Source organism: Mesorhizobium sp. AA22 (assembly GCF_001672375.2).
GTDB lineage: Bacteria > Pseudomonadota > Alphaproteobacteria > Rhizobiales > Rhizobiaceae > Mesorhizobium > Mesorhizobium wenxiniae.
Genome location: NZ_CP048406.1, coordinates 5186671 through 5244341 on the forward strand (window position 1 = coordinate 5186671; position 57671 = coordinate 5244341).

Below are 57671 nucleotides of genomic sequence, written 5' to 3' on the forward strand. Positions count from 1 at the left end.
TTGGCCGCCTGCTCGGGCTCGGCCTGCTGCTGCTCGGAGGCGGGCTGCTCCTTGGCCTTCGGCTTCTCAGGTTTGGCCGCCTGCTCGGGCTCGGCCTGCTGCTGCTCGGCGGCGGGCTGCTCGTCGGTCGTCGGCTTCTCAGGCTTGGCGGTCTCTTCCGGCTCAACCTGTTCGCCGGTCGCTGGCGCCTGTTCGGTCGTGGCTGCGCCTTCGGTCGGCTTTGATTTCCGGCCAGCCTGAACCTGCTTCACCTCCTCGATCTCTTTGAGCTCAGCTGGTTTGGCATCGGGATCGGCCTTGACTTCACCTTCAAAGACCGTGACCGTATTCTTTTCCAATTTGCCGGCCTGCTCGGGCGTCTCGGTCTCGCTGACCTCGACGACAGTCACCTGCCGGTTCGTCTCCTTCTCGATCACATCAACATCAATGACTTTGTTGATCACCACGTTGTTCTGGATCGTCACGTCGCCGGCCGGCTCGGCCGCCTCGACAATGCGCACAAACTCCGGCTCATCACGGATAACGACGACAGAAATGTCCTCAGCAAGGAATTCGCGGGTGGGGACCACGACCCAGTAAAAATCCGGCGTCGTGTCGAAGGTCACCTCGATTGAAATCAAATCGGGATCGCGGCGCGGCGGCAGCGGAGCCCAGATCATGTGCTCCCTGTCACGCCGCCAGCTCACCCATGCTGGCGCCCAACGAGTGCCGGGAACCCAGTACCAGCCGATGTCGTCGGCATAGCCCCACCGGCCGTAATGGTAGGTCGCCCAGCCGAACGGCTCGTCGGACACCCAGAGCCAGCCATACTGCTCGGTATAGACCCAGTGTCCAAGGGTATACGGACGCCAATCGTCAGGTACATCGACCGGGACGAAAACGGTCGCTCCGTGGTAGGAAACCCAATCACCATGGGAAGACAGGTCATCGTAGAATGTGCTGATCGAGATGGAAACGTCGGTGGCGGCCCTCGCCTCGGACACAAGCGACAATGGCGCAACCGGGTTGGGAATCTCGACGACCGTGAGCAGGCAGGCGGTTACGCCGCCCAGCATCAGCCGCACAGCGTTTTGGGCAAGGACGCGTTTCATCCTAGACTTCCTCCGAAACAGATCGCCCTTCCTCTTGGAAACTCGCCGGCTGTCGGATTGTTCCACTTGCTAGTGATGCCCGCATCTGCCCACACACCGGCTTGGCATCATACGATGGTACGCCAGCCCTATCAGCGCAAACAGCACACATCGGCGCATTGCTGCCTGGCAGCCTCGGGCCGAAAGCAGTCAGCCGGCGCTCTGGAATATAGCCACGAAAAGCGGGCAAGCTGACATCTGCGCGGACAAAACCTAGGTTGCACCGAAGCAGCGGGGCAACCTGCACCCCTGCTCCCGCGCGAAATTGCACGAACAGTATCCGGTTGTTCAAAACCGTTTCTGGGCCCCCGATTGAACCGGTGCGGATCGGCGCCACACCAAGAGGGCATCGACTCCGCCCTCAAGCAGCGATGGACACCATGGTCCGCGGCTGACCTTCACGACCGAGCTTTTCTCGACGCGCTCCGCGTAGTCGAGATACTGCGCGCGGGAAAGCTTCTGACCGGGCTTCGGATTGACGGGCAGCCTGTAGAGATATTCGCGGCATTTGTTGAGGCCTTTTGCGTAGACGCCGGCGTTACCGCCAGAAGGTCTGCCGCCTGCCGCAGGTAATCCATGCGCTAACTCGGGTCCTCGAAGCGGTTTGTTTTACGCCACTCCTCGTACTCGCCACGGGCGTCGTCATGCAGCGGATAGTAGCGTTGCAATGGCCCGCCCTCCATGAGCTTCACTCGCGAGAACTCCTCCCAATCGTGATGCTTGCGTGATTCTTCGATCACCCTCGCGGCCATTGCGACGGGAAGCACCACCACCCCGTCGTCGTCGGCGACGATGATGTCGCCGGGGATTACCGTGACATTCCCGCAGGCAATCGGAACGTTGACGGCATTGGGATAGATACTGGTCTGCACATGATAATTTGGCGTCCAGCCGCGCAGCCACAGGGGCAGATCGAGCTTTTCAACATTGGGCCGGTCGCGCATGCATCCATCGATGACGATGCCCGCGCCGCCCCTGCCTTTGAAATACGTCGACATCATATCGCCGAAGACGCCCGAGCTCATGTCGCCACGCGCGTCGACCACGACTACATCGCCCTCCTGTGCGTGATAAAGTACGTGCCGATGCAGCTGCGTCTCTGGATCGGCATATTCTCCCTCGGTGAATAGGTCCGGCCGCTGTGGCATGAACTGTAGCGTCAGCGCCGGCCCGACGATCGACTTCCCGTGGTTCTGCGCCACCGGTCCGATCATGTGCGGATTGCGAAAACCCATGTGGCCAAGCGTGCCAGCAACGGTCGCGGCGCCGATCTCCCTTAGCGCGTCAATCAGGTGTTTTGGCGGCCGCGTGATGTCGGGAGCATGTGTCATCGTGGACTCCGGTTGAAAGGGTACTACCAGTTCGTAACAGAACCGTCGCGGCGCTTAAGGTGAGGTGCTTCCCAAAAACGAAAGCTCGCCGCCTGGATCGCCTCCTCGTTGACCTCGACGCCGAGCCCCGGCAGATCGCCGACCGGATAGTTGGTCCCGTCGAGCCGTGGTTGCACGGGGAAGAAGTCGGAATTGTCGAAGCCCAGCTTTGTTTCGGGTTCCCTGGTCTCGAGCCAGGCGAAGTTGGGTACCGCGGCGGCGAGATGCACGGTCGCGGCCGTGCACACCGGACCAAGGGGATTGTGCGGCATCAGATCCACATAGTGCGCCTCGCTCCAGCCAGCGACTTTCATTGCCTCGGTAAGCCCGCCGACATTGCAAACATCGAGCCGGTTGAACTGGTGGATGCCACGCTCGATGTAGGGCAGGAACTGCCACTTGCTGGCAAATTCCTCGCCGATGGCAAAGGGGATGTCGGTCATCGTACGCAGGGATTCGTAGGCCTCCGGTGCCTCGTCTCGTATCGGCTCTTCGACGAAATCAAGCACGCCGCGGCCGAGCTTGTTGCAGAAGCTCGCCGCCTCGGCCACCGACAGCCGATGATGATAATCGATGCCGAGGACGACGTCGTCGCCCAGCGCCTCGCGCGCCTTGTTAAGCATACTCGAGGTAGCGCCGACCGACTCGCGCGGCTCGAAGATCTCCCTGCTGTTTTGCCCGGCGGGGAAGAAGCGGATCGCCTGCCAGCCCTGTGCGCGTAGCTCGCGGGCTCGTTCGATGGCAACGTCGCCTTCGGCCTCGTCTCCGGTCGAGGCGAAGGTGGGGATGCGGTCACGCTGCTTGCCGCCTAGCAGCTCGTAGACCGGCACTCCCAGCGCCTTGCCCTTGATGTCGTGAAGGGCGATGTCGATGGCGGAAATCGCCGCCTGCAGAACTCGTCCGCCTTCGAAGTACTGGCTGCGATAAACCTCCTGCCAGATCCGACCCATCTGCATCGGGTCGCGGCCGATGAGAAACTCGCGATAGTGCTCGACCGCGCCGGCCACCGCTTTCTCGCGACCACTCAAGCCGCTCTCACCCCAGCCGAAGATGCCTTGGTCGGTCTCGACCTTGACGAGCATCTGGTTGCGCGTTCCTACCCACACTGGATAGGGCTTGATCGCGGTGATCTTAAGCTTCGTAGTCATCCACGCCACGTTCCAAACGCATCCACCCTGTCTCAGTTGGCCTTGAGGGCCATTTCGGTTTGGCCGTCGAACAGATGCATCCGCTCCTGGTCGAACTCGAGCCAGATCTGTTCATCGGGCGCGACGGCAACGTTCGGCGGCACGCTGACGTTGACGATGGCACCGGACAGGAACGCCTGCACGAAGGTGACGTCTCCGGTTGGCTCCACCGTGTAGGCTTTGGCCGGAATGGCACCGGGGACCGCGCTCTTGCGCAGCCTGATCGTCGAGTGACGCGCGCCGAGCACGACTTTCTTGGTCGTTGCCCTTGCGACCTTCTGGGCGTTACGCGGCGAGAGCTCAAAGCTCCAGCCCTCCGCGCCCGTCAACACGGAGTTGCCGTTTGCCGTCGATGCCTCCAGCGAAATGAGGCTCATCGCTGGGCTGCCGATAAAGCTGGCGACGAACATGTTGACGGGATGGGCAAAGACCTGCGCCGGTGAATCGTATTGCTGCAGGTAGCCGCCGTTCATCACCGCCATCTTGTCGGCCATGGTCACGGCTTCGAGCTGGTCGTGCGTCACATAGATGATTGTCGCCTTGAGGTCTTGGTGGAAGCGCTTGATCTCCGACCGCATCTGCACGCGCAGTTTGGCGTCGAGGTTGGAGAGCGGCTCGTCCATGAGGAACACGGCGGGGTCGCGGACAAGCGCACGGCCCAGGGCCACCCGCTGCTGCTGCCCGCCCGAAAGTTCGCGTGGCTTGCGCTCGAGCAGGTGCGTCATGTCGAGCACTCGCGCCGCTTCCTTGACCTTCTTGTCGATCTCGTCCCTGGGCAGTTTGCGCATCTGCAGCGGGAACGCCAGGTTCTTGTAAACCGATTTCTGCGGATAAAGCGCGTAGTTCTGGAACACCATTGCGATGTCCCGGTCCTTGGGGTCGAGGTCATTGACCACCCGGTCCCCAATGACGATGTCGCCCGATGTGATCGGGATCAGCCCCGCGACGAGATTGAGCGTGGTTGTCTTGCCGCAGCCTGAAGGGCCGACGAGCGCAACGAACTCGCCGTCATTGACCGTCAGCGAGACGTCGTTGACAGCTTTGAAGCTGCCATAAGTCTTGACGAGATCTTTGAGGACCACGTGGGCCATCGGCAACTCCCTAGTGCTTGACCGCGCCTTCTGTAAGGGCGCGTACGAAGTATCGTTGCAGGACGAGGAACAGCACCACGACGGGCACGCTCATCATAAAGCTGGCCGCCATCAGGCCCGGAAAGTCTGTCGTATTCTCTGAGAAGAAGCGCTGGATGCCGACCGGCAGTGTCAACTGGTCGTTCTTGGTGAGGAAGGTGTAGGCGTAGATGTACTCGTTCCACGCGCCGATGAACGAATAGATCGCGGTGGCGATGATCCCCGGCGTAGAGAGCGGCATCACAATCAAAATGAAGGCCTGGAACCGCGTTGCCCCATCGATGCGCGCGGCCTGCTCGAGCTGCACCGGAATGTTGTCGTAAAAGCCCTTGAGCAACCAGATCGCCAGCGGCAGGCCGAAGGTGAGATAGGTGAGAATCAGCGAGCCATGCGTGTTCATCAAGCCGAGCAGGCGCATCAGGATGAACAGCGGCACGAGAAAGATCACCGCCGGGAACATGTTGCGCAGCAGCACGGCAAAGAACAGGAAGTTCCGGCCGGGGAAACTGAAGCGCGAAAACGCGTAGGCCGCAGGGACGGCGACGATCACCGAGAGGATTGTCGTGACGGTCGACACGAAAAGGCTGTTCCAGAAGAAGCGGAGGAAGTCCTGGCCGACGCTGTTCTGGGGATCGAGCAGTTTCTCGTAGCTGGCGAGGGTAGGTTCGTCCGGCCACCATTGCGGCGGGAATTCCATCGCCGCGAACCCGGACTTGATCGAGGTGATCAGCATCCAGATCATCGGCACCGCGGTGTAAAACAGCATGAACGCGAGGAAGATGCGCCCGGTCCACCGCCATCCGTCGACGCGTATCCGGCGCCGGCTCAGGACTCGCGGGGCTGTCTCGGCAGTCATGCTCATGCGCTCCCCTCTTGCCGCTCGTTACCGCTTAGCGCACGGACGTAGAAGTAGCCGAGCGTCATCAGGATAAGGAACAGGAGCACCGAATAGGCAGATGCCACGCCCCAGCGCTGTCGTCCGAAGGCAAGCTCATAAATGTGGGTGATCCAAATATGCGATGCGTTGGAGGGCCCGCCGCCGGTCATGATCCAGGGGATGATGAAGGAATTGAAGTTGGCCACCGCGAGCAGCAGGATCGTCACCGTCGAGACGTTGCGCAAGTGCGGGAACGTGACGTGCCAGAAGCGCTGCCAGGCGCTGGCGCCGTCGACCTGCGCGGCGCGCAGCAACTGCTCGGGCACGGTCTGAAGGCCGGCCATCATCATGATCATCGCAAACGGAAACTCGCGCCAGACATTGACGACGATCAGGGAAGGCAGCACCGTGCTGACGCTGTCGATGAAATTCGGCGGTCGGTCAGCCAATCCGAGGCCGACCAGCACCGCACCGATGATCCCGAAGTCCGAATGATAGATCCACTTCCAGATATAGGAGGCGGCGACCGCGCTAATGACCCAGGGAATGATCAGGATTGCGCGCAGGACACCGCGGCCGATAAAGGCGCGGTGGAGCGCCAGCGCGGTGGCAAACCCCAGGACAAAGGAGATCAAAGTGGATCCCAGTGTCCAGATCAGGGTGTTCCAGGTGACTTTCCAAAACACCTCACTGGTGAGGATGGCCGTGTAGTTGTCGAAACCTATGAAGGTCTTGTCGCGAAGTTGTAGGCCAGGCGGCGTCTTAAAGAACGACAACTCGATCGTGTAGTAGATCGGATAGGCGATGACGATGAGCATCACGGCGATCGCAGGGAGCACGTACGCGTAGTCAGCGCGGTGCTCCCATATCTTGCGTAGCACGCCGGGCCTGCCGGATTGAAAGCTTCGGCGAGCCTCGGCCTTGCCGGTTACGATCGTCACTGTGGCGCGCCCTTATTTTTTTTCTGGACGAACCGGCTGCACGAACGGTGCAGCCGGTCAGGCTTGGACTAGAGTCCGCCCATCAGGTCTCTTACCTTCTTGGCCGCGTCGTCGGCTGCCTGGTCGACGGTCATCGCTCCGGTCAGGGCATTCTGCAGCATGTCCGGGACGATGATGTTCATGATCTCGGGGGCCTGTGGCAGCGCTGGGAACGGGATGCCGTATGGCAGCATCGAGGTCGTCACGTCGAGGAACTTGATGTTGTCCAGACGTTCCTTCATCCATTTGGTCTTGAAGCCGTTAAGATTGCCCGGGTTCGAGCCGGCATAGGCCATCTTCAGCGACCATTCAGGGCTCGTCCACATGCAGATGATAGCCTTTGCGGCCGGCTCGTCGACCTTGCCGCCCTCGACATATTCAGGCTTCAGGATGTGAATGTTCGAGCCGCCGAACACGACTGCGCGCTTGCCGTCGGGGCCAGTGGGAATCAGGCCGTAGCGCATATTGTCGATGACGGTCTGCGCCTTATCCTTGTCGGCGCCCGTCGCTTTCTTCTGCAGGTCGAGCATGACGTCGTAGTCGGACGGGTGCGAGATCATCATGCCAAGCTGGCCGGCGAGGAACAGGGGCTGGTTATCGGCCTGCTGGTTGGTGAGCGCCGAAACCGGAACCGACTTGTCGCGAACATACATGTCGTACGAGGCTTGCAGCGCGGCCTTGCTCTGCGGGCTATCGAGTTTGACCTCCTCATAGGTCGGGTTCGCGGTGGCTTCGTCGAAGACGCCGCCGCCATAGGCCCACAGCTGCGGCATGAAGCGGTACGGCGTATTGCCGGCATTCTTGCGAGCCACGAGGCCGTAACCGGCAATGCCGAGCTTGTCGTGGATCTGCTTGGAATACTTGACGACGTCGTCCCAGGTTGCCGGAGCCTTGTCCGGATCGAGGCCCGCACGCTCGAAGATGTCGGCGTTCCAGATGAACGCCATCGTCTCGTTGTTGGTTGGAATGCCGTAGGTCACCCCTTCCCAGGTCACGGCCTTCATGGCGCCGGGCCAGAAGTCCTCGGTGGAATACCCCACATCCTCGGGTTTGAGCGGCTCCAGATAGCCTTTTGAGGCGAACTCGGTACCACCCAGGATTTGCAGGCGGACCGCCATCGGCGCGGCATTGCCCAGGAGCGCCGTGCGGAACTTGTCAAGAAGGTCGTTATAGGTGAGGGCCTGTTCCTCGAGCTGGATGTTCGGATAGGTCTTGCGGAAGGTCTCGAAGAAATCCTTGTAGTACTGGCGCAAAAGGTCGGGGTCGCCCTCGAACACGCCCTGATACCAGAAAGTCAGTCGCCCCTTGTAGTCGAGGGGGGTGACCTTGGCGCAATCGGCGGCCGTGTCAAAATCCTGTGTGCCCGCAATGGAGCGCACATATTCCGGCGACCACTTGCTGAGGTCGACCGGCGGCGCTCCCAGCGCCGAAGTGGACATCAGCGATGCCATCAAAGCAGTGGCGACAGTGCCGCGCAGGACCGCACTGCCGAGCGTAATCCTCGTCATAGGTATCCTCCCTGTTCTGCATGCCGCCCTGCGCCGAGGCAAAGCGGTCTAGCTCGTTCGACCGCGGGACGCCTTTCTGTTCTATGTATCCCCTCGATCATTTTGTACGTTTTCAGATCGTGGATTGCCTGTCAACGCGTTGGATCGTACATTGTTTGCGGAAACCATGTGTGATATCGGGCTGGGTATGTATTGATTAGGGGAGCCGGCCTTGGCCGAAATGAGCGATTTCAAAGCGATGCCACCTGTGGGCACTGATCCAATCGGGGCATCCAGCGAGGGCGCCTCGCTTTATGAACTCATCAGGGAAGACATCATTGAGGGACGGCTCGCCGCCAATGAACGGCTTGTGGTTACCGATCTCGCCCGGCGTCACGGCACCTCGACCAACCCCGTGCGCGAGGCCCTGCAGCTCTTGCGCGGGGAGGGTTTTGTCATCTTTCTTCCCAACCGCGGGGCGCGCGTCCGACCCATAGATCAGGATTTTGTCCGGGATATCTATGAAATCGGTGTTTTGATTGAGCCGGCCCTGACGCGATGGTTTGTGAATATGGCGACCGGCGAGGACATCGCCGAACTCGAACGTCTCCAAGGCCTGATTGAAGAGAACAACTTTGCCGACACCTTCAGGCACAGTGAGCTTGATACCGCTTTCCACACCGTGATGTACCAGCGGCACTATAACCGCCATGCCGCCGAACTTTGGTGGAAGCATCGCGAAGTGCTGCGAGCCGTCAGCCGGCGTTTCAATTTCACGCTCGCGCGGCGTGCCGCGATCATTCGCGAGCACCGCGAACTCATCGCGCACGTAAAGGCGGGAGAAGCCGACAAGGCGGCCGAACTCGTTTCCCGCCATGTCGAGGGTTCCGGCCGGCATATTCTCGAACAGATGCGTGCGCGCAACGCCGCTCGGGCCGGATAGGAACGAAGGTCCAGTCTCAAACATCGTTAGCCTGGGCATTTCAGATAAAGGAATTGAGATGAAAATCACGAGCATTCGGCCGTGGCTGATCAAGTCCGATGCTTCTTATTGGGGAGAGTTCCTGTTCGTCGAGGTGACGACCAACGAGGGGGTGAGTGGCTGGGGAGAGATCACCACCACTACAAAGCTCGCCAACCGCGCTCTCTGCACGATCCTGCGGCAGATCGGTGTCGCCGTGACAGGCGAGGATCCAGCGCGTATCGAGCACCTCTGGCACAAGATTTTTCGCAGCTTCACCTATATGGGCAGCCGCGGCGCCGCCGTCGAATGCGTGAGCGCCATCGATATAGCCCTCTGGGATATCCGGGGCAAAGTCCTCGGCAAGCCGATTTACGAGCTGCTGGGCGGACCGGTACGCGATGAAATCGCGCTCTACACCCATCCCAACCAGGCCAAATTCACCAGCAAGGAGGCTGTGGTCCGCGAAATTCTAGACATCGTCGAGTCCGGACACACCGCGCTCAAGTTCGATCCGTACCCCCATCAGGGCCGCAGCGCCGATGGCCTGCCCCGCGAACAGCGGGACGGCTACCTCGATGGCAGCATGACCCGCAAGGACGAGCGCGAAGCGGCCGAACTCACGGCGCTGATCCGCGACACGGCGGGGCCTGACATCGACATTCTCATCGATGCGCATGGCCGCTTCGACGTTCCCACCGCCATTCGCCTCTGTCGGAGCCTCGAGGAAGCCGGCCAGATCGATTGGTTTGAGGAGCCCTGCCCGCCCGAGAGCCTCAACGCCCTCAAGCAGGTGCGTGAAAAGGTCAGTGCCGCCATCTCGTGGGGCGAGCGCGGCCACACGAAGTGGGATTTCGTGCCGGTACTCGAGAACAGGCTCGCTGACTACATCATGCCGGACGTCACCTGGACTGGCGGCATTACCGAACTCAAGAAGATTTCTGCCCTATGCGAAGCCTACTACGTCCCGGTCTCGCCACATGACGCCGCGGGACCGATCAACGTGGTTGCGGGAGCGCAGGTGATGATGACCGTTCCTAACTTCTACAAGCTCGAAACGTCGGAGTGGAACCTGGGCAAATACGATCACCTCATCGACAGACCACTCGACGTCTCGAACGGCAGCCTCAAGCTGACGTCGAAGCCTGGTCTCGGTATTGAGATGGACCGTGACTACCTGCAGGCCCACGAGATTGAGCTGGGCTAGCAACGCCCTATGCCGGCCCGGCGCGCGGGCGACAAGTCCCATCCACCAGAACGAGGATAGGTCATGACAAAGACGGGTGGCGCCGACGAGGCGCTCAATCGGGTGAACGCGAACTCTAAGCCATCCCAGCTTCGCATCACCGACATGCGGGTAGCCGAAATCATCGGCGCGCCGTTCACCTCAACCCTGCTCAAGATTTACACCAACCAGGGCATCGTCGGACTTGGCGAGGTGCGCGACGGCGCCAGCGCCACCTACGCGCTGATGCTGAAGAGCCGGCTGCTTGGCGAGAACCCATGCAACATCGACCGCCTGTTTCGCCGGATCAAACAGTTCGGCGGACATGGCCGGCAAGGCGGCGGCGTCTCGGCGATCGAAATCGCGTTGTGGGATCTCGCCGGCAAGGCCTATGGCGTGCCCATCTACCAGATGCTCGGCGGCAGGTTTCGGGAGAAGGTGCGCCTTTATTGCGATACCGACGCTACCGTGCCGAGCGGCACCGAGACCGGCAAGCGCCTCAAGCAGCGCATGGCGCTCGGCTTCACGTTCCTCAAGATGGATCTGGGCCTGATGCAGATCGCGGATGTACCCGGTGCGGTCGTGTCTCCTGCCGGCTCACTTCAAGGGTACCGCGTCCAGCCCGGCCGCGGCCCGGTCAAGACTCTTGAAGAGCGGCGCGCCCGCAACGCCGCCTACGATTTGCACAACGTCCCCCACCCGTTTACCGGCCTCCATTTTTCCGACAAGGGCCTCGACCTGCTTGAGCAGTACATTGCCGAGGTTCGCGACGTTATCGGCATGGATATTCCGCTCGCCATCGACCACGTCGGCCACATCTCGCTGCAGAACGGTATTCGCCTCGCCAGGCGGATTGAAAAATACGTGCCAGCCTGGCTCGAGGATGTGATCCCATGGCAGTATACCGAGCAGTACCGACAACTGCAGGACGCCACCACGGTGCCGATCTGCACCGGCGAGGACATCTACCTCAAGGAGGGCTTCGAACCTTTGCTCAAGAGCGGCGGCCTATCCGTTATCCACCCAGACCTGCTCACCAGCGGGGGCATTCTCGAGACCAAGAAGATCGGCGACATGGCGCAGGACCACGGCGTCGCTATGGCGATCCATATGGCAGAAAGTCCAATCGCCGCAATGGCCGCGGCACATGTCGCGACCGCGACCGAAAACTTCATGGCGCTCGAATACCACTCTGCCGATGTCGACTGGTGGGACGATATCGTCACCGGCCTTGCCAAGCCGCTGGTGAAAGACGGCTTTATCACTGTTCCCGACAAGCCGGGCCTGGGGATTGACGACGTCGTCGACGAGGTGATTTCGCAGCATTTGCAGCCGGGTGTCAGCGGCATCTGGCAGGCCACGGATCACTGGGACAACGAGTATTCCTGGGATCGCACCTGGAGCTGAGGCGAAAAGAACCGAAGATGAAAATCACCGATCTCCGCTGTGCCGTCATCGGTAAACATCCCATCGTTCGTGTCGTCACCGACGAGGGCCTCTATGGCCTGGGCGAGGTCGAGTACACCAAGCCCTACCTCAAGCCCTGGGTCCTGCATTTTCGCGAGGCGCTGATCGGCGAGGACCCGACCGACGTCGAGCGCGTGATGCTGAAGATTCGCCAACGCGGCTCTTTCAAGCCATATGGCGCGGCGGTAAGCGCTATCGAGCATGCGCTGTGGGACATTGCCGGCAAGGCCGCAGGCGTGCCGGCCTACAAACTGCTCGGCGGCAAGGTGCGCGACAAGGTGCGCGTCTACAACGGCTCGATCCGCCAGAAACGCACGGGCGACCGGCCGGAGGATTACGCCGCTGACGTCAAATGGATGATGGAGCAGCCGCAGAACTTCTTCATGATCAAGCAAGGAATCTCGTTCCACTCAAACATGAAGGACACCATTGAGGGCTTCCATTACGGCGTGACGCAGAAGAAGGCCGGCTATCACGGTGCCATGGATCAAGGCGTGATCAGCGAGCGCGGTTTCAATCACATGCTCGACTGCGTGATCGCGATGAAGGAAGTGCTGGGCGACAAGGTCAGCCTGGCGCTCGACTGCGGCCCCGGCTGGATGCTGCCCGATGCGATCAAGTTTGCTCGCGCGGTCGAGAAGTACAATTTGATGTGGCTCGAGGACATGCTGACTGGCGACTATGTGCCGTGGGTCAATCCGCAGGCCTATCGGGAGCTGACCACCTCCACCTCGACGCCAATCCATACCGGCGAGCAGATCTACCTCAGGCACAATTTCAAGGAACTGATCGAGACGCAGGCGGTGCGTGTCATCGGCCCCGATCCTGCCGATATCGGTGGCATCGCCGAGCTGAAATGGGTAGCCGAGCACGCCCATATGCACTCGATCCTGATGGCGCCGCACGGCACGGCGAACGGCCTGCTCGGCCTCGGCGCGTTGATCAACGTGTGCGCCACCTTGCCCGCCAACTACATCGCCTTCGAATACCCGAGCGCCTCCGACCCCTGGTGGGAGGACCTCGTAATCGGCCTGCCGTCGCAGGTCGTGAAGGACAGCATGGTGGACCTGCTGGAAGCGCCGGGGCTGGGCCTCGATATCGATGCCGAAGCAGCCAGGAGGTATCTCAGGGAAGAGGACGCGGGCTTCTTTGACTGAACCATCCTTCTTGCTCCACCCTGCACCACGCGGACCGCATCACGCAAATTGGCATCCGGAATGACCGTTTCGGGCCGGTAGCGGACTGACAGCTTCGGGTCTCGAATCTTCAAGAGCGGACCTTCAGGTCGGCGCGAGCATCGTCGTGATCTAACCCGGAGCTGCCATTTGCCCCTCTTAACGCGCGCCCTCTCTCACTGGCACCTGACGTTGCTATGGGCATAACGGCAAGGACGACTTAGCCTCCTGTTTGCGGTATAATGCTGACCAAACTTCCACCGCCTAGGGAGAAGGGCGTGGATATCGCGGCATGGCTGGCAAGCCTCGGACTGGGGGAACACGCCCCGGCCTTCCGCGACAATGACATCGATTTCGAGCTGCTGCCCAAGCTCACCACCGAGGACTTGACGGCCCTGGGCATCAGGTCCGTGGGGCATCGGCGCAAGCTGCTCAGCGCCATTTCGGCGCTCGCGGAGAATTCCTCCGCTCAGCCAGGGTCGACCCTGTCCACTCGTGAGGAGTTTGCGCAAGACGCCACCGACGACGACGTTGCAGCGCCACGAGCAGAGCGGCGGCAACTCACCGTCATGTTCGTTGACCTCGTCGGCTCGACCGCGCTGTCGCAGCGACTCGATCCTGAGGACATGCGCGAGGTGATCCTCAGCTACCAGCAGGCCGTGTCGCGCGAGATCGCGCGCTACGAGGGACGGGTCGCCAAGCTCATGGGCGACGGCGTGCTCGCCTATTTCGGCTGGCCGCGGGCGCATGAGGACGATGCCGAGCGCGCCGTGCGCGCGGGTCTCGCGGCCGCGACCGCGACCGGCCGACTGGGCGGCCCCGCCGGAGTGCCGCTCGCCGCGCGTGTCGGCATCGCCACCGGGCTGGTGATCGTCGGTGACCTGGTCGGCGAAGGTGCGGCGCAAGAGGAGGCCGTCGTCGGCGACACGCCCAATCTTGCAGCCCGGCTGCAAGCCGTCGCCGAGCCGGATTCTATAGTGGTCGCGGAGGCTACGCAAAGGTTGGTCGCCGGACTGTTCACAGCGACCGATCTTGGTGAACGGGAGCTCAAAGGCTTCACCGCTCCAGTGCGGTGCTGGCGCATCGTCGGCGAGACGGCGGCCGAGAGCCGCTTCGAAGCCCGGCACGCCGTGCTGACGCCTTTGGTCGGCCGGCACGAAGAGCTCGCCTTCCTAGCCGAACGGTGGCATCGCGCAACATCGGGACAAGGCCAGGTTCTCCTACTCACCGGCGAGGCTGGTATCGGCAAGTCTCGCCTGTTGGCCGCACTTGCCGCGCAGGTCGCCGCAGGGCCGCGTTCGGTACTGCGCTATTTCTGCTCGGCCCACTACACCAACAGCGCACTCCATCCGCTGATCTCGCATTTGGAAAGGGCGGCGGGCTTCGTGGGCGACGACAACGCCGACACGCGGTTCGACAAGCTCACGACGCTGCTTACCGGGATCGGCGCGGAGGCTGGCGAGGCCCTACCATTGCTGGCAACGCTGCTCTCGATCGATGCAAGCGGGCGTTATCGTCCGCCGAAGTTGCCGGCGCCGGCGCTCAGGGCGCGCACGCTCGCAGCCTTGGCGCGGCTGGTCGAGGCGTCGGCGACGAACGCTCCAGTGCTCGTACTCGTCGAGGACGCCCATTGGATCGACCCCACGACGGCCGAATGGCTGGAAGCGCTCGTTGAGCGGCTCTCGGACCTGCCGGTCCTGCTGGTGGTCACGGCGCGGCCGGAATTCGAGCCGCGCTGGAGGGCGCTGTCGTGTGTCGACACGCTGCAACTGGGGCGGCTCGAACCATGCGATGGCACGGCGATCATGGAGCGGGTGGCGGGCGGCAAGAAGCTGCCGCGCGACATCGCGGACCGCATCCTTGCTAACACGGAGGGGGTGCCGCTGTTCGTCGAGGAGCTGACGAAGACCGTGCTCGATTCCGACCTATTGGTCGAGGCGGGCGATCGCTATTTGGCGATCGGGCCGCTGCCGGCGATCGCGATCCCGTCGACATTGCAGGACTCGCTGATGGCAAGACTCGACCGGCTGTCACCGGTGAAGGAGACGGCGCAGATCGCCGCCTGCATCGGCCGCGTTTTCCGGCACCGGCTGCTCGCCGCAGTGAGTGGCGCCGGCCGAGGCCGGCTCGACGATGCGCTCAGCCAGCTGGAACAGGCGGAGCTGCTGTTCCGCAGCGGCGCGGCGCCGGAGGCGACCTACACATTCAAGCACGCGCTGGTCTGCGACACGGCTTACCAGAGCCTGTTGAGAAGCCGGCGCCAGCAGATCCATGCCAAGATTGCCTCCGCGCTGGAAGCTGAGTTTGCCGACGTCGCCGAGACCGAACCTGAGACCGTGGCGCAGCACTATACGATCGCCGGACTGGTAGCTGAGGCCGCGTCGTGGTGGCTGAAAGCCGGGCAGCGGGCGATGACAAAGTCTGCCAACCGCGAAGCCGCGGCGCACTTCGGCAAAGGACTCGAGCTCGTTGTAACTTTGCCCGCTTCCGAGGCCCGTCTCAGACAGGAGCTGTCACTCTGGACGGCAATGGGCTCGGCGCTCATCTCCGCCAGGGGTTGGGGCGATTCCGAGGTCCTGCACTCTTTTTCGAAGGCACGGGAACTTGCCGAAAGGCTTGGCGATAAGACACAGCTGTTCGCCGCGGTCCGGGGCGAGAGCGCCTGCCGCACCATTTCGGGTCACCTGCGCGCCGCAAATGCGCTCGCCAACCAGTGCCTCACGCTCGGCATGGAACTCGCGCATGCTTCAGGCGATTCCGGCTACATGCTGGAAGCGCACCACCAGCTCTGGGGTGTCAACTTTTATCTCGGCAACTACAAGACCAGCGGGGTGCACGCCAGCCAGGGTATGGCCATCTACGACTACGAGAAGCATCGCCACCTAGCCTGGGGCTATACCGGGCATGATCCAGGCGTTTGCTGCCGGTCGTTCTCCGCACAGATGCTCTGCATTTGCGGCAAGCCGGATAAGGGGGTTCAGCAGTCAAGAGAAGCAGTCGCCCTCGCCGAGCGCGATTCGCACCCTGTTAGCCTGGCCCAGGCGCAGATGGCGCTCAGCGTCGTCCATCTCATGCGACGGGAGCCGCATGACGGGCGACTCTGGGCCGAAAAGGCGATCGCCGTATCCACCGAGTTCGCCATGCCCCTGCTGCTTGGGCAGGCTCGCGTGTTCTTCGGCTGGGCGCTCGGTGGTTTGGGGCAGTTGGACGAGGGCATCTGCCAGATGCGCGACGGGATCGCGGCGATCGCCGCGACCGGCGCCGACATGGGTATGGCTTACTACCTTTGCGCGCTCGCCCGCGCTTGCGGCGAGCGGGGCGAGGCAAGCGAAGGGCTTGCGCTGCTGGAGCAAGCGTTCGACACGCTCGCCAAGTCTGGCTCCAGGTACCAGCTGCCCGAACTGTTGAGCGCCAAAGGAGAGCTCCTATCGCGCCTTGACGAAGGCGACGATGCTATCGAAGGCTCGTTCCGGCAGTCGCTGGCCGCCGCCCGCGAACAAGGTGCGAGACTGGCCGAACTGAGGGCCGCGCTTCGGCTTGCCCGACTTTGGTCCGATCGCGGACGCGAGAGCGAGGCGCGAGACCTGCTCGCACCCGCATATGCGGCGTTCAACGAGGGTTTCGGCACTTCCGATCTGGTTGAGGCAAAGAGCCTGCTGCAGAAGTTTTCACATCATCCGGCGGCGCAGCCATAGGCAGCAACACCCAGGGAGGACAACCATGCTCAAACAAACGTGCTTTGGTCTGCTGGCCGGCGTAGTGCTAACGCTGGCCGGCACACCGGCTTCTGCCACCGAGCTCACGATCTTCTGGGCAGAATGGGATCCTGCCAATTATCTGCAAGAACTCGTTACCGAATATGAGAGGCAGACGGGCGTCAAGGTAACAGTCGAAACAACGGCTTGGCCGGCTTTCAGACCAAAGCCTTCGCCGAATTCAATGCCAGGGGCGATGCGTATGATATGGTCGTTGGCGACTCGCAGTGGCTCGGCGCCGGCTCGACTGGCGGCCACTATGTCGACCTCACCGACTTCTTCGCGAAGCACGATATCGCCGAGTTAATGGCTCCGGCCACGGTGAAGTTTTACTCCGAGTATCCTGGCGACAGCGGCAGATACTGGGCGGTCCCGCTCGAGGGCGACGCTATCGGTTGGGCCTATCGCAAAGACTGGTCGAGGATCCGAAGGAAATGGCCGACTTCCGAGCGAAGTACGGCTACGATCTCGCCGTGCCGAACACGTTCAAAGAGATGCGCGACATCGCTGAGTTCTTCTACGGCCTGCCCAGAAGAGATGGTCGGGGGCTTCGAAAGCGTGCTTTTCTCGTATGGCGGCGAGCTTGGCGACTATGCATCCTACGAGGTCGACGGTTTTATCAATTCCGACAGGGCCGTGGCCGCGCTCGAATTCTATCGGGAGCTTTACAAATTCACGCCTCCGGGCTGGGCCAACGCCAATTTCGGAGAGGAAAATCTGGCGATCACCGAAAGCCTGGCCGCGATGAGCATGAACTATTTCGCGTTCTTCCCATCGCTTACCAACGAGGCTAGCAATCGGAATGCCACCAACACCGGCTTCTTCGCCAACCCGGCCGGCCCGCAAGGTGATCAGTTCGCCCCCCTCGGGGGGCAGGGCATCTCGATCATCTCTTATTCGCAAAAGCAAGACGAAGCCCTCAAATTCCTCGAATGGTTCATCAAGGACGAAACCCAGAAGAGGTGGGCGGAGCTCGGCGGCTACACCTGCAGTGCGGCTGTGCTGAAGTCGGATGCATTTCAGAACGCCACGCCGTACAACAGGGCCTTCTATGAGACCATGTTCAAGGTGAAGGACTTCTGGGCGGTCCCGGAGTACGCCGAATTACTGCAGCAGTTTAACCAGCGTGTCTATCCATACGTGACGGGCGATCAAGGCACGGCCAGGGAGACGCTTGATGCCCTCGCCGCGGACTGGAACGCGACTTTCAAGAAGTACGGGCGCCAGTAGTCGGTGTGGTTATGGATGGGACGCATCGCGTTTCACACCGACCATCGTGGAGATGCCGAACGCCCGCTTTGCGCCTGATATTGTTGTTAGTCGTTGCCGGGACGGCAGCATGGCTCTTGGTCGGATCAATCCGGCCAGATTTGCCGCAGTTGTCGGATCTCACTACCTGCAGTGTTTCGTTTGGCGGCGGCTGTCCCTCCTTTACGCCAAGGCAGCGATCATCGGCCCGGCCGGTGGTCGGAGCTTTGCCAATCTTCTGAGATTCTGGGCGGTAGCGGCGAGGAGGAACTCATCGCGCGCGCCTGAGGGACCGCGCAGTCGCAGACGCCCAAGCCGCAAAATGCGTTTGAGATGCGCGAACAGCATCTCGACCTTCTTCCGTCGATGACGGGACCGCTCATATTCCGGCGTCGCGGCAATTGCCCTGGCGACATCGCGGGCATCCTCGTTCAGATCTCGGGGGATCTTACGAGAGGGCATATTCGGACAGCACTGCGACTTCAACTCGCAGACTTTGCAGTCGTGCTGGCTGGCGCGGTAAAGCCGCGTGCCCGCACTGGTGATGCCTGTGCGCGGCGTCTTGTAGCTGCGCCGGAACTGCACCAGCCGTTTGCCACCCGGGCAGGTGTATTCGTTCGCGTCCGGATCGAACATAAAGTCGGCGCGCGAGAAAGTGCCATCCGTCCGGTTGGACTTATCGAACACCGGGATATGCGGCGCGATCTCCCGTTCCTTGACCAACCAGGCGAGGTTCGCTGCCGATCGAGGTCGTGTGAAAACGCGATTGCAGATTGCGTATGACGGCCGCTGATTTGAGCGGTCAGCGATTGCGCACATTGGCGGGCGGGGCGTGGATCAAGCGGCGATTGCCGTCATCAGCGGCTTGACGCCGAAGATGTTGATCATGCGCTTCATGTTGTAGGCGAGCACCTGCAAGCTCATCTCGGTTTTGACCTTTTCGAGGGTGCTGGTCAGGAAATGGGTACTGCCCATCCACGCCTTGAGCGTTCCGAACGGGTGCTCGACGGTCTGCCGGCGGATGGTCATGGCGTCCGGCATGCGATCGAGCCTGTCCTGCATCTTGTCGAGGACGCCTTCGTGTTCCCAGCGCTTCAGGCGCTTGTGCTTGTCGGGCGTGCATCTGGGTTTGAGCGCGCAGGACGAACAGGCCGTGAGATTGCGATAGTGATCGATATTGTCCCGGCGGTCCGAGCGTACCTTTCCCTTGGTCAGGTGCTTGCCGGCCGGGCATGTGTAGCCGTCCTTCCCGGGGTCATAGATGAAGTCGGGAACGGTGAAGAGGCCGCGCTTGGCGTTGCCGGATGTCTGTGTTTTGGGGATGCAGGGCAACACTCCGCTGCCCTCGCAGGCCAGCACCTCGTCGCCGTTGTAATAGCCACGGTCGGCCAGCACCGTGATCTCTTCGCATCCGGTAGCGTCCCGCGCCTTTTGCCCCATCGAGGTCAGCTGCGCCCGGTCGCTGCCAATATTGGTGACCTCGTGCGCGACGATCAGATGGTGCTCGGCATCGACGGCCATCTGGACATTGTAACCAACGATGCCGGTGCCCTTGCCGCTGGTCGCCATCGACCGGGCGTCGGGATCGGTCAGGGAGACCTGTTTGTCAGGCGCGGCCTCGACCTGCTTGCCCATCTCCTTGAGGGACTGCATCTGCCGCCGCAGGCCCTCGATCTTCTCCTTGAGGCGCACCGTCTTGGCCTCGGCGACATCTTCGTCCTGCCGGTCCGCACGGTCGAGCGCCGCCAGATAGCGCGCGATGCTGGCCTCAACCTGTTCAATGCGCTTGGCGACCTTGGCCACCGTGAAGTTCTTGTCGCGGGTGTTGACGGCTTTGAACTTGCTCCCGTCGATGGCCACGACAGCCCGGGTGAACAGACTGAGCTGGCGACACAGCACGACGAACTGGGCGCAGGCCGCGCGGATCGCCGGCCCATTGTCGCGGCGGAAGTCGGCGATCGTCTTGAAGTCCGGCATCAATCGGCCGGTCAGCCACATCAGCTCGATGTTACGCTGGGTCTCCCGCTCGAGCCGGCGGCTCGACTGGATGCGGTTGAGATAGCCGTAGAGATAGATCTTCAGCAGCGTCGCGGGGTGATAGGCAGGCCGCCCGGTCGCTTCCGGCACGACCCCGGCAAAGCCCACGAGGCCGAGGTCGAGTTCGTCGATGAAGACTTCGATGACCCGGACCGGATTGTCCTGCATCACGTAATCGTCCAGGCACTCGGGAAGCAGTGTCGCTTGCCGGCGATCCTCGCCCTCGACAAACCGCTTCATCCCGACTCCCCCTCGCTGATCGGGAATCACTTTACCAAATCAACGCGTTTCCACACAGCCTGGATCCGTAGGCGCTGTCGGCGGCCAGGTACTCTGGCTTGAGGGCGAAGCGGTCCTCGGTCCTGTCAATCATGGTGCGGGCCGCTCCCACTTCGGCCTGCCGGATCGCGCGGGTGGCTTCGACGTCCAGGATGACGCCATGGTCGGTATCGATCATAATTGGTGGCGTAAGCAAAGAAGGCATGACCCTCGTGCGCTCCGGTCCACTGTGCCGCCGGATCGGAGGGTGAGATGAACTTCGGTGTGACCTCACTGGCCGCCCCGAAAGCGGCGTCATCCAGGGTTGCGAGATACTCTCGCACCGCTCGACCGGCCCCAGCGCCAAGATCGGCGGCGCGCCACTCGTCGCCCGGAATGGAGCGCTGTTTGTTGGCATCGGCTGCGATCAGGCTGGCGTCCACCGCAAACCCTTCGCCACCTACCAGGCCTTCGCTCAGGCAGCGTTCCACGACTGTCTCGAAGAGGTGTCGCAGGATGTCGCTCTGCCGGAACCGGCCATGGCGGTTGCGCGAGAAGGTAGAATGGTCAGGAACCTTGCCGTCCAATCCCAAACGGCAAAACCATCGATAGGCGAGATTAAGGTGGACCTCCTCGCAGAGCCGTCGCTCGGACCGAATGCCCATGCAGTATCCAACGAGCAGCATCCGCATCATCAACTCGGGAGCGATCGAGGGACGGCCGACGTGCTGTAGAACGGCTTCAGTTCCGAGCGGACGCTCTCCAGATCGAGGAACTGGTCGACCCTTCGAAGGAGGTGGTCATCAGGGACATGATCGTCGAGACAGAAATCGTAGAACAACTGCGCCGGTGCCACCTGCGATCCCATCATCGTCCCATTCCCTCCGGAATCAACAGATGGATGGAATCACGACACCGCCAGCCGATCAACGCCGACTAAAAAACACTATCGGCGCCATGACCTCGACCAGCGGTCGCCCGCGATGTCAGCTTTCAGGAACGGCGAACCTGCTCTATACGACCGAGATTGGTCAATACTTCCGGTTCCTGAACGAGAACATTGCGCCAGCAGCTGCCTCACCCGAGAGCTATAAATAGTCGCGGACAAACATGCCCGCGCTGTGAAGAGCGCGCCAACCGGCACTCAATCCTGCATTCCAAACCGGCCAGGCGTGAATCATATGCGGCCAAATTTCGAGACATACCTTGACGTCAGCCGCGCCAGCGGCTGCCGCGAGCCGAGTTGCGTCCGACAACAGCGTCTCGGCTGAACCGACTTGTATCAGCATTGGGGGAAATCCGCTCAGATCGGTGCGGATTCCGACGTGAAGCCGGCCGCCATTCCGATCAAAGACCGGCCACCGTTCCGATTTGAAGCCGGCCACCATTCCAATCAAAAGCCGGCCAGTTTTCGGCACTGAAGATTACCTCCTGGGTCAGCAACTTTGGCATCAATCACCTCGCCATGAACGGGGACATTTTGATGCCGGCAAAGAGAAGGCTGACCATGAGACAATTGAGACAAATGCTGCGGCTTGCCGGAAGCGGGACGAGCTCCCGCGAGATTGCGGTCGTGTTGGGGATAGCGCGCAGTACGGTGCAGGATAATTTGCAGCGTGCAGCCGCGGTTGGATTGAGCTGGCCCTTGCCGGGCGAGCTGACCGACGATGCGCTTGAGCACAAGCTCTTCAGTCGCAACGGCGTCAAACAGGGCACGCGGCGACGCACGGAACCGAACTGGGCCGATCTTGCGGTCGAGCTCAAGAAGCCCGGCGTCACATTGCTCATCCTGTGGGAGGAGTATCGTGGGTCGCATCCCGACGGTTACGGCTATAGTCGCTTCTGCGAACTCTTTCGCAGTTTCGAGCAGCGGCTTTCGCCGACGATGCGCCAGGAGCATGCGGCCGGCGACAAGGTCTTCGTCGATTATTCCGGCAAGAAGATCCCGATTGTCGATCGCAAGACCGGCGAGATCCGCGAGGCGGAGATCTTCGTGGCGGTGCTGGGTGCGTCCAGCTACACCTTTGCCGAGGCCACCTGGACGCAAACGCTTCCCGACTGGATTGGCTCGCATGTCCGGATGTTTCGTTTTTTTCACGGCGTTCCCAGACTCGTCATTCCCGACAATCTGAAGTCTGGCGTCAGTCGCGCTAGTTTCTACGATCCCGAGATCAATCGCAGCTACGGCATGATGGCTTCCCACTATGGCGTCGGCGTTCTTCCGGCACGGCCAAGAAAGCCTCGGGATAAATCGAAAGTGGAGAATGGAGTGCGTTTCGCCCAGTCCTGCATTCTGGGGCGCCTGCGCAACCAGACTTTCTTCTCGCTGGCTGAGGCCAATGCCGCCATTGCCCAGGCGCTCGATCGCATCAACGACCACGTCATGCGCCGGCTGGGCGTCAGTCGCCGGCAGCTCTTCGAGACCGTCGAGAGCCCGGCTTTGGCCAGTCTTCCACTGGAGGATTACGAGTTTGCCGAATGGCGTTTGGCCCGCGTCTCGACGGATTATCACGTCGAGTTCAAGACCTTCTTTTATTCCGTGCCCCACAGCCTCATTCGTCAGCAGGTCGATCTGAGAGCAACGGCGCGCACCATCGAGATCTTCCACCGCGGCAAGCGCGTCGCGGTGCATCAGCGCCGCCATGGAGGTCCTCGCCATGGAACCGATCCGGATCACATGCCCAGTTCCCACCGGCGCTATGCCGAATGGACGCCGGAGCGCTTTCGGCGTTGGGCCACGTCGATCGGGCCACAGACCGAAGGCCTGGTCATCGCAATTCTCGCCAGCCGTCCGCATCCAGAGCAGGGCTTTCGAACATGTCTGGGCATCCTGCGCCTGTTTCGCGACATCGATCGCAATCGGGCAGAAGCCGTGTCAGCCCGCGCTGTCGAGATCGGTGGCTTGAACTGCAAGAGCATTGCTTCGCTCATCGCCAATCACAAGGCCGCACGCCATTCCACCGAACCAACCGCCATCGTCGATCACGCCAATCTGCGTGGCCCTGATTACTTTCATTGAGGAGATCCACCCATGCTGATCAATCCCACCATCGACATGCTGCGAGAGCTCGGCCTCTACGGCATGGCAACCGCTTTCCAGGAACTCGACACGCAGCCCGAAGTGCGCGGCCTCGAGCACGGCGAATGGCTTGCCATGCTGCTCGAACGCGAGGCGACCATGCGCCGCCAGAAGCGTTTCGAGGCTCGCGCCAGGGCTGCCAAGCTTCGCCATGACGCGCAGATCGAGGATGCCGACTTCCGCGCCGCACGCGGCCTCGACCGCAATATGTTCATGGCGCTTGCCGGCTGCGACTGGATCAGAAAGCATCACGGTCTTCTTGTCACCGGACCAGCCGGCGTCGGCAAAAGCTGGCTTGCCTGCGCTCTTGGCCACCAGGCCTGCCGCGAAGACTTCTCAGTCGCCTACCACCGGGTTCCCAGGCTGTTCGCCGCCCTCGCGCTTGCAAGAGGCGACGGGCGATACGGCAGGATCCTCAAATCTCTTGCCAGGACCGACCTGCTGATCCTCGATGACTGGGGACCGGAAAAACTCAATGATGACCAACGCCGCGATCTCCTGGAGATCATTGAGGATCGCTACGAACGACGCTCAACCATCGTCACAAGTCAGGTGCCCGTGGATCGCTGGTGGGAGATTATTGCAAACCCAACTTTGGCCGACGCCATCCTGGATCGCCTCGTTCACAACGCCTATCGCATCGATCTCACCGGTGAAAGCATGCGAAAACAGCGCCCGCCAATCGTCCCCGAAAACACCGAAGCTTGACCTGAAACAAAACCCAACCCAAACATCAACGAGACCCAGGATCAGTCCGAAAAATGGCCGCCTTCAAATCGGAATGGCGGCCGGAATGAAATCGGAATGACTGGCCGGCTTCAAATCGGAATCGGTGGCCGGCTTCATCGGAACACGCAGATCGGCGAACAACGGCGAGATCCGGGGATCGCGCCGGCCAACGACATGGGAGGCGTAGGCGGTCGCCAGTTCCTCCAAATACGCCCGGTGGATGATAGGGTCGATCGCGTCCTTACTTGTTAGTGTCGCGCCGGACATCGAAAGGTCCGTCCAGGGCGAAACCAGCCAAAGACATCGCGGCAACCGCTCCCCTGCCGCGCACAATATACTGACCAAGCATAGGGTGAGGTTGCCGCCCGCACTGTCTCCACCAACCACGATGCGATCCGGCGCGATCCCTTGCCGGCTCAGAAAGCGCCATGCGGTGAGTGCGTCTTCATGTTGCGCAGGGAAAGGATGTTCCGGTGCGCGTCGATAGTCGATCGCGAGGGTGCGCATTCCCATTGCTCGACCTGCCTCGGTCACCATTCGACGATGACTTTTGAGAGAGCCGGAGCAGTAGCCACCACCGTGGAAAAAGAGCAGAACCTTATCCCTGTCGCTCTCAGGCGCTAGGGACCACTCGCCCTCAAGGCCATCGAAAACCACATCCTCGCATAGGATGTCGTCCGCAATCGGCCACACCGAACCAACCTCATCGAGCCGTGCCCGGCGTTCGTCCCAGCCCACCGGTCGTGGCTTTGACGTCAACAACCTGCGGACGGCGTTGATCTCCGTCAGATCGAGGTGTTCATCCACATCGCTCATTTTGCATTCCTTACCCCATCAAGCATAGAAAACCGGCGGCGGCATGGCGAATACGCGGGACGACAGGTCGCCCATAAACCCGCTCGTCATCTTTTAGCACTGCCCCCCGCACATGGTCGAATATTGCCGCTTCGGGTTCGTTCCACCCCTTATCGGACCAAGATCATCCTCGCTACTGGCGCCTGCAGCGGGCTCGGGCGCAACACCGCACTCAGCATCGGACGCTGCGGCGGTGACGTGTTCTCACCTACCATAGCCGGAGCGAGGACGCTTGGGCCGTCGTTGCGGAGACAGGCAACGGGTTGCAGGGCGGGAGCGTCTGCTCCTTAGAGCGGACCTGCTGTCTCGGCCAGCGCATCTGCCTGGTGAACATCTGCCTCCGATGATGCATCGAGACCAACAGGCGCACGGATCAAGCCGACGAATTCTCATGAGCGGAACGGATAGCGCAAGCTTGCGTTGCATGGCGAGGACCCGCGGAGCGTCAGTCCGTTATGCGAATGACACCGGGTGGAAAGATATCATAGCTCGGGGCCAGCTTGTCGCAGTTCTTCCCGACGGCGGCAGGCCAGACGAGGCACACGGCGTCTTTCCGACTTAGCTCGGAAGAGTGCCAGATCGGCGGCATTGACAAAATCGCGGGAGTCTCATTCTCGTTGGTCACCATTATTGCCCCCGACGCTGATGGTCACGCGATCCTGGCCGTGCTGTTCAAGTCCCGCCCGCCCTGCACGAGCCGCTCTGCGGGGTCCCCGGCCCTCGCGGATCGCCGGCATCTCGGACGAACCGCTTGACGCCTCATAACGGTGACGGAGCCTTAGGTGGCAGCTTCGCGGCGGGCCGAAACCAGCCCATACCGGGCACAGAGCTCGGTCACACTTCCGGGATCCATGTCGAGCTCGTACTTCCGGAGTAGCCCGGGCATCTTGGTTTGATCGGGCCACAGCGCCGCGAGCTCTCGGAAGTAGTTCTCGAATCCCGCAGGAGAGATCAGCTCGATGATTTCATCGTGGCGGCAACGGCGAACTGGGCTTGGTGAATGTATTCCAGGGGCTTCAGTCCTTTGGGGAATAGGTGTTGGCGGACATCGGTATAATTCTTTTGTTTCAGGGTTAGGTTGGGTCGGTGGCGGGCTGTTTCAGGCCGGATACAATCAGGCTGGTTTGCCAATCCTGCTGGCCAGTCGATCGAGCACAGCGTCGGCACTGCTCTTCAGCGGCGTGCCGCATCCGGCGGCGGCGAGTTCGCTAACAGCGGCGGGGTCGCCCGACTGTTCCATCTCGGCCGTAGCGGCGGCGGTGACGTCGATCTGCTTTTGCCTACTGCGCAGGCGCAAAAGCGTCTCCTCTGCATCTTTGAGCGACGACAGCTGGGTGGTGTTGCCGCGGCCAGCTTGCGCTGGCCGCGCGGTGTTCGGAGATTTCGTAGAGCGAAGGTTAATGATGACAAAACGGGACGCCGGGCGCAAGGATCGGAAGGGCAGGCTGATCAAGGCGGCGCAGTCGCATATCCGGCTCGGGTCTCGCCGGCTTGCGTGCGCGTGACATCACGGCCGATGCCGGCTGCGCGCTGGGCGCGCTCTATACCGCCTTCGCCGACCTGGACAAGCTCATCCTGCACGTTAATTCGGCAACCCTCGCCAGGCTCGGAGCGGCCTTGCGGCAAGAGGCGACCGGCGAGCCGAGGGCAAGGCTGGAGGCGGTGGCTAAGGAGTATCTGCGCATTGCGCGCGATTCGAACACCGCATAGCGCCGGGCGTGCCGGTGCCCGAATGGCACCTGGCCGAACGTGCGGTCCTCATCCAGCATCTGGTCGAGCCGCTCGCCATGCTGCTTCCGACGCTGACACGCCGCACCTCCTGGTGTTCGCGCGCACGCTGTTTTCCGCGGTGCATGGCGTCGTCGTCATTCCCTCGAAGACCGGTTCATCGGACTGGCCCCATCGATGTCGAAAACGAACTGCTGATTTTGTCGATACCCTCGTGCCGGCCTCAAAAGTGCGAGTTGAACAGTCGGGTTGGCCGTGAACCGCGGAAACCGGATTTAACGACCTTCAGGCCCTTGGGTGAACTTCGTATCGGCCCCAATAGGACTGCATCTGAGTAGTCGCGCCGTTAGTTGCGACGGGTGCCAAGGGCCGTACCTGACTCTATGTTCCCTTCACGATCCTGGGCTTAATCGGTCGGCGGGATTGAGCCGCGCTCTCGCGCGCCATGGCCAACCGCTTCTCGTCTTCGATGGCGCGATCGACTGCTTCGATTTCCTCTTGGAGCACCTTCAGCTCGGCTCCGTAGCTGGAGCCGTCGCTGTCCCCGATCTGAAAGCCACTTGCCCGCATAGCGTCCCGAGTGTGGTGCACGTTACGGACTCCTTCGCGTCGAGTCGCGACCAGGATTTCCCTGAACTCTTCAAGACGTTCAACGTGATTGCGAGGCATTTGCGTTCTCCTATTTCGTCGTCATCGTCGCTGACCGCGTTTCAGCACGGCAAAAACTTACGGCGCATAAGGTTTAAGCGACTCTAAAAGATACGCTCGACAGAGCATGAATGCGGAAGCTCAAATTTGAACGTCTTGAAACAGCGTGGAGCGCGGAAGCCGGAAAATTGGCTTGCGTCTGCGGCTCGGCGCGGTTGCCGGTCAACCCGGTTGCCGATTCTGGATCGCGAGGATCCGTTTCTGAGCGCACAACGACGCATGGTCTGCACAGCCTGTGCGATTGGGGAAATCGGCGCTTGGCCTTCCAAAGGCCGCTTCCAGAGCTCGCCTCCGAAGTTCAGTTACGGCGAGCCTTGAGCGCACGTGCGAGGAGCCGGGTGTCATTTAGCTGGATCACGCACGTCTCGAACTCTTTGGTCGGGCCGTGCCAGCGCAGCTCTTCGACGTTATCGAACAGCTGAGCGTCCGTGCGCAGCGTCGCCAGATTTTTGAACAAAAGCGCGAGCTCTCTACGCTTGCCGAGGGCTTCAGGCGGAAAGCTTTCAAGAGGGCCGTATCGGCCAAGCAGCCGGGCGGCTGACACCAGGCCGATGCCTTCGAGACCGGGGTAGCCATCGGCGTTATCGCCCACGAGCGCGAGGAAATCTGGAATCAAGGTCGGTTCAACTCCGAACTTCTCGCGTACGCCGGCGGCATCGCGAATTTTCTGGGTCCTGCGGTCTACCTGGACCACATGGTCACCGCGCACACACTGCGCGAGATCCTTGTCCGGCGTCCAGATGCACACCTTCTGCACGCGATCATCGGCAGCCGCGCTGTGTGCCGCGGATGCCAGCGCGTCGTCGGCTTCCAGCTCGATCATCGGCCAGACCGCCACGCCCATCGCCGCCAGGGCTCTCTCGAGGGGGTGAAACTGCGCGAACAATGTCGGCTCGATGCCATCCCCGGTCTTGTAGGCGGGCCAGAGCTGATTTCTGAACGATTCGACTACATGATCGGTAGCCACCCCAATGTGTGTGGCGCCATTCTCGATCATCTCCAACACCGTGTTCAGCACGCCGACAACGGCGCCAAACGGCTTGTCTTGGCCGTTGTTGAACCGGCGTTGGCCATAGAAGTGGCGAAACAATTCGTATGTGCCGTCTACTAAATGAACGATCATCGCGATCCTCGAAGAAACAGCATCCGGCCCGGTCTGCAAAGCTAGACCGCTTACCTTCCAGTCGCAGGCGGATACTTCTTTCTCCGCTTACTCGCTTTTGCAACAGGGGACGTTTGGTTCGCGGGAGTATCCCTTCTTCCAAACCCAGCGAAAAACGGTTTGCGATGCTGTCGCAACTTGCGCGCGCAGGACGGAAATGGCGACCGTTAGACGCTCCGATAGAACCGGTCGATCCTTCGAAGGAGGTGGTCCTTGGGAACATTATCGTCGAGACAGAAATCGTAGAACAACTGCGCCGGTGCCACCTTCGATCCCATCATCGTCCATTCCTCCAGAATCAAAAGCTGGATGAATCACGACACCGCAAGCCGATCAACGCCGACCAAATCGCCGCGGACGAAGTGGTGAAATGGTGCATGGCGACCGCTCGATGAAAAGCGGTCAACGATTGCAAAGACACCGCGTTCCTTTGCTTGGCCGGGCAATTGACCGATGCGGACGGCATCGGGGCATTCGTCGCCGAGACTGAGCAGGCGGGCGATTTGCGGCCGTCCACCTAGCGCATCAAACCCGCCGCCCGAAGGGCATCCTCGATGAGCTTCGTCCCGCCGGGCTGGCCCGATTTCGTGTGACGCGGGAACTGATGGAGGGCAGCCAAACACAATGAACTCATGACTGGACTGGATGCAATAATTTCCGGCGACACGCCCGATGCTTACAGCCGGCGATCTGCTACAATTTATTACCTATGGGCGCGGGAAGCAGACGCCGGCGAGGAATCGAGACGCAAGGCGAGGCCGGTTTGCATCGTTGTCCAGACGCCAGCAACGCCCGCAGCCTTGTTTCTCTTTCCGCCGACTTCGCAAAGACCCGACCGGTCGCGCCCGCATCTCGCCATCAGCGAAATCGAATGCCGCCGCGGCGGCCTCGACTATCCATCATGGCTGATCCTGGACGAATAACCGGGTGCAGGTCGATGAAGCCTATGATCTGGTGACGACGACGACGCTCGGCGCGTTCAGTTCCGCATTTGTCCGCAAGATTGCTGGCGTGAGCAAAGAGACGGCGCGGCGTCGATTGCGCGGCGTCATTTGTAAATAGCCGGACTGATTTTCTTGGCAGGCTTACCCGCATCGAGCGGGCCATGACTGGAGCGAGGGGCGCCCCTACGCCCTCCCCTCCCATCCCTTCCCTGACCACGGCCGCCGCTCCGTTTCACGATGCGAGGTCACTTCAACCGTCCGCAGAGCCTATAGCGAGATGCTTTATTCCGTGCTGATCGCTGCCAAAAAAGCCTGTTAACCAAATTTTTTAACCCGCCGATGCTTATTCGCGAGACTGAAGGGTGAGGTGATCATGTGTGATTCAAACATAACAGCGTTTCCGCTGCATCGGCGGCGAAAATTGGTTCAAGGTATCGCCCGGGTCCTGGAATCGAAGAACGGGGAGGACGCGAATGCCTTCTGGCGCAGTACCGCCAACACAATTCTCATTCAACTGTCCGAATCAGGAATTGCACCGGGGCTGGCCAAACAGGAAGTTGGAGCGCTTCTTCACGCTGTCTTAGGCGATATAGCCACCCGCAGTGCTGCGAAACTTGCAGAATAGAATCGGCTCAGGACGAGGGATTGCCGCGTGGATACAGGATGCGCAGCATTCAAAGACTGCGATGGTGAAATTCTGGCTGAGGAAACGGAGCTGGCTTCCAACCTTCTCCATTCCCGCTGACCAGATAGGCGGCATCTCACCCGCGGCATGGCCAAGGCGTCTTCGCCGACGAAGCCGATAAGCCTAGCCCGCCTTCCGAAACGGCTGAGAGCGGCGAGAAAGGATGAGATCGAGTTCGGCTTCGTCCTCGATGCCGGCCTGGAACAATGATATTAGCTCAGAGGCTGCGCCATGGGCCATGGTCGATGCCATGCTGCACTGGTTGGCTGTGCAATGCCGGATAAATACCCGTTGCAGCATTTCGAGGTCATTAGGGTAAATGGCGATGTCTGCTGGGTGACGCATAGGCATGCGGTATTCCTCGGAGAGCCAACGCCCTCATTCAGAAGCTCAGGGGTGGCTGCTGACTACGTTCTATCGCACCCTACGCCGTAGCCGTCATTTAACAATGATATACCGGCCGGGGTTGTACCGGCCGCGGCTACTAGCCTCGGAAGGGCCGCCGTCACTCGGGCGAGGACGTTCGCCATCCGTCGAGGCTGCAGGTCCGGGTGAGCGGTTTTCCGGCGCTGCTGTGCTAACATGGCGCCAGTCTATGCGCACAGCGCACATTCGCGAAGCAGGCGCGACAGACGGACTTTGCGGTTGGAGATGCTCAGTTCAGCCTCGACGGCATCGGGCAGCGGCAATCTGAATGCACGATGATGCGCGTTCATGCAACCACCGCCATGCCTTCGCGTTTAGCCACCTTCAATCCTGGCGAGCGATAGAAATGACGGCGTTTATTCCGATTACAATTTACCTGAATCACAAGCCGGTGGTGGTCGCGTCGATAGCCGACGCTAAGACAGCGCTTCAGCAACCGTGGCCAGTCATGGGCAAGCCATCCCGACTTGAAGCAATCCGAATGGTTGAAGAATGCCTAGCCGGACACTGCAGCCAACACGCTGCGATCGCTGCCTTCCAGACGGCCGCAACTGAACAGGGGCTTCTTAAGCGAAAGCCTCCAAGCATAGGCCTGAAGAAATTTGACCGGGTTGCTGAAGACCTGATGTGAGGTCATGCCGCCCTCGCCATCTTGAACAGCTGACATGCCTCGCCCGCCATCCCCTGTGCCGACCGCTTGCGCGACGTCCAGGCTCGGTAACACTCGGGCCAAGCGTCGCCTTGCCCTCAACGTCCAACTTATCGTCCTAGAGCGGTTTCATCGTTTCACGGAAATGCCGAACCGCTCTATCTCTTTGTTTTTGCGCAATTCCGGACGGGAGACCGTTTAGCACTTTTCGTGGAATTGCCCTAAACGTTAACGCGAATAGCCTGAGCTTCCGTTTCGACCTCGCGCTTCAGCGCTGCCTCGTGCGTTTCTTGATGCAGGATACCGAGGGACGCGCCTTTCACCCACCACCTGCTGCAGTCCTGACCGGCCGCGCTATGCGCTCAAGCGGAACCGTGTGACGTCGATGGCCGCGGCCATCAGCGTCTGCGTGTAGGTAGCTTGCGGATTGCTGAAGATCGCCTCGGTCGGCCCTTCCTCAACGATCTTACCCTGCTTCATGACGATGATGTAGTCGGCCATGGCGCGCACGACAGCGAGGTCGTGGCTTATGAACAGATACGACAGTTCATGGTCGGCCTGCAGCTTGCGCAGCAGTTCGACGATCTGCTTCTGGACGGAGCGGTCGAGTGCCGAGGTCGGCTCGTCGAGGACAACCACCTTGGGCTTGAGAATCATCGCCCGCGCGATGGCGATGCGTTGGCGCTGGCCGCCGGAGAATTCGTGCGGGTAGCGATTGCGCGCATTCGGATCAAGCCCGACCTCGCGCAAGGCCTCAACTGCGCGCAGATCGCGTTGCCTGCCCGACAGGGTCGGCTCATGCACCAGAAGTCCTTCGGTGATGACTTGGCCAACAGTCATGCGCGGCGACAACGAACCGAACGGGTCCTGGAAGACCAGCTGCAACTCACGCCGCAGCGGCCGCATGGCCCGGCGGTCGGCGACGGAAATATCGCGATCGCCAAAGCGGATGAGGCCATCACTTGGCAGGAGCCGCAGCAGGGCTCGGCCGAGCGTCGATTTTCCCGAACCGGATTCGCCGACGATGCCGATGGTCTGATTTTGTTTCAGCCGGATCGAAATGTGATCGACTGCGCGCAGGATCAGCGGCTCTCCAGCAAGAAACCCGCCGCCGATCTTGAAGGTCACTTCGACATTCCTGCCTTCGAGCAGGACCGGCGCATTTGGCGGTGGCGGCGCTTTGGTTCCGGCCGGCTCGGCGGCCAGCAGCATCTTGGTATAGGCATGCTGCGGATTGACGAAGATCGCTTCCGCCTCGCCCTCCTCGACGACTTCGCCGTAGCGCATGACATAGACGCGGTCGGCAAAGCGCCGGACAATACCGAGGTCATGGGTGATGAAGACGATCGCCATGCCGAGCTTGCGCTGCAGTTCGGCGAGCAGCATGAGGATCTGCGCCTGGATCGTCACGTCGAGCGCCGTCGTCGGTTCGTCTGCTATCAGTATGTCGGGATCGTTGGCCAGCGCCATGGCGATCATGACCCGCTGGCGCTGGCCACCCGACAATTCGTGCGGATAGGATTTCATCCGCCGCTCGGGATCGGGAATATGAACCAGCCGCAAGAGCTTGAGCGCCTCTTCGCGTGCTTGCGCCGCGCCAAGTCCGCGATGCCGGCGGATCGGTTCGATCAACTGATTGCCGATGGAATAGAGCGGATCGAGCGAGGTCATCGGCTCCTGGAAGATCATGCTGATCTTGCGGCCGCGGATCTGATTGAGCTCGGACTTGCTTAGGGTCAAAAGGTTGCGGCCGCGATAGTCGACGATGCCGGTCGCCTCGCCGTTCGAGGCCAGCAGGCTCATCGCCGCCATCATCGTCTGGCTCTTGCCGGAACCGGATTCGCCGACCACGGCAACGGTTTCGCCTGCATTGACGTGGATGTTGATGCCTTTGACGGCTTCGACCGCGCCATCGAGCGTTCGGAAGCGAACGCGAAGGCCCTTGACGCTGAGGATCGTTTCGCAAGTGTCCATCTCAACGATCCTTGGGGTCGAGAGCATCGCGCAGGCCGTCGCCGACGAAATTCAGCGCGAACAGCGTCGAGACGAGGAAGAAGGCAGGGAACAAAAGCAGCCAATTGGCGGTGCCGATGTTCTTGGCGCCGGTCGAGATCAGCACGCCCCAACTGGTCATCGGTTCCTGCACGCCGAGCCCGAGGAAGGACAGGAAACTCTCCAGGATGATGACATGCGGCACCAGCAGCGTCATGTAGATGACCACCGGGCCAAGCAGGTTGGGAATGACGTGGCGGATCAGGATGCCGCGTTGCCCGACGCCCATCGCCTCCGCCGCCTGGACGTATTCCTGCCGCCGGATCGACAGCGCTTGGCCGCGCACGATGCGCGCCATGTCGAGCCACAGCACGGCGCCGACCGCCAAGAACATCAGCACGAAGTTCCGGCCGAAGAACACCACCAGCATGATGACGAAGAAGATGAACGGCAGCGAGTAAAGCACATCGACAATGCGCATCATCACCTCGTCGACCTTGCCGCCGGCAAGGCCGGCCGTAGCACCGTAGAGCACGCCGATGACCCCCGCGACAACCCCGGCGAGCAGGCCGATGGCCAGCGAGATGCGCCCGGCCATCAGCGTTCGCGACAGCAGATCGCGGCCGGTATTGTCCGTGCCGAACAGGAAATATTGCTGCCTGATCGAAGCGCTCATCACCGCTTCTAGGCCGTCAGGCGATTTACCCTCGATCTTTGTATCATCGAAGGCATCCGAACGGTCGAGATAGCGGACATTGCGATCGTCGATTGGCTTGGGCGATGTGACGGTGACGAAGATGCGGTTGCCTTCCTGCCGCCACTCCTTGATGTCGACACGCATGCGCTTGATCGCCTCATTGAGCGCGGTTTCTATCATGTCGGCCTTCGGATAGGCCGAGAAGCTCGGCGGCGTGCGCACATGGTCGGCGTAGATGGTGGTGTATCGATGCGGCAGCAAAGACGGCCCGAACACGCTGATTACGGCGATAAAGGCAAGATAATACAGGCTGAACATGGCGGCGCGATTGGCCTTGAGCCGTGCCCAGGCATCACCCCATAGGGAGCGGCCGACGACGGCCGGAGCGGTGGCTGCGATGTCAGTCATAGCGCACCCTCGGATCGACGAAGGCATACATGACGTCGACGATCAGGTTGAAGACGATGGTGAACAGCGCGATCACCACCACGGTGCCCATGACCAGCGTGTAGTCGCGGTTGAGCGCGGCATCGACGAAATAGCGGCCGATCCCGGGAATAGAAAAGATCGTCTCGACGATGATCGAACCGGTGAGGAGCGCCGCCGCCGCTGGGCCGGTAAAGGAGACGATCGGCAGTATGGCGCCGCGCAGCGCATGCTTGACGATGACCGACCAGTCCGACAGGCCGAGCGCGCGTGCGGTGCGGATGTGGTGAGAGCGCAACGATTCGATCATCGAGCCGCGCATCAGGCGAGCGACGATGGCGATCTGCGGCAAGGCGAGCGTCAGCACCGGCCCGACCTTGTTGAGCAAGGCGCCATCGCCCCAGCCGCCGATCGGCAGCAGTTTCCAGGTCAGGCCGAACACAAGCTGGATCACCGGGGCGATGACGAAGGTCGGGATGGTGCTGCCGGCGGCGGCCAGCGCGATCACCGAGTAGTCGGCAAGCTTGTTCTGGTTGAGCGCGGCAACAGTGCCGAGGAGGCCGCCGAGCAGCAGTGCCAGGATCAGGGCCGAGGCGCCGATCTGGATTGAAACGGGCAGGCCCCGGGCAAACAATTCGGTGACGGTGAAATCCGGCATATTGTAGCTCGGGCCGAAATTGCCGCGCAGCAGATTGCCGAGATAGTGGATATATTGCAGCCAGAGCGGGTCGTTGAGGCCGAACTGCGCTTCAAGATTGGCCTTGATCTCGGGGCTGAGGCCCCGCTCCTGATTGAACGGGCCGCCAGGCGCGACACGTATCAGGAAGAACGCTATGGTCACGATGACGAACAGCGTCGGGATGGCGGTCAGGAGCCGCCGGAATACGTATCGTAGCATCGGTTCCCCGCTTTGCTAGCAAACCGGAGCCGCCGCCCCTAACGCATGACCCGAACCGAAGGTTCGGAAAGGATCACGCGCAAAATCAAGGCGTTATAGCGCCCTTTGCACGTCCCGGAGGACGCGCGGCGCTGTAAAGGAGCGGCAGTCCGGCCAAGGAGATCAGTCCTTGGAGATGAAGCGGGACGGATGCACGTCCATAACGTTGTCCTCGAAGCCATGAAGCTTCGGAGAAACGATATCCTTGTAGCTATAGTAGAGAAGCGGGATGTTACCGACCTCGTCGACAAGGATGCGCTCGGCCTCGGCGAGTTCTTTCATGCGCTGTTCGGGCTTGCCGCCGGCGGCCGCCGCCTCGTCCATGGCCTTCTCGAATTCCGGGCTGTTGTAGCCCGAATAGTTGTTGCCGCTTGCCTTGCGGGAGATGCCGAGGAAGGTTTCCGGATCCTTGTAATCGGCAATCCAGCCAGCACGCGCGACGTCGTAGTCGCCCTTCTGCTCAAGGAAGGAATAGTGGGTCTTGGTGTCGGTGTTGAGCAGCGTGACTTCGACGCCGAGCGGCTTCAACTGCTCCTGGATGGCGACCGCAGTGTTCTTGTGGTTTTCCGACGTGTTGTAGCGGATTTCCATCTTCAGCGGTTTCTCGGAGGTATAGCCAAGCTTCTCGAGTACCTTCTTGGCCTCATCCTCGCGGTCGATCTGCGACATATCCGCGTATTTGGCCATTGCCGGCGTATAGCCCTCAATGCCTGGAGGCACCATCGAATAGCCGGGCAGCATCGAGTTCTGCCAGACCTTTTCGGCAAGGAAATCGCGGTCGACTGCCATGGAGATGGCGTTGCGCAGTTCGACGTTGTCCCACGGTGCCTTGTCGGTCTTGATCGCAAAATAGTAGGTGCCGAGGTAAGGCCCGACGCGAATCTGATCGCCAAACTTGGCCTTGAGGTCGGCGAGCTGCTCGGTCGGGAGGTCGTCGTAGCTGTCGAGTTCGCCGGCCTCAAAGCGCTTCATCGCCGACGAACGATCTTCGGTCGGGATGTAGTTGACGACGTCGAGCTTGACGGTCGCAGCGTCCCAGAATTTCGGATTCTTGACCAGTTTGATGTGGTCGTTGGGAACCCACTCCGCCAGCGTATAGGCGCCGTTGGAGACCAGATTGCCCGGCTTGATCCAATCGGCGCCGAGCTTTTCCATTGAGGCCTTGTTGACCGGATAGGCCGCCTGGTGGGTCAGCATTTCGAGGAAATAGGGCGTGGGCGCCTTCAGCGTCACTTCCAGCGTATTTGCGTCGATTGCCTTGACGCCCATCTCCTCGGGCTTGGCCTTCTTGGTGTTCACCTCCTCGGCATTCTTCACGGGATAGAGCATCGAAGCGTATTCGGCGCCGGTGGCCGGGTCTTCCAGCCGTTGGAAAGCGTAGACGAAGTCATCTGCCGTGACCGGAGCACCATCCGACCAGACGGCGCCCTTGCGCAGCTTGAAGGTGTAGACGGTGCCGTCGTCCGATACTGTCCAGCTTTCGGCGGCGCCCGGGATGAGGTTCGCCTTTGCGTCCTGCATGGTCAGCCCCTGGAACAGGTCACGCAAAATATTTGCTTCGTAAATTGTCGAGGTCTTGTGCGGGTCGAGCGACTCCGATTCGGCGGCGGTGCCGCGGTTATAGACGACCTCGGCGAAGGCCGGCGTGTAGAACGTGCCGGCAGCCAAGGCCATGGTTGTGGCGAACACCGTCGCCTTCAGCATATTTTTCAGCATGGAGTTCTCCCTGTCGAGGCGGCCGTTCAGCTGCGCCTCTTGAGTGTTGACGCCCCGAAACCGATTAGATGGCCCCTTTGAGCGCGCCGCCGGTTCCCTTTCCGGCAGCTGGTGGCCAAACAGTAACGTGGCGATTTTTTATTTCAACAGACTCGTTAGGTCACCCTAAGTAAGGCGCAGCGACAGGCCACTTCGTGACCGGCAGAACAGCGGTCGAAACCATGGGCTTGCTCCGTCTCCCATTTCAAGCCTTCGTTTCTGGCCAGAAACTTGCCGTCGATTCCACTTTGCCGAAATGTCTTAATGCGTCTTTAAACAACCAAGGATTATATTTCTCGTGAGCTTCGGTATGTCTCGATGGGCGAAGGACATGAACGGCGAAGAAAGTAAGACAATCACTATAGAGTGTCATAAAACGCGCCGACTAAGACTCAAATTATGTCAGTTTAGAGAGCGGTCCGGAACTTCCGCGATTGAGTTCGCGCTGCTTTCGCCGATTTTTATCTTACTTTTGCTCGGAATAGTTGCATATGGTATCTATTTCGGTGCAAGCAACTCCGTACAGCAAATCGCGGCGGACGCCGCCCGCACGGCGATTGCCGGGCTGAACGAAGGCGAGCGCCAGGCGCTGGTGACCAGTTTCGTCAACAACAATGCCGGCGGATATCCCTTCGTCAAATCCGACAAGCTGACCTATCAGGCAAAGGACAGCACGGCCGACGGAAAACAGTTCGTCGTGTCCATCCAATACGATGCCCGCAACCTGCCGGTCTGGAATTTATTCCCGGCGCTGCCCATGCCTGGAACCACGATCTCACGCCAGTCGACAATCCGGGTTGGAGGCATCTGAATGTCGGAACCTTTGCCGAGGAGGATCGGCCGGGCCGCCCACTCAATGCTTGGCGACCTGAAGGCGAACTTCACCGTCATGACGGCGCTGTGTGCACCGTTCGCGCTGGCGCTGGCCGCCTTCGCCATCGACGAAGGCTCGATCTACACGGAGCGCCGGGAAGCCCAGGCAATGACCGATCTGGCGGCAATCACCGCCGCCTCCAACATCAACAACATTGAGGCCGCGGTGGTGACCACGCTCGGCGACAATGGAATGCCGGGTATCGTGGTTCAGAAGGCAGGACAGACGATCGCCCCGGCCCTCGGAAAAACCGTCGTGTCGGTCACCGCCGGCCGATACTCACCAGAGTCGTCGCTCGGCGTCGACAAGCGCTTCGAGGCCGGCAAGACGCCGTACAATGCCGTCCATGTCGCGCTGAAAAAGATTCCTGCCCGCTATTTCGCAAGTTCGCTTATTCCTACGCCGGTCATCGGCACCGAAGCCCTTGCCAGCGTCACGCCACAGGCGATGTTCTCGGTCGGGTCCAGGCTTCTCAGCGTCAATGGCGGCATCCTGAACTCGCTTCTCAGCGGCCTCCTGGGCACTAACATCTCGCTCAGCGTCATGGACTATAACGCCCTGATCTCGGCCGATGTGAATGTGCTTTCGTTCGTCGACGCTCTTGCCGTCCAGTTGCAACTGACAGGCGTCAGCTATTCAGACGTGCTGGCATCAAAAGCGACAGTGGGCCAGGTAGCCACGGCCCTGGCTAACGTTTCAACAGTTGGCAGCAGCAGCAAGCTCGTTCTGCAGACAATCGCGTCCAGAGCCACCAGCACGGTCAAAATCCCGCTCAATCGTCTTGTCGACCTTGGATCAATTGGCCAGTTGGGCCTCGGACAAAAGCCGGCTGGCCTTTCCGTCGATGCAAGCGCCATGGGCATGCTAACCACCGCCGCTGCACTGGCCAACGGTTCGAACCAGGTCCAGGTCAATCTCGGGGCCACCATTCCGGGGCTTACCTCGACCACGCTTGCCGTAGCCATCGGCGAACCGGCGCAATTCTCGCCATGGCTGACAATCGGCGAGAAGGGCGCCGTGGTGCGTACGGCGCAGACGCGGATCAAGCTGGTGGCATCCGTCGGCATCGGCAATTCGAATCTTGGTGGCGGCATCAGCCTGCTGGCCGTCAAACTGCCGCTGCATGTTGAGGTGGCCTCCGCCGAAGCCAGGCTGACCGACATCAGCTGCCCGACCGGGCACCCCGACAGTTTGAAGGTTACCATTGCCGCACGTCCGGGCCTTGCCTCGCTACACCTTGGCGCCAGCGATGCCGACAACAGCCCCTCCGCCTTCGCCGATTTCAGCAACCCACAGTCGTTTCAAAATGCCGAAATCGCGCAGGTCAGCGTGAAGCTTCTGTTTCTCACCCTGAATCTGATCGGCGTGAATGGTTCTGCGGCCGTTGAGATCGCCAACAACGATCCGACGATACTGACCTTCAACAGCACCGAAATCGCAAACAAGACGATAAAAACCGCTTCCACGAAAAACCTGACGCAATCTCTCACCACGTCGCTGGTCAGCAATTTGTCGCTTTCGGTCAGTGCGCTGGGCCTCGGGCTTGATGTAACCGCCCTTCTTGGAACGGTGAAGCCGGCAGTGGTGGCGCTGCTGAACGGCGTGACGGCGCCGGTCGACGAATTGGTTTACAACGTGCTTGCGGCACTGGGCGTGCATGTCGGCGAGGCAGACGTTCGGGTCATGGGCGCGACTTGCGGGCGCTCCGTGCTCGTTCAATGACGACCAAGTAGAGAGATCAGCCGGCTCGTCCGAGAAAGCAGCTTAGCGGCGGCAGTGACAGAGCGCCGTTCTGGAAGGCCCCACCAACCCCAAGTTCGATCGTCTCTGCGACATCGACATCCTGCGGCAACCGCCAATTGGCTGGCTCATCGGCGAAATTAAAGACGCAAAGCAGCTTTTCGCCGCCGCCTTCGCGAATGAAGGCAAGGACATCGCCCTCGGCATCGAGGAACCGGATCGAGCCCCGAACCAGCGCCGCATGCTGCTTGCGCAACGCCAGCATCGCCCGGTAGCTGGCTAGAACCGACTTTTTCTCGGCGTTCTGGACATCGACCGCGCGGGCGCGATGGCTTTCCGGGATCGGGAGCCACGGCTCGCCTGTTGAAAACCCGGCATTGTCGGCGCCTTTCTCCCAGACCATCGGCGTGCGGCATCCATCCCTGCCCTTGAATCCCGGCCAGAAGCGGATGCCGTAAGGATCGCGCAGATCCTCGAACGCCAATTCCGCCTCCTCCAGCCCGAGCTCCTCGCCCTGATAGAGGCAGATCGATCCACGCAGGCATGACAGCAGCGCGATCGAGAACTTCGCCGTCCTTTCCAGATCGCCGCCGGGCCTCGTCCAGCGTGTCACATGGCGAACGACATCGTGGTTGGAAAACGCCCAGCAGACCCAACGGTCCAAGACCGTACTCTCGAAAGCCTCGACACATCCGCGTACATGTGCTGCCGAGAATTGCGGACCGAGCAGGTCGAACGTGTAGCACATGTCGAGCTTGTCGCCGCCGCTGGTGTAGGCGGCGAGCGTCTGCAACGAACGGGTTTCGTCGCCGACCTCACCGACAGCGGCGCGGCCCTCATATTGGTCGAGCAGCGCCCGAAAACGCTTGAGGAATGCGAGGTTTTCGGGCTGCGTTTTGTCAAACAGATGCTCCTGATAGAGGTAGGGATTGGTTTCGGTGTTCGTGCCGGCGACGCTCGACGCCAGGGGCGGGTTGCTGCGCAGCCAGCGGTCATGGACATAGTAGTTGACCGTATCGAGCCGAAAGCCGTCGACGCCGCGCTCCAGCCAAAACCGCACCGTTTCCAGCAAGGCGTCCTGAACCTCCGGATTGTGGAAATTGAGGTCCGGCTGCGAGGCGAGGAAATTGTGCATGTAGTACTGTCTGCGGGTCGCGTCCCACTCCCAGGCGGGGCCGCCAAAGACCGACAGCCAGTTATTGGGCGCGGTGCCGTCAGGCCTCGGATTGGCCCAGACATACCAGTCCGCCCTAGGGTTATCGCGGCTCGCGCGGCTTTCGACGAACCATTCGTGCCGGTCGGACGAATGCGACAGGACCTGGTCGATAATGACTTTCAGGCCGAGACGGTGCGCCTCGGCGACCACCGCCTCGAAATCCTCTGATATGCCGAACATCGGGTCGACGGCTGTATAGTCGGATACGTCGTAGCCCATATCGGCCATCGGTGACTTGAAGAAGGGCGACAGCCAGACGGCGTCGACGCCAAGCGATGCGACATGAGCCAGCCTTGAGACAATGCCGCGCAGATCGCCACTGCCGTCCCCTGTCGTGTCCTGGAAGGAGCGCGGGTAGATCTGGTAGATGACGCAGCCGCGCCACCACTCGGCGTTGTCACTTGCCACCGCCGTTCTCCTTTATCTGAGCCTGCGCGGCTTTGTGTTCAATCATAAAACTCACCGTTCGCCCCGGCACCGGCCGTGAAATTCCGGCTGCGCCGTCCGGTGTTTCGATGGCTGGCTCCCATCGAAATCCGTCGCGCTCCGGCAGCGTGAACATACACGCCCGGCGATCGCCATTGATGACCACGGCAAGGCGGCAATCATCGCCGCCGAGCATCATGATCAGGCGGTACCGCCCGAAATCGTGCCAGCCTGCCTCATCGAGCGGCATGCCGGTTTCAGTCAGCCAGACGACGTCCGGTATTTCTGACCCGGGCCGCGGCTCTCCGGTCAGCAAGCGCGTGTCGGAAAGCGCCGGCACGGAACGACGCATCGCGGCGAGCAAAACGGCGCATTGTTCCAACGCCTGGTCACGCCCGGTCCAGTCGAGCCAGGTGATCTCGTTGTCCTGCGCATAGGCATTGTTGTTGCCCTTCTGGGTGCGGCCGAATTCGTCGCCGGCGGTCAGCATGACGGTGCCGCGCGAGGCAAACAGTGTCGCGAGCAGCGCACACTGGTCATCGAAACGGGCCGTAACGATCCCCCGGTCGCCGGTCTCACCCTCGACGCCATTGTTCCAAGACAAGTTGTCGTCGTGGCCATCGCAATTCTGCTCGCCATTGGCCTCATTGTGCTTGTGCTCGTAGGCAACAATGTCGGCCAGCGTCATGCCGTCATGCGCGGCGATGAAATTGACGCTGCGGCTTGTCTGGTGGCCTGGCTTGGCAAACACGTCGGACGAGCCGGCAAGCCGGGTCGCCAGCGCGCCGACCATGCCGCTATCGCCGCGCCAGAACCGGCGAATGTCGTCGCGATATTTGTCGTTCCATTCGAGGAAGGGCGGAGGAAAATTGCCAAGCTGATAACCGTCCGTGCCGATATCCCAAGGCTCGGCGATCAGCACCCTGTCACTAAGGACCGGGTCGTTCCGAATACCCATAAGCAACGGTGCCGCCGCGTCGAATACGCCATCGACCCGACCCAAAATGGGCGCCAGATCGAAGCGGAAACCGTCGACGCCAGCATGGCGGACAAAGTGACGAAGTGTGTCGAGGATCATTTCCCGGACGATCGGATGATCACAGGCGACCGTGTGGCCGGTGCCGGTGTCGTTAGCCAAGCTGCCGTCCGGCCAATGTCGGAAGCAGGCGCGGCTGTCGAGGCCGCGCAGCGACAGCGTCGGCCCAAGCCTGTCGCTTTCGCCGGTGTGGTTGAAGACGAGGTCGAGGATGACGCCGATGCCGGCCTTACGCAGCGTGGCGACGGCCTGCCGCAATTCCGCGAGACCGCCGGGCGCCAGGCGCGGATCGAGCGCCATGAAGGTCACGGGGTTGTAGCCCCAGGCATTACGCAGCCCGAGCGGCGGCAGATGCCGCTCATCGATCGATGCCGTCACCGGCATCAGTTCGACCGCCCCGACCCCGAGTTTTTTCAGGTGCTCGACGATGGCCGGATGGGCAAGAGCTGCAATCGTTCCGCGCTGGGGCTTCGGGATGTCCGGATGCAGCATTGTGAAGGCGCGCACCGGCACTTCGTAGATCAGGCCACCGGGCTGGAATAGCGGCGGCAAGGCAGGCACCGGTTGCGGCAGGGTGGCGGCAATCGCTTTCGGCAGCAGCGGCGCGGTATCGGTGCCCTCGCCCCGTCGTGCGGCGAGCCTGATGTCATAAACATAAGGCCTGTCGATCTCGACGGCATATGGGTCGACCAGCAGCTTGTCGGGATCGAACCAGAGCCCTTTCTCGGGCGCATAGTCGCCATCGGCGCGAAACCCGTATCGGGTGCCGGCAGCGAGGCCGGCAACGAAAAGCGCGTGAACGCCCTCGCCTTCCGGCTGGAGTTCGAGCCGGTCGATCTCCCTCTCCCCCTGCTCGTCGAAGATCGAGACCCAGAGCCGGCTGGCCGCAGACGACCAAGCGGCAAAGCGAATGCCTTTGCGGGTGACGGTCGCGCCGAGCGAGGTCACGTGCACTCACAGCAACAGATCATAGACAGATTGAGGCGTTGGCAGGTTGGCTCCCCCTTCTTCCCTTGTGGGAGAAGGTGTCGCCAAAGGCGACGGATGAGGGGTGCTCCAGCTAGGCACCGACAGCACTCCGTCCAACACCCCTCATCCAACTCGGCGCTACGCGCCAATCCACCTTCTCCCACAAGGGGAGAAGGAAAGGCGCGCCGCGCCAGCTTCACGTAATCACGCTCGGCTTGGCGCGGCCGGTATGGCTACGAATTCCGGCGACATCATCGGCTGCCGCAATCAAATCGGCAAGCGCCTCCTGCGTGTCGAGATCATGCCTGGACTTGTCCGGCTCGTAGCGCTCGATATAGACGCGCAGCGTCGCGCCCGAGGTGCCGGTGCCGGAAAGACGGAAGACGACGCGCGATCCGCCTTCGAACAGCACCCTGATGCCCTGGTTCTTGGCTATCGAGCCGTCGACCGGGTCGTGGTAGGCGAAATCATCGGCGCTGGCGATCTTCATGCCACGCACGCTGGTGCCGGGCAGTGATGCGAGTTTCGCCCGCAATTCGTCGACCAGCGCGTTGGCGCGGTCGGTCTCGACCTCCTCATAGTCGTGGCGCGAGTAGTAATTGCGGCCATAGGCGGCCCAGTGCTCAGTGACGATCTGCTTGGCGCTTTCGCCGCGGGCAGCAAGGATATTGAGCCACAAAAGTACGGCCCACAGCCCGTCCTTTTCGCGGACATGGTTGGAGCCGGTTCCCGCACTTTCCTCGCCGCAGATCGTTGCCATGTCGGCATCGAGCAGGTTGCCGAAGAATTTCCAGCCGGTCGGCGTTTCGTAGATGCCGATGCCGAGCTTTTCGGCGACGCGATCGGCCGCGCCGCTGGTCGGCATCGAGCGCGCGATGCCTTTCAGCCCGGCCTTGTAGCCTGGGGCCAGATGGGCGTTGGCGGCGAGCATGGCCACCGAATCCGACGGGGTGACGAAAATGCCCTTGCCGATGATCAGATTACGATCGCCGTCGCCGTCGGAAGCAGCGCCGAAATCCGGCGCATCCGGTCCCATCATCTCGTCATAGAGGTGTTTGGCATGGACCAGGTTGGGATCGGGATGGTGGCCGCCGAAATCCGGCAGGGGAATGAAGTTGCGGGCGGTCCCCTTCGGTGCGCCGAGCCGGTTCTCCAGGATATCCTTGGCGTAGGGGCCGGTCACGGCATGCATAGCGTCGAAACGCATGCGGAAACCCGATTTGAACAGTGCGCGCAAGGCATCAAAATCGAACAGGCCTTCCATCAGCTCGGCATAGTCGGCGACAGGGTCGATCACCTCGACCGTCATGCCGCCCGCCTCGACCGTGCCGATCGTGTCGAGATCGACCGTGCCGATGTCGGCGATTTTGAAACTGGAGATCACCTTGGTTTTGGCGAAGATCGCGTCGGTCACCTTTTCCGGCGCCGGCCCGCCATTGCCGGCATTGTATTTGATGCCGAAATCCTCCTGCGGGCCGCCCGGATTGTGGCTGGCCGACAGTATGATGCCGCCGAAGGTCTTGTATTTGCGAATGATGTTGGAAGCGGCGGGCGTCGACAGGATGCCCCCCTGTCCGACCATCACCTTGCCGAAGCCGTTTGCCGCCGCCATGGCGATGGCCTTCTGGATCACTTCGCGGTTGTAGAAGCGGCCGTCGCCGCCAATCACCAGGGTCTTGCCCTCGAACCCGTCCAACGCATCGAAGATCGACTGGATGAAGTTCTCGGCATAGTGCTCCTGCTGGAACACCGGTACTTTCTTGCGCAGCCCGGAAGTGCCGGGCTTCTGGTCGGAGTAGGGTTTGGTGGCGACGGTGCGTATCATGCGTCAGACAGCCCTTTTCGAAAGCAGCAAGCGATAGAGTTCGAGGTATTTTTCTGCGCTTTTATCCCACGACACATCGGCCTTCATGCCTTGCCGCTGCATCGACGCCCAGATCGTGGGGCTGGCATGCGCTTCCACCAACCGGCGGATGGCGTGCAGCAAGGCGCCAGCATTGGCGGGCGCGAACTGGAAGCCGGTCGCCACACCTGCCGAAACGGCCGCTTCATTGGCGTCGATGACCGTGTCGGCAAGGCCGCCGGTGCGGGCGACGACCGGCACGCAGCCGTAGCGCAGGCCGTAAAGCTGCGTCAGCCCGCAAGGCTCGAAACGCGACGGGATGACGATGGCGTCACAGCCGCCCTGCATGGTGTGGGACAGCCCCTCGTCGTAACCGACAACGACGCCGACGCGACCGCGATGGCGGGCGACGGCGGCCAACAGCGCGCCTTCAAGGCCGGCGTCGCCGGACCCCAGGATCGCCAAGCGTGCGCCCCTCGCAATGATCCCGTCGATCACCGTCGCCAGTATGTCCATGCCCTTCTGCCAGGTGAGCCGGCTGATGACGCAGACGATCGGACTGTCGTCGCGGTCGAGGTTGAAACGATCTTCGACCGCGGACCGGTTGGGATGCCGCGCCTTCAATGTCTTGGCCGTGTAGTTGGAGACCAGATGCTTGTCGGTTTCAGGGTTCCATATCTCGGTATCGATGCCATTGACGATGCCATAGAGATCGACGGATCGCATGTTGACGAGCCCATCGAGCCCCATGCCGAATTCCGGCGAGCGGATCTCCTGCGCATAGGTCGGGCTGACTGTGGTGATTGACCAGGCGGCCTGCAGGCCGGCCTTGAGAAACCCGACGCCGCCATAATATTCGACGCCGTCGAGCGCCATGGCCGCCGCCGGCAAGCCAAGCTCGCCAAAAATGCCGGCGCCGAACTGACCCTGGAAAGCGAGGTTATGGACGGTGATCATCGACGGCGTGCCGACTGCCTTGCCGTAGCGCATATAGGCCAGCGTCATCGCCGATTGCCAGTCATGGGCATGGACGATGTCCGGCTGGTAGCCCGAGATGGCGCCGCCGGCGATGTCGCCGCCAACCTGGCTCAAGGCCGCGAAACGCCGCCAATTGTCCGGCCAGTCGGCGCCGGTGGCATTGCCATAGGGACCGCCGGGGCGATCGAACAGATGCGGCGCGTCGAGCACGAACAGGTCGAGCCCGGCAATCTGGACGGCATGGACCGACGCCTTGCCGCCCTGCAGCAGCGGATATTGGTGAACGGGTTTTTTCTTCTTGAAGGTGTCCATCACCTGAGGATAGCCGGGAACAAGCGTGCGCATCGTCACGCCCTTGCCGGCGAGCGCGACGGGCAACGCGCCGGTCACGTCGGCAAGCCCGCCAGTCTTGATCAGAGGGAATATTTCGGGCGTGACCGACAGAACCTGCATTCATTGCAATCCCAGTTTGTCGATCATCGCCTGCGTGACGAGGCAGATGCCCTTTTCGGAAACGCGGAAGCGCTTGGCATCGAGAACGGGATCCTCGCCGACCACCAGCCCCTCCGGTATCCTCACGCCATGGTCGATCACCACGCGCTTCAATCTTGCGTTCCGGCCGACCTGGCAGTCTGGCAGCATGACGACTTCCTCGAGCGTCGAATAGGAGTTGATGCGCGCGCCGGTGAAGATCAGGCTTCGCTTCAGCGAAGCACCAGAGACGATGCAATCACCTGAGACGAGCGACGACACAGCCGAGCCGCGGCGGCCATCCTCGTCATGCACGAACTTTGCCGGCGGCTTCAGCTCCGCATAGGTCCAGATCGGCCAGTCGCGGTCGTAGAGGTCGAGCTCCGGCGTGATGTCGGTGAGGTCGATATTGGCTTCCCAATAGGCGTCGACCGTCCCAACATCCCGCCAGTAGGCTTCGTTCTCGGCCGTCGAGCGCACGCAGGATTTGGCGAAGCGATGGGCGATCGCCTTCCCGTGCTCGACGACATAGGGGATGATGTCCTTGCCAAAGTCGCGGCTTGAGCCCGGCTCGGCCGCGTCGCGGCGCAGTTGCTCCATCAGGAACTTGGTCTTGAACACGTAGATGCCCATTGAAGCCAGGGCAAAATCCGGTTTGTCTGGAATGCCGGGCGGATCGGCCGGTTTCTCGATGAAGGAGATGATGGTGTCCTTGGCATCGACATGCATGACGCCGAAGCCGGTCGCCTCCATGCGTGGCACTTCGAGGCAGCCGACGGTGACGTCGGCGCCAGCGTCGACATGCTGGCGAAGCATCAGCTCGTAGTCCATCTTGTAGACGTGGTCGCCGGCCAGGATGACCATGTATTCGGGCCCGTAGGCCTCGATGATGTCGATGTTCTGGTAGACGGCGTCGGCCGTACCCTCATACCATTGCGTTTCCGACACGCGCTGGCTGGCCGGCAGGATATCGAAGCTTTCGTTGCGCTCGGGCCGCAGGAAGTTCCAGCCGCGCTGCAGGTGGCGGATCAGCGAGTGTGCCTTGTACTGAGTGGCGACGCCGAGGCGGCGAATACCGGAATTGAGCGCATTGGAGAGCGCAAAATCGATGATGCGCGTCTTGCCGCCGAAATAGACTGCGGGCTTGGCGCGCCGGTCGGTCAATTCCTTGAGGCGGCTGCCACGGCCGCCGGCCAGAACATAGGCCATGGCATCGCGCGCCAGCGGCTGGGTCCGTTTTATCTCTGCCATTTTTATCCTCCCAAGTTACGCGAGACATCGCTTAGTCCGGAGCAAATTCGAGCATGATCGTCGACAGTGGCGGCAACAGGATCGTCGCCGAGATGCCTCCTCCTTCCGCCCGAGCCTCGACGGCACCGCCATTGCCCTTGCCGGAACCGCCATAGTCGCTGGCGTCCGTGTTGATGATCTCGCGCCATCTTCCAGCCGTCGGCAACGGCACGCGATATTCGTCACGGGGCACCGGTGTAAAATTGGAGATGACGGCGACCGGGTTTCCGCCCGGCGCGCTGCGCAGCCAGGCAAAGACAGAATTCGCGCTATCGTCGACGATCAGCCAGGAAAAGCCTTCCGGCTCGCAATCGCGAGCATGCAACGCCGGGCGTGAGCGGTAGAGATAGTTGAGATCGCGCACCGTCTGCCAGACGCCGCGATGGGCCTGGAAATCGAGCAAATTCCAGTCGAGCGCGCGCGCCTCGCTCCACTCGCGGCGCTGGGCGAATTCCTGCCCCATGAACAACAGCTTTTTGCCGGGGTAGCCCCACATGAAGGCGTAGTATGCGCGCAGCGTCGCGAATTTCTGCCAGTCGTCGCCGGCCATCTTGCCGAGCAGCGTCCCCTTGCCGTGCACGACCTCGTCATGGGAGAGCGGCAGCACGAAATTCTCGCTGAAGGCATAGACGAGGCCGAAGGTGATGTCGCTGTGATGATGCTTGCGAAAAATTGGCTCCTTGGAGAAATACTCCAGCGTGTCGTGCATGAATCCCATGTTCCACTTGAAGCCAAAACCCAGCCCGCCCTCATGCACCGGCTGCGAAACTCTTGGCCATGAGGTCGATTCCTCGGCAATCGTCATCACGCCAGGATGATGGCCGTAGACCTCCTTGTTCATCCTCTGGAGGAAGCTGACCGCCTCAAGGTTCTCGCGCCCACCCTTTTCGTTGGGAATCCATTCGCCGGCCTTGCGCGAATAATCGAGGTAGAGCATCGAGGCGACGGCATCGACCCGCAAACCATCGACGTGGTACTTCTCAGCCCAAAACAGCGCATTGTTGACGAGGAACGAGACGACCTCGCGCCGACCGAAATTGTAGATCGCGGTGTTCCAGTCGGGATGGAAGCCCTTGCGCGGGTCGGCATGCTCATACAGCGCGGTGCCGTCGAAATTGGCCAGGCCATGCGCGTCCACCGGAAAATGTGCCGGCACCCAGTCGAGGATGACGCCGAGGCCGGCGCGGTGGGCGCCGTCGACGAACCGGGCAAAACCGTCCGGATCGCCGAAGCGGGCCGACGGCGCGTAGAGGCCGGTCGTCTGGTAACCCCAGGACGGATCATAGGGATGTTCGGAGATCGGCATGAATTCGATGTGGGTGAAACCCGTGTCTACGACGTAGGGGATCAGCCGGCCGGCAAGTTCGTCCCATGACAGGAAGCTGCCGTCGTCGTGAAGCTGCCAGGAGCCGGCATGGACCTCATAGATCGACACCGCCTCGCGCCTGGGATCGGCGTTGCGCCAGAAATTGCGGTGCGCCTCGTCACCCCATTGATGCGCCGGCGGAAGCGCCGTCACCGAAGCGGTGGCCGGGCGCAGTTCGGACTTGAAAGCGAACGGATCGGCCTTCAGCGGCAGCCTCACGCCATCGGGCCCGATGATCTCGTATTTGTAGGGCCGGCCGGCGCCGATGTCGGGAATGAACAACTCCCAGATGCCGGTGTCGCGGCGGACGCGCATCGTATGCCGGCGGCCATCCCATTCATTGAAATCGCCGACCACCGAGACGCGCCTTGCATTGGGCGCCCAGACGGCGAAATGCACGCCGGATGCACCCTCGTGATCGATGAGATGCGCACCAAGCTTGTCGAACAGCCTGAGGTGCGAACCTTCGGCGATATAGTAGTCGTCCAGCGGACCGAGCACCGGACCGAACGAATAGGGATCGGTCAGCCACCAGTCACCACCGGCATTGCGCGCGTGATAGCGCAGCGGCTGACGCTTTCTGAGCGACAGGCTGCCCTCGAAGAAGCCGCCTTCGTCGCGCCTGGAGAGTTCGCCGGCTTTCTTGCCGGTCAGCGTATAGGCAGTGACGAACTCGGCATGAGGGACGAAGCAGCGGGCGACAAAGCTGTTGTCAACCTCGTGCACACCGAGGACAGCGAAAGGGTCACTATGCGTGCCGGCGACAATTGCCGCGACATCACCGGCTGAAGCCAGTCCATCCGGCCCGCTTGTCGCAGCGGTCGCGCGTGGCTTCCTCATCAGGCAGTGACCCTCCCCGGCACCCGGACCACGTTGTTCGTGGCCTCATGCAATCATATCAGACCGGCACGTTCCAGATTTCTTTCGCATATTGGCGGATCGTACGGTCGGACGAGAACCAGCCGACGCGGGCAACATTGCGGATTGCCTTGGCGTACCAATCCGGGCTGTTGCGCCAGACGGCGTCAACTTCGCGCTGGGTGGCGGCGTAGGCATCGAAATCGGCGGCGACCATGAACCAGTCGCTCTGATAGAGGCCGTTCATCAGGTCGCGATAGCGTTCCGGATCGTCAGGCGAAAAGACGCCCGACGAAACGGCAGCCACAGCCTGCGCCAGTTCGGAAGAGGCTCCGATCACCGATCGCGGATCGTAGCCGTTGCTGCGCCGCTCGGCGACCTCTTCGGTGGTCAGGCCGAAAATGAAGATGTTGTCGTCGCCGACGCATTCCTTGATCTCGACATTGGCGCCGTCAAGCGTGCCGATGGTCAGCGCACCGTTCAGCGCGAACTTCATGTTGCCGGTGCCGGAGGCTTCCATGCCGGCGGTCGATATCTGCTCTGAGAGATCGGCGGCCGGCATCATGATCTCGGCCAGGCTGACATTGTAGTTCGGCACGAACACAACTTTGAGCAAGCCGCGAACGGCCGGGTCGCGGTTGATGACCTTGGCGACGTCGTTGGCGAGTTTGATGATCAACTTGGCGTTGTGATAGCTGGGCGCTGCCTTGCCGCCAAAGAACTTGACGCGTGGCATCCAGTTGCGCTCCGGATGGGAGCGGATCTGGTCGTAGAGGGCGACTGTTTCGAGGATATTCAGGAGCTGGCGCTTGTATTCGTGGATGCGCTTGATCTGGATGTCGAACAGCGCCGAGGGATCGACCTTGATGCCGAGGCGGTCGGCGACGAGATTCGCAAGCTTGGCCTTGTTCGCCCGCTTGACCGCCGCGAACTTGTCGCGGAAGGCGGCGTCGTCGGCAAAACCATCGAGCTCCTTGATTGCGTCTATATCGTCGAGGAAGCGGTCGCCGATCGCCTCGCGGGTGAGCGCGGTGAGACCGGGATTGCACTGGATCAGCCAGCGCCGCGGCGTGATGCCGTTGGTCTTGTTGTTGATGCGGTCGGGGTAGAGCCTATGGAGCTCGGCAAACACCGTTTCCTTCATCAGCTCGGTGTGAAGGGCAGAGACGCCGTTGATCGAGTGCGAGCCGACAAAAGCCAGATTGCCCATGCGCACCCGGCGCTCGCCATTCTCCTGTATCAGCGAGATCTGGCTGATCTGCTCGTCAGAAAACTGGTCGGAGGCGCGCGCCTCCAGCAGCACTTCGGCGTTGATGGCGTAGACGATCTGCATATGGCGCGGCAACAGCCGCTCGAACAGCGGCACCGGCCAGCTTTCGAGCGCTTCGGGAAGCAGCGTGTGGTTGGTGTAGGCGAAAGTGCGCTTGGTGATACTCCAGGCCTGATCGAAATCCATGCCGTGGACGTCCATCAACAGGCGCATCAGCTCGGCCACCGCGATGGCCGGATGGGTGTCGTTCAGATGGATCGCCGCCTTGTCGGGCAGCGACTGCAGGTCGCCATACTGGCTGAGATGACGCTGGATAATGTCCTGCAACGATGCGGTGGAAAAGAAATACTCTTGCCTAAGCCGCAGCTCCTGACCGGCCTTGTGGGAATCAGCAGGGTAAAGGACGCGCGACAAGGCATCGGCCTTGTTGCTTTCGGCGAGCGCACCGATGTGGTCGCCGGCGTTGAACTTGTCGAGCAGGATCGGATCGATCGGCATGCCGGACCAGAGCCGCAGCGTGTTGACGCGGTTGGCCCGCCAGCCAACCACCGGCGTATCATAGGCAACCGCCAGAACATGTTCGGTCGGCTTCCAGACGTGGCGCTCAAGCCTGCCGTCCTTCGATGTGATCGATTCGACCGAGCCGCCGAAACCGACCTCAAAAGAACGTTCGCGCCGCTCGAACTCCCAAGGGTTGCCGTGATCGAGCCAGGTCTCGGGCAGCTCAACCTGCCAGCCGCCATGGATTTCCTGCCGAAACATGCCATTGGCGTAGCGAATGCCATAGCCATGCGCGGGAATGTCGACGGTTGCCATGCTTTCCATGAAGCAGGCGGCGAGCCGGCCAAGACCGCCATTGCCAAGCGCTGCATCTGGCTCGAGGGCCGCGATGAGGTCGAGGTCGACGCCGAGAGACCGCAGCGCTTCGCGCATATTATCCATCAGGCCAAGATTGGAGAAGGCGTCGCGCATCAGGCGGCCGATGAGGAATTCCAGTGACAAGTAATAGACGCGCTTTTCCTGATGGGCGTAGGCCTCTTGCGTCGCCTGCATCCAATGATCGACGATATGGTCGCGCACGACCTTGATCGAGGCGGTGAGCCAGTCGTATTGAGTCGCGACGCTGGTACCCTTGCCGAGCCTGTATTTGAGGGCTTTCAAGACTTCATCGGCAAGCGCCTTGGGATCGGAGTATTCGAGAATGGGAGCTTTGGATGTCATCGCGCGCGTCATGCTGCCTCTCGTGCGGTTGCCATGATCATACCGGCTTTCACCATTCCTCCCAGCCTATGCTAGCGCATATTGTTGTGCGTTCAATCGAGTTAGATTGCCGCGGGGAAGCTTACCTGCGGCAACCTAGCAACTTAAAGCGCGTCGCGTTTGGCGCCTCTGCGACGCGCCTTAAGTTCTTACTTTTGTGCATGGCGTTGTCCCAAAACCGCTGCGCTCGGTTCGCGCCCGAGGGCATGCTTTTGGGCGACATGCATCAGGCCGCCAGCGCCGCCTCCGGCGGAAGCTTCGCTCCGGTCATGAAGGCGACGGCGTCGGACATCGTATATTGCTTGGGATCGATGACACAGAGGCGACGGCCCAGCCGATGGATGTGAATGCGGTCGGCCACCTCGAAGACATGGGGCATGTTGTGCGAGATCAGCACGATCGGCAGGCCGCGCTTCTTCACGTCGAGGATCAGTTCGAGCACGCGGCGGCTCTCCTTGACGCCTAACGCCGCCGTCGGCTCATCCATGATAACCATCTTCGAGCCGAAGGCGGCGGCGCGCGCCACCGCCACGCCCTGGCGTTGGCCGCCCGACAGCGTTTCCACGGCCTGGCTGATGTTCTGGATGGTCATCAGGCCAAGTTCGGTGAGCTTGTCGCGGGCGCGCTTTTCCATTGCCGGGCGGTCGAGCATGCGCAGCCAGTCGCCCAGAAAACCCGGTTTGCGGATCTCGCGACCGAGGAACATATTGTCGGCGATCGACAGCGCCGGCGACAGCGCCAGGTTCTGGTAGACGGTTTCGATGCCGGCTTCACGGGCCTCGATGGGCGACTTGAAGAGCACCTGCTTGCCGTCCAACTCGATGATCCCCTCGTCCGGAATCACGGCGCCCGAGATCGCCTTGATCAGCGTCGACTTGCCGGCGCCGTTGTCGCCGATCACCGCCAGGATTTCTCCCGGATAGAGATCGAAGTCGCAGCTGTTCAGTGCGGTAACGCGGCCGTAGCGCTTGACGAGGCCACGCGCGGTGAGGATGGGCTCCTGGGTCATGGTTACACCGAAACCTTTCTGATCCACTGGTCGATCGCCACGGCGCCGATGATCAGCACACCGGTGAGCAGCACTTTCCATTGCGGATCGGCGCCCAGCATGTTGAGGCCCATCGAGACGACGCCGACGATCATCGCACCGAACAATGTGCCTAGAATCGAGCCGCGTCCGCCGAAGAGGGAAATACCGCCGATCACCGTGGCGGTGATCGCCTGCAAATTATAGTCGGTGACGGCGGCAGACGGCGAGATCGAACCGTTGCGACCGATGGAGACCCAGGCGGCGAAAGCGGCGATCAGCCCGGCAAGCGTGTAGACCGATATCAGCACCTTCTTGGTCTGGATGCCCGACAGCTTGGCCGCCTCCGGGTCGTCGCCGACGGCGTAGACATGGCGGCCCCATGCCGTGTGATTGAGCACGTACCAGAGGATCAACACCAGCACGACCATGGCAATGACACCGAACGTCAGCACCGCCGTGCCGATCTTGAAGTTCAGGCCAAACAAATGCAGCAGCGGCGCCTGGACATCGACGTCGGCATCGCGGATCGTCTCATTGGCCGAATAGATGAAGTTGGTGGCCATGACGATGTTCCAGGTGCCGAGCGTGACGATGAAGGGCGGCAGCTTCATGTACGCGACCAGCAGCCCGTTGAGCAGCCCGCAGGCCGCGCCGGCGCCAAGCCCGATCACCACGGCAAGCAAGGTCGGCAGACCATAGGTGACCGCGCAATTGCCCATGATCACGGCCGAAATCACCATGATCACGCCGATTGACAGGTCGATGCCGGCTGTAAGGATGACCAGCGTCTGCGCGGCTCCTAGAATACCAACGATGGCGATCTGCTGCAGGATCAGCGTCAGCGTGTAGGACGAAAAGAACCGTCCTCCGATCGTGGCGCCGAAGACAGCGATCGACAGAACCAGCACGATCAGCGGAACCGCAGCCGGAGTGGAATGCAGGAAGTGCTGGATGCGCTTGACAATCGACGTGCCGTGCTCGTCAAAAGCAGCGACGCTTGTCTCGCTGTTCGAGAGAGCCTTTTCGAATTCCTGAACCTGAGCCATGTTTCCTCCCATGCGGCTTCAGCCACGCGCCGACGCCCGTCCATCGTTTCCGATCTGCCGCCGGAATTATTCGCGCTTGCGATAGCGCATCGTCCACCCGAAGCGGCCGGGGATCAAGTCCCCGGCCGATCGGTCCTGTTGCCTGTCAGACCGGCATCAGCCCCAGCACTTGGCGAGGCCTTCCTTGGTGTCGATGGATTTCACGCCCTCAGCGGGCTTGTCGGTCACGAGGTTGACGCCGGTGTCGAAGAAATCCTTGCCTTCGGTCGGCTTGGGCTTCGTCCCGTCCTTGGCGAAAGCGGCAATCGCTTCGATGCCGAGTGCCGCCATCTGCAGCGGATATTGCTGTGAGGTCGCACCGATCACGCCCTCGGCGACCGACTTCACGCCGGGGCAGCCGCCATCAACCGACACGATCAGCACATTGCCTTCGAGGCCCACGGCCTTGAGCGCCTGGTAGGCGCCGACGGCTGCCGGCTCGTTGATGGTGTGGATGACGTTGATGCCGGGGTCCTTCTGGAGAAGGTTCTCCATCGCCTTGCGGCCGCCTTCTTCGTTGCCGTTGGTGACATCGTGGCCGACGATACGCGGATCGTCCTCATCGCCGATCTTGTTGGGGTCTTTCACGTCGATGCCGTAGCCCATCATGAAGCCTTGATCGCGCAAGACGTCGACCGTCGGCTGCGACGGCGTAAGGTCGAGGAAGCCGATCTTGGCATCCTTCGCCTTGTCGCCGAGCGTCGCGGCCGCCCAGGCGCCGATCAGCTTGCCGGCCTCCAGATTGTCCGTTGCAAAGGTCGCGTCGGCAGCGTCGAGCGGATCAAGCGGCGTGTCGAGCGCGATCACGAGCAGACCAGCGTCACGCGCCTTCTTCACCGCCGGGACAATGCCCTTGGTGTCCGACGCGGTGATCAGGATGCCCTTGGCGCCGTCGGCGATACAGCTTTCGATCGCCGCCACCTGGCTCTCGCTGTCGCCGTCGATCTTGCCGGCGTAAGCCTTGAGATCGACGCCGAGTTCTTTGGCTTTCGCGGTCGCACCTTCCTTCATCTTGACGAAGAACGGGTTGGTATCGGTCTTGGTGATCAGGCAGGCGCCGACATCGGCGGCGGACGCAGCCGAGGTGAACGCCATCAGACCCAGTCCGGCCGCGGCGAACACGGTGGACTTCAATAGTGCTGTCTTGGTCACGATTTTCCTCCCAGTGGAACCATTTCGGATGCCGGCCAACCGGCACCTGCACAAAGCATCCAGCGACTTCTCCCAGCGTGGACGCCTGCCCCAACAGAATACCAGACCGAGGCCTCTGTCAATAATTAAATCACTCTTATTTATTATTGACAGCGCTGCGTCGTTCACCCATTCTGGCCCAAAAGCGTTGTGGGAAACGACGGGAGGAACAGGGGTGGAGACCGGCACTACAAGGCACGGTTCGCCCGAGGCAGCCGAAAGCCGCATTCACCGCGGCACCAACCAGAGCGGCATGCGGGACCACAATGAGCGGCTGGTGCTGTCGCTGGTGCGTCAGCACGGCAGCCTGGCCAAGTCCGACATTGCGCGCATGACCGGACTTTCCGCCCAGACGGTTTCGGTCATCATGCGTGAGCTCGAGGAGGACAACCTCCTTGTCCGTCAGGCGCCGTTGCGCGGCAAGATCGGCCAACCTTCCATTCCGATGGCGCTCAATCCCGATGGTGCCTATTTCATCGGCTTGAAGATCGGCCGTCGCAGCGCCGAACTCGTGCTGATCGATTTTCTCGGCAACGTGCGCTCGATGCTGCAGCACTCCTACCGCTATCCGGCACCGCGCGAGACGGTCGAATTCGTCACCTCCGGCATGAAGACGATGCGCGGCGAACTCACCCCGGCGCAGGACAAGCGCATTGCCGGACTTGGCATCGCCATGCCGTTCGAATTGTGGAACTGGGCCGATACGGCAGGTGCGCCGCGCGACGTCATGGACGAATGGCGCCACCGAGACATCCGCGCCGACATCCAGGCGCAGTGCGAATTCCCGGTCTACCTGCAGAATGATGCCACCTCGGCTTGCGGCGCCGAACTGGTGTTCGGCCGGGCGGGTGCGGCGCGCGACTTCGTCTATTTCTATATTGGTGCCTTCGCCGGCGGCGGCATCGTGCTGAACGGTCACCTTTTCGGCGGGCCGACCGGCAATGCCGGCGCGCTGGGTTCGATGCCGGTGCCCGGACCGGACGGCAAGCCGGCCCAATTGATCGACGTGGCGTCGATTGCCATGCTGGAAAAGGCGCTTAACGCACGCGGTATCGAGGCCTCGCACCTGTGGACGTCACCGGAGGATTGGGGCGAGATCGGCGTCGAGCTCGACGACTGGATCGCCTGCGCTTCGGAGGCGCTCGCCTATGCCATTGTGGCGGCGTCATCGGTTATCGATTTCGAGGCAGCGGTGATCGACGGATGGATGCCGAAGGCCGTGCGGCGCCGGCTCGTCGATGCCGTTGTTGAAGCTATCGGCAAGATCGATGGTGAAGGCCTGAAGCTTCCGGCCATTCGCGAGGGGACTGTCGGCATTCATGCACGTGCCCTGGGCGGCGCCAGTCTGCCGCTTTCCGAGCGCTTCCTTATCGGCTCGACTATGATTTCCAGGAGTGCCTGAGCGTGCTGATCGGAATCCCGGTGCTGCTCGGTCCGGAGCTTCTGGCGACGCTGCGTGCCATGGGTCATGGCGACGAGATCGCCCTTGTAGACGGAAACTACCCGGCGAAAGAGCAGGCACACCGGCTCATCCGCGCCGACGGTCATCATCTTGTTCCGATGCTCGACGCCGTCCTCAGCGTGTTGCCTGTCGATGACGCAGTGCCGGAGGCGCTGTTTCGCGCGTCGGTCAAAGGTAATCCCCTGCTCGCCGATCCCGTTCATCACGAGATGGAGGCGATCTGCGCCAAGCGTGCTCCGGGCCGCAA

General features: G+C 61.4%; 44 protein-coding genes and 4 pseudogenes (2 of these 48 only partly in view). 16 read left to right on the top strand and 32 right to left on the bottom strand.

Annotated elements, in window-relative coordinates; all coding sequences use genetic code 11:
• The 7 genes from A9K68_RS24845 to A9K68_RS24875 form a co-directional block, all read right to left on the bottom strand.
• On the bottom strand, nt 1-1091 hold the 5' portion of the coding sequence (locus tag A9K68_RS24845) for a DUF6600 domain-containing protein (protein WP_065007926.1). Its footprint begins 412 nt before the window's first position; only the first 1091 of its 1503 coding nucleotides appear in the window; it begins with the start codon at nt 1089-1091; its stop codon lies off the left edge, out of view.
• A gap of 620 nt (nt 1092-1711) precedes the next feature.
• A complete protein-coding gene (locus A9K68_RS24850; RefSeq protein WP_065007928.1) occupies nt 1712-2461 on the bottom strand; it encodes a ribonuclease activity regulator RraA in 750 nt (249 codons plus the stop codon).
• Nucleotides 2462-2484: 23 nt separating this feature from the next.
• Entirely contained in the window at nt 2485-3648 is a 1164-nt protein-coding gene (locus A9K68_RS24855; RefSeq protein ID WP_065007929.1) for a mandelate racemase/muconate lactonizing enzyme family protein, read from the bottom strand.
• A 32-nt stretch (nt 3649-3680) separates the two neighbouring features.
• On the bottom strand, nt 3681-4778 hold the full coding sequence (locus A9K68_RS24860; RefSeq protein WP_065007930.1) for an ABC transporter ATP-binding protein: 1098 nt from the start codon (nt 4776-4778) through the stop codon (nt 3681-3683).
• 10 nt (nt 4779-4788) lie between these two features.
• Nucleotides 4789-5679: a carbohydrate ABC transporter permease gene (locus tag A9K68_RS24865; RefSeq protein ID WP_065007931.1), complete on the bottom strand. Its 891-nt coding sequence runs from the start codon at nt 5677-5679 to the stop codon at nt 4789-4791.
• A complete protein-coding gene (locus A9K68_RS24870; protein ID WP_065007932.1) occupies nt 5676-6635 on the bottom strand; it encodes a sugar ABC transporter permease in 960 nt (319 codons plus the stop codon). The genes A9K68_RS24865 and A9K68_RS24870 overlap by 4 nt, the downstream gene beginning before the upstream one ends.
• A 68-nt stretch (nt 6636-6703) precedes the next feature.
• On the bottom strand, nt 6704-8182 hold the full coding sequence (locus tag A9K68_RS24875) for a sugar ABC transporter substrate-binding protein (RefSeq protein ID WP_065007933.1): 1479 nt from the start codon (nt 8180-8182) through the stop codon (nt 6704-6706).
• Between the two features lie 211 nt (nt 8183-8393).
• Between A9K68_RS24875 and A9K68_RS24880 the strand changes: the two genes are divergently transcribed.
• The 6 genes and pseudogenes from A9K68_RS24880 (at nt 8394) to A9K68_RS24905 (ending at nt 17974) form a co-directional block, all read left to right on the top strand.
• Complete coding sequence (locus A9K68_RS24880) at nt 8394-9104, top strand: GntR family transcriptional regulator (RefSeq protein ID WP_065007934.1); 711 nt, start codon at nt 8394-8396, stop codon at nt 9102-9104.
• Nucleotides 9105-9162: 58 nt separating this feature from the next.
• The gene (locus tag A9K68_RS24885) at nt 9163-10329 is read left to right on the top strand and encodes a mandelate racemase/muconate lactonizing enzyme family protein (RefSeq protein ID WP_065007935.1); all 1167 of its coding nucleotides are present in this window, start codon (nt 9163-9165) and stop codon (nt 10327-10329) included.
• A gap of 63 nt (nt 10330-10392) precedes the next feature.
• Nucleotides 10393-11754, top strand: a complete 1362-nt coding sequence (locus A9K68_RS24890) for a mandelate racemase/muconate lactonizing enzyme family protein (RefSeq protein ID WP_065007936.1) — start codon at nt 10393-10395, stop codon at nt 11752-11754.
• Between the two features lie 17 nt (nt 11755-11771).
• Complete coding sequence (locus A9K68_RS24895) at nt 11772-12971, top strand: mandelate racemase/muconate lactonizing enzyme family protein (RefSeq protein ID WP_065007937.1); 1200 nt, start codon at nt 11772-11774, stop codon at nt 12969-12971.
• Between the two features lie 296 nt (nt 12972-13267).
• Nucleotides 13268-16684 (top strand): AAA family ATPase, encoded by a 3417-nt coding sequence (locus A9K68_RS24900; RefSeq protein WP_246811228.1) that lies wholly within the window; start codon nt 13268-13270, stop codon nt 16682-16684.
• Nucleotides 16685-16709: 25 nt separating this feature from the next.
• Nucleotides 16710-17974 (top strand): annotated as a pseudogene (locus A9K68_RS24905) (extracellular solute-binding protein).
• A 201-nt stretch (nt 17975-18175) separates the two neighbouring features.
• Here A9K68_RS24905 and A9K68_RS24910 read toward each other — a convergent pair.
• From A9K68_RS24910 to A9K68_RS24920, 3 genes and pseudogenes are all read right to left on the bottom strand, one after another.
• Nucleotides 18176-18736: pseudogene (locus A9K68_RS24910) on the bottom strand (transposase); the annotation flags it as partial.
• A gap of 93 nt (nt 18737-18829) precedes the next feature.
• Nucleotides 18830-20269, bottom strand: a complete 1440-nt coding sequence (locus A9K68_RS24915; RefSeq protein ID WP_065007939.1) for an IS1182 family transposase — start codon at nt 20267-20269, stop codon at nt 18830-18832.
• A gap of 61 nt (nt 20270-20330) precedes the next feature.
• Nucleotides 20331-21158, bottom strand: a pseudogene (locus A9K68_RS24920) (transposase); the annotation flags it as partial.
• 26 nt (nt 21159-21184) lie between these two features.
• On the opposite strand from A9K68_RS24920, the gene A9K68_RS24925 reads away from it, so the two are divergent.
• Nucleotides 21185-21385 carry a hypothetical protein gene (locus A9K68_RS24925; protein ID WP_156768296.1) on the top strand — a complete coding sequence of 67 codons (201 nt, stop codon included), beginning with the start codon at nt 21185-21187 and terminating at the stop codon, nt 21383-21385.
• Here the strand turns inward: A9K68_RS24925 and A9K68_RS24930 are convergent.
• Nucleotides 21376-21597: pseudogene (locus tag A9K68_RS24930) on the bottom strand (alpha/beta hydrolase fold domain-containing protein); the annotation flags it as partial. The gene A9K68_RS24925 and the pseudogene A9K68_RS24930 sit on opposite strands and share 10 nt — an antisense overlap.
• Before the next feature lie 197 nt (nt 21598-21794).
• Here A9K68_RS24930 and istA point away from each other — a divergent pair.
• Together istA and istB are read left to right on the top strand one after the other, a co-directional pair.
• Entirely contained in the window at nt 21795-23306 is a 1512-nt protein-coding gene (gene istA / locus A9K68_RS24935; RefSeq protein ID WP_141246659.1) for an IS21 family transposase, read from the top strand.
• Nucleotides 23307-23318: 12 nt separating this feature from the next.
• Nucleotides 23319-24074 carry an IS21-like element helper ATPase IstB gene (istB, locus tag A9K68_RS24940; protein ID WP_065008691.1) on the top strand — a complete coding sequence of 252 codons (756 nt, stop codon included), beginning with the start codon at nt 23319-23321 and terminating at the stop codon, nt 24072-24074.
• Nucleotides 24075-24137: 63 nt separating this feature from the next.
• Here the strand turns inward: istB and A9K68_RS24945 are convergent, their stop codons facing one another.
• Both A9K68_RS24945 and A9K68_RS24950 read right to left on the bottom strand, forming a co-directional pair.
• A complete protein-coding gene (locus A9K68_RS24945) occupies nt 24138-24911 on the bottom strand; it encodes an alpha/beta hydrolase fold domain-containing protein (RefSeq protein ID WP_246811229.1) in 774 nt (257 codons plus the stop codon).
• A gap of 1153 nt (nt 24912-26064) precedes the next feature.
• Nucleotides 26065-26403: a hypothetical protein gene (locus tag A9K68_RS24950; protein ID WP_065008427.1), complete on the bottom strand. Its 339-nt coding sequence runs from the start codon at nt 26401-26403 to the stop codon at nt 26065-26067.
• 38 nt (nt 26404-26441) lie between these two features.
• Here A9K68_RS24950 and A9K68_RS24955 point away from each other — a divergent pair, with 38 nt between their 5' ends.
• Nucleotides 26442-26660 carry a hypothetical protein gene (locus A9K68_RS24955; RefSeq protein ID WP_065008428.1) on the top strand — a complete coding sequence of 73 codons (219 nt, stop codon included), beginning with the start codon at nt 26442-26444 and terminating at the stop codon, nt 26658-26660.
• A gap of 399 nt (nt 26661-27059) precedes the next feature.
• Here A9K68_RS24955 and A9K68_RS24960 read toward each other — a convergent pair whose 3' ends face one another.
• The 3 genes from A9K68_RS24960 to A9K68_RS31450 all read right to left on the bottom strand — a co-directional run bounded on the left by A9K68_RS24960 (nt 27060) and on the right by A9K68_RS31450 (nt 29655).
• Nucleotides 27060-27347, bottom strand: a complete 288-nt coding sequence (locus tag A9K68_RS24960) for a hypothetical protein (RefSeq protein ID WP_065008429.1) — start codon at nt 27345-27347, stop codon at nt 27060-27062.
• Between the two features lie 337 nt (nt 27348-27684).
• Nucleotides 27685-28509: a 5'-3' exonuclease H3TH domain-containing protein gene (locus A9K68_RS24965; RefSeq protein ID WP_065009938.1), complete on the bottom strand. Its 825-nt coding sequence runs from the start codon at nt 28507-28509 to the stop codon at nt 27685-27687.
• 897 nt (nt 28510-29406) lie between these two features.
• Nucleotides 29407-29655 carry a hypothetical protein gene (locus A9K68_RS31450; protein WP_203546863.1) on the bottom strand — a complete coding sequence of 83 codons (249 nt, stop codon included), beginning with the start codon at nt 29653-29655 and terminating at the stop codon, nt 29407-29409.
• A 210-nt stretch (nt 29656-29865) separates the two neighbouring features.
• Here A9K68_RS31450 and A9K68_RS24975 point away from each other — a divergent pair, with 210 nt between their 5' ends.
• Nucleotides 29866-30117 carry a DUF6074 family protein gene (locus A9K68_RS24975; protein WP_082982140.1) on the top strand — a complete coding sequence of 84 codons (252 nt, stop codon included), beginning with the start codon at nt 29866-29868 and terminating at the stop codon, nt 30115-30117.
• Between the two features lie 183 nt (nt 30118-30300).
• Here the strand turns inward: A9K68_RS24975 and A9K68_RS24980 are convergent, their stop codons facing one another.
• Nucleotides 30301-30528, bottom strand: a complete 228-nt coding sequence (locus A9K68_RS24980) for a hypothetical protein (protein ID WP_029355825.1) — start codon at nt 30526-30528, stop codon at nt 30301-30303.
• A 242-nt stretch (nt 30529-30770) separates the two neighbouring features.
• Complete coding sequence (locus A9K68_RS32340; protein ID WP_281409486.1) at nt 30771-30893, bottom strand: hypothetical protein; 123 nt, start codon at nt 30891-30893, stop codon at nt 30771-30773.
• A 56-nt stretch (nt 30894-30949) separates the two neighbouring features.
• Between A9K68_RS32340 and A9K68_RS24985 the strand changes: the two genes are divergently transcribed.
• Entirely contained in the window at nt 30950-31234 is a 285-nt protein-coding gene (locus A9K68_RS24985) for a DUF982 domain-containing protein (protein WP_065006295.1), read from the top strand.
• A 372-nt stretch (nt 31235-31606) separates the two neighbouring features.
• Here A9K68_RS24985 and A9K68_RS24990 read toward each other — a convergent pair whose 3' ends face one another.
• From A9K68_RS24990 to A9K68_RS25005, 4 genes are all read right to left on the bottom strand, one after another.
• Entirely contained in the window at nt 31607-33226 is a 1620-nt protein-coding gene (locus tag A9K68_RS24990; RefSeq protein ID WP_065006321.1) for an ABC transporter ATP-binding protein, read from the bottom strand.
• A gap of 1 nt (nt 33227) precedes the next feature.
• Nucleotides 33228-34349: an ABC transporter permease subunit gene (locus A9K68_RS24995; RefSeq protein ID WP_065006294.1), complete on the bottom strand. Its 1122-nt coding sequence runs from the start codon at nt 34347-34349 to the stop codon at nt 33228-33230.
• A complete protein-coding gene (locus A9K68_RS25000; RefSeq protein ID WP_065006293.1) occupies nt 34342-35265 on the bottom strand; it encodes an ABC transporter permease subunit in 924 nt (307 codons plus the stop codon). Before A9K68_RS25000 ends, A9K68_RS24995 begins: the two co-directional genes overlap by 8 nt.
• Nucleotides 35266-35427: 162 nt before the next feature.
• A complete protein-coding gene (locus A9K68_RS25005) occupies nt 35428-37020 on the bottom strand; it encodes a peptide ABC transporter substrate-binding protein (RefSeq protein WP_065006292.1) in 1593 nt (530 codons plus the stop codon).
• A gap of 370 nt (nt 37021-37390) precedes the next feature.
• On the opposite strand from A9K68_RS25005, the gene A9K68_RS25010 reads away from it, so the two are divergent.
• Together A9K68_RS25010 and A9K68_RS25015 are read left to right on the top strand one after the other, a co-directional pair.
• Nucleotides 37391-37870: a TadE/TadG family type IV pilus assembly protein gene (locus A9K68_RS25010; protein WP_082982138.1), complete on the top strand. Its 480-nt coding sequence runs from the start codon at nt 37391-37393 to the stop codon at nt 37868-37870.
• On the top strand, nt 37871-39655 hold the full coding sequence (locus A9K68_RS25015; protein WP_065006291.1) for a pilus assembly protein TadG-related protein: 1785 nt from the start codon (nt 37871-37873) through the stop codon (nt 39653-39655).
• 16 nt (nt 39656-39671) lie between these two features.
• Here the strand turns inward: A9K68_RS25015 and A9K68_RS25020 are convergent, their stop codons facing one another.
• From A9K68_RS25020 to A9K68_RS25065, 10 genes are all read right to left on the bottom strand, one after another.
• Nucleotides 39672-41297, bottom strand: coding sequence for an alpha-glucosidase family protein (locus A9K68_RS25020; protein ID WP_065006290.1), 1626 nt, complete (start codon nt 41295-41297; stop codon nt 39672-39674).
• The gene (gene glgX, locus A9K68_RS25025) at nt 41287-43299 is read right to left on the bottom strand and encodes a glycogen debranching protein GlgX (RefSeq protein WP_065006289.1); all 2013 of its coding nucleotides are present in this window, start codon (nt 43297-43299) and stop codon (nt 41287-41289) included. The genes A9K68_RS25020 and glgX overlap by 11 nt, the downstream gene beginning before the upstream one ends.
• Nucleotides 43300-43516: 217 nt before the next feature.
• Nucleotides 43517-45145 (bottom strand): alpha-D-glucose phosphate-specific phosphoglucomutase, encoded by a 1629-nt coding sequence (locus A9K68_RS25030; protein ID WP_065006288.1) that lies wholly within the window; start codon nt 45143-45145, stop codon nt 43517-43519.
• A 3-nt stretch (nt 45146-45148) separates the two neighbouring features.
• Entirely contained in the window at nt 45149-46594 is a 1446-nt protein-coding gene (gene glgA / locus A9K68_RS25035; RefSeq protein ID WP_065006287.1) for a glycogen synthase GlgA, read from the bottom strand.
• Nucleotides 46595-47863 carry a glucose-1-phosphate adenylyltransferase gene (glgC, locus tag A9K68_RS25040; RefSeq protein WP_029355800.1) on the bottom strand — a complete coding sequence of 423 codons (1269 nt, stop codon included), beginning with the start codon at nt 47861-47863 and terminating at the stop codon, nt 46595-46597.
• Between the two features lie 31 nt (nt 47864-47894).
• Complete coding sequence (glgB, locus tag A9K68_RS25045) at nt 47895-50108, bottom strand: 1,4-alpha-glucan branching protein GlgB (RefSeq protein ID WP_065006286.1); 2214 nt, start codon at nt 50106-50108, stop codon at nt 47895-47897.
• Nucleotides 50109-50166: 58 nt separating this feature from the next.
• Complete coding sequence (locus tag A9K68_RS25050; RefSeq protein WP_065006285.1) at nt 50167-52629, bottom strand: glycogen/starch/alpha-glucan phosphorylase; 2463 nt, start codon at nt 52627-52629, stop codon at nt 50167-50169.
• A 253-nt stretch (nt 52630-52882) separates the two neighbouring features.
• Nucleotides 52883-53665, bottom strand: a complete 783-nt coding sequence (locus A9K68_RS25055) for an ATP-binding cassette domain-containing protein (RefSeq protein WP_029355791.1) — start codon at nt 53663-53665, stop codon at nt 52883-52885.
• 2 nt (nt 53666-53667) lie between these two features.
• Nucleotides 53668-54732 carry an ABC transporter permease gene (locus A9K68_RS25060; protein ID WP_065006284.1) on the bottom strand — a complete coding sequence of 355 codons (1065 nt, stop codon included), beginning with the start codon at nt 54730-54732 and terminating at the stop codon, nt 53668-53670.
• Nucleotides 54733-54888: 156 nt separating this feature from the next.
• The gene (locus A9K68_RS25065; RefSeq protein WP_240992868.1) at nt 54889-55866 is read right to left on the bottom strand and encodes a sugar ABC transporter substrate-binding protein; all 978 of its coding nucleotides are present in this window, start codon (nt 55864-55866) and stop codon (nt 54889-54891) included.
• Nucleotides 55867-56137: 271 nt separating this feature from the next.
• On the opposite strand from A9K68_RS25065, the gene A9K68_RS25070 reads away from it, so the two are divergent.
• Both A9K68_RS25070 and A9K68_RS25075 read left to right on the top strand, forming a co-directional pair.
• Nucleotides 56138-57364, top strand: a complete 1227-nt coding sequence (locus A9K68_RS25070) for an ROK family transcriptional regulator (RefSeq protein WP_065006283.1) — start codon at nt 56138-56140, stop codon at nt 57362-57364.
• Nucleotides 57365-57366: 2 nt separating this feature from the next.
• Nucleotides 57367-57671 carry the 5' portion of an RbsD/FucU domain-containing protein gene (locus A9K68_RS25075; protein WP_029355783.1) on the top strand. 142 nt of this gene lie beyond the right edge of the window, so only the first 305 of its 447 coding nucleotides appear in the window; the start codon lies at nt 57367-57369; its stop codon lies off the right edge, out of view.

What these genes read in the sequence shown, in the direction of transcription:
- A9K68_RS24850 (WP_065007928.1), bottom strand. Translation starts at nt 2,461, where the DNA reads ATGACACATGCTCCCGACATCACGCGGCCGCCAAAACACCTGATTGAC.
- A9K68_RS24855 (WP_065007929.1), bottom strand. Translation starts at nt 3,648, where the DNA reads ATGACTACGAAGCTTAAGATCACCGCGATCAAGCCCTATCCAGTGTGG.
- A9K68_RS24860 (WP_065007930.1), bottom strand. Translation starts at nt 4,778, where the DNA reads ATGGCCCACGTGGTCCTCAAAGATCTCGTCAAGACTTATGGCAGCTTC.
- A9K68_RS24865 (WP_065007931.1), bottom strand. Translation starts at nt 5,679, where the DNA reads ATGAGCATGACTGCCGAGACAGCCCCGCGAGTCCTGAGCCGGCGCCGG.
- A9K68_RS24875 (WP_065007933.1), bottom strand. Translation starts at nt 8,182, where the DNA reads ATGACGAGGATTACGCTCGGCAGTGCGGTCCTGCGCGGCACTGTCGCC.
- A9K68_RS24885 (WP_065007935.1), top strand. Translation starts at nt 9,163, where the DNA reads ATGAAAATCACGAGCATTCGGCCGTGGCTGATCAAGTCCGATGCTTCT.
- A9K68_RS24890 (WP_065007936.1), top strand. Translation starts at nt 10,393, where the DNA reads ATGACAAAGACGGGTGGCGCCGACGAGGCGCTCAATCGGGTGAACGCG.
- A9K68_RS24895 (WP_065007937.1), top strand. Translation starts at nt 11,772, where the DNA reads ATGAAAATCACCGATCTCCGCTGTGCCGTCATCGGTAAACATCCCATC.
- A9K68_RS24915 (WP_065007939.1), bottom strand. Translation starts at nt 20,269, where the DNA reads ATGAAGCGGTTTGTCGAGGGCGAGGATCGCCGGCAAGCGACACTGCTT.
- A9K68_RS24925 (WP_156768296.1), top strand. Translation starts at nt 21,185, where the DNA reads ATGGATGGAATCACGACACCGCCAGCCGATCAACGCCGACTAAAAAAC.
- istA (WP_141246659.1), top strand. Translation starts at nt 21,795, where the DNA reads ATGAGACAATTGAGACAAATGCTGCGGCTTGCCGGAAGCGGGACGAGC.
- istB (WP_065008691.1), top strand. Translation starts at nt 23,319, where the DNA reads ATGCTGATCAATCCCACCATCGACATGCTGCGAGAGCTCGGCCTCTAC.
- A9K68_RS24945 (WP_246811229.1), bottom strand. Translation starts at nt 24,911, where the DNA reads ATGAGCGATGTGGATGAACACCTCGATCTGACGGAGATCAACGCCGTC.
- A9K68_RS24960 (WP_065008429.1), bottom strand. Translation starts at nt 27,347, where the DNA reads ATGCCTCGCAATCACGTTGAACGTCTTGAAGAGTTCAGGGAAATCCTG.
- A9K68_RS24965 (WP_065009938.1), bottom strand. Translation starts at nt 28,509, where the DNA reads ATGATCGTTCATTTAGTAGACGGCACATACGAATTGTTTCGCCACTTC.
- A9K68_RS31450 (WP_203546863.1), bottom strand. Translation starts at nt 29,655, where the DNA reads ATGGCCCGCTCGATGCGGGTAAGCCTGCCAAGAAAATCAGTCCGGCTA.
- A9K68_RS24975 (WP_082982140.1), top strand. Translation starts at nt 29,866, where the DNA reads ATGTGTGATTCAAACATAACAGCGTTTCCGCTGCATCGGCGGCGAAAA.
- A9K68_RS24980 (WP_029355825.1), bottom strand. Translation starts at nt 30,528, where the DNA reads ATGCCTATGCGTCACCCAGCAGACATCGCCATTTACCCTAATGACCTC.
- A9K68_RS32340 (WP_281409486.1), bottom strand. Translation starts at nt 30,893, where the DNA reads ATGAACGCGCATCATCGTGCATTCAGATTGCCGCTGCCCGATGCCGTC.
- A9K68_RS24985 (WP_065006295.1), top strand. Translation starts at nt 30,950, where the DNA reads ATGACGGCGTTTATTCCGATTACAATTTACCTGAATCACAAGCCGGTG.
- A9K68_RS24990 (WP_065006321.1), bottom strand. Translation starts at nt 33,226, where the DNA reads ATGGACACTTGCGAAACGATCCTCAGCGTCAAGGGCCTTCGCGTTCGC.
- A9K68_RS24995 (WP_065006294.1), bottom strand. Translation starts at nt 34,349, where the DNA reads ATGACTGACATCGCAGCCACCGCTCCGGCCGTCGTCGGCCGCTCCCTA.
- A9K68_RS25000 (WP_065006293.1), bottom strand. Translation starts at nt 35,265, where the DNA reads ATGCTACGATACGTATTCCGGCGGCTCCTGACCGCCATCCCGACGCTG.
- A9K68_RS25005 (WP_065006292.1), bottom strand. Translation starts at nt 37,020, where the DNA reads ATGCTGAAAAATATGCTGAAGGCGACGGTGTTCGCCACAACCATGGCC.
- A9K68_RS25010 (WP_082982138.1), top strand. Translation starts at nt 37,391, where the DNA reads ATGAACGGCGAAGAAAGTAAGACAATCACTATAGAGTGTCATAAAACG.
- A9K68_RS25015 (WP_065006291.1), top strand. Translation starts at nt 37,871, where the DNA reads ATGTCGGAACCTTTGCCGAGGAGGATCGGCCGGGCCGCCCACTCAATG.
- A9K68_RS25030 (WP_065006288.1), bottom strand. Translation starts at nt 45,145, where the DNA reads ATGATACGCACCGTCGCCACCAAACCCTACTCCGACCAGAAGCCCGGC.
- glgA (WP_065006287.1), bottom strand. Translation starts at nt 46,594, where the DNA reads ATGCAGGTTCTGTCGGTCACGCCCGAAATATTCCCTCTGATCAAGACT.
- glgC (WP_029355800.1), bottom strand. Translation starts at nt 47,863, where the DNA reads ATGGCAGAGATAAAACGGACCCAGCCGCTGGCGCGCGATGCCATGGCC.
- glgB (WP_065006286.1), bottom strand. Translation starts at nt 50,108, where the DNA reads ATGAGGAAGCCACGCGCGACCGCTGCGACAAGCGGGCCGGATGGACTG.
- A9K68_RS25050 (WP_065006285.1), bottom strand. Translation starts at nt 52,629, where the DNA reads ATGACGCGCGCGATGACATCCAAAGCTCCCATTCTCGAATACTCCGAT.
- A9K68_RS25055 (WP_029355791.1), bottom strand. Translation starts at nt 53,665, where the DNA reads ATGACCCAGGAGCCCATCCTCACCGCGCGTGGCCTCGTCAAGCGCTAC.
- A9K68_RS25060 (WP_065006284.1), bottom strand. Translation starts at nt 54,732, where the DNA reads ATGGCTCAGGTTCAGGAATTCGAAAAGGCTCTCTCGAACAGCGAGACA.
- A9K68_RS25065 (WP_240992868.1), bottom strand. Translation starts at nt 55,866, where the DNA reads ATGGCGTTCACCTCGGCTGCGTCCGCCGCCGATGTCGGCGCCTGCCTG.